This is a genomic window from Candidatus Cloacimonadota bacterium, assembly GCA_020532085.1.
Lineage (GTDB): Bacteria > Cloacimonadota > Cloacimonadia > Cloacimonadales > Cloacimonadaceae > Syntrophosphaera.
This window is the reverse complement of sequence record JAJBAV010000014.1, coordinates 1-57,671: the sequence shown is the minus strand read 5'-3', so window position 1 is coordinate 57,671 and position 57,671 is coordinate 1. Positions and strand designations below refer to the sequence as shown.

49 protein-coding genes and 4 tRNA genes are annotated in these 57,671 nt (G+C 57.7%); 22 read left to right on the top strand and 31 right to left on the bottom strand.

Annotation, left to right across the window (positions count from 1 at the left end):
* Position 1 precedes the first annotated feature (1 nt).
* From LHW45_05370 to LHW45_05335, 8 genes are all read right to left on the bottom strand, one after another.
* The gene (locus LHW45_05370; protein MCB5285002.1) at positions 2 to 1,201 is read right to left on the bottom strand and encodes a ribonuclease H-like domain-containing protein; all 1,200 of its coding nucleotides are present in this window, start codon (positions 1,199 to 1,201) and stop codon (positions 2 to 4) included.
* Between the two features lie 104 nt (positions 1,202 to 1,305).
* Positions 1,306 to 1,596: an integration host factor subunit beta gene (locus tag LHW45_05365; protein ID MCB5285001.1), complete on the bottom strand. Its 291-nt coding sequence runs from the start codon at positions 1,594 to 1,596 to the stop codon at positions 1,306 to 1,308.
* 218 nt (positions 1,597 to 1,814) lie between these two features.
* Entirely contained in the window at positions 1,815 to 3,083 is a 1,269-nt protein-coding gene (locus LHW45_05360) for an MFS transporter (GenBank protein ID MCB5285000.1), read from the bottom strand.
* A 113-nt stretch (positions 3,084 to 3,196) separates the two neighbouring features.
* Entirely contained in the window at positions 3,197 to 3,616 is a 420-nt protein-coding gene (locus LHW45_05355; GenBank protein MCB5284999.1) for a hypothetical protein, read from the bottom strand.
* Positions 3,617 to 3,627: 11 nt separating this feature from the next.
* Entirely contained in the window at positions 3,628 to 5,154 is a 1,527-nt protein-coding gene (locus tag LHW45_05350) for a hypothetical protein (GenBank protein MCB5284998.1), read from the bottom strand.
* A complete protein-coding gene (locus LHW45_05345; GenBank protein ID MCB5284997.1) occupies positions 5,154 to 6,155 on the bottom strand; it encodes a hypothetical protein in 1,002 nt (333 codons plus the stop codon). Before LHW45_05345 ends, LHW45_05350 begins: the two co-directional genes overlap by 1 nt.
* Before the next feature lie 94 nt (positions 6,156 to 6,249).
* Positions 6,250 to 6,690 (bottom strand): Hsp20/alpha crystallin family protein, encoded by a 441-nt coding sequence (locus tag LHW45_05340; GenBank protein ID MCB5284996.1) that lies wholly within the window; start codon positions 6,688 to 6,690, stop codon positions 6,250 to 6,252.
* 22 nt (positions 6,691 to 6,712) lie between these two features.
* Positions 6,713 to 8,062, bottom strand: a complete 1,350-nt coding sequence (locus LHW45_05335; protein MCB5284995.1) for a DUF4139 domain-containing protein — start codon at positions 8,060 to 8,062, stop codon at positions 6,713 to 6,715.
* A 146-nt stretch (positions 8,063 to 8,208) separates the two neighbouring features.
* On the opposite strand from LHW45_05335, the gene ispG reads away from it, so the two are divergent.
* The 5 genes from ispG to LHW45_05310 all read left to right on the top strand — a co-directional run bounded on the left by ispG (position 8,209) and on the right by LHW45_05310 (position 13,949).
* Positions 8,209 to 9,276, top strand: a complete 1,068-nt coding sequence (ispG, locus tag LHW45_05330) for a flavodoxin-dependent (E)-4-hydroxy-3-methylbut-2-enyl-diphosphate synthase (GenBank protein ID MCB5284994.1) — start codon at positions 8,209 to 8,211, stop codon at positions 9,274 to 9,276.
* Entirely contained in the window at positions 9,269 to 9,817 is a 549-nt protein-coding gene (locus LHW45_05325) for a chromate transporter (GenBank protein MCB5284993.1), read from the top strand. Before ispG ends, LHW45_05325 begins: the two co-directional genes overlap by 8 nt.
* Positions 9,814 to 10,332 carry a chromate transporter gene (locus LHW45_05320; GenBank protein ID MCB5284992.1) on the top strand — a complete coding sequence of 173 codons (519 nt, stop codon included), beginning with the start codon at positions 9,814 to 9,816 and terminating at the stop codon, positions 10,330 to 10,332. The genes LHW45_05325 and LHW45_05320 overlap by 4 nt, the downstream gene beginning before the upstream one ends.
* Positions 10,333 to 10,693: 361 nt before the next feature.
* Positions 10,694 to 13,381, top strand: coding sequence for a M6 family metalloprotease domain-containing protein (locus tag LHW45_05315; protein ID MCB5284991.1), 2,688 nt, complete (start codon positions 10,694 to 10,696; stop codon positions 13,379 to 13,381).
* A gap of 130 nt (positions 13,382 to 13,511) precedes the next feature.
* Complete coding sequence (locus LHW45_05310) at positions 13,512 to 13,949, top strand: Hsp20/alpha crystallin family protein (protein MCB5284990.1); 438 nt, start codon at positions 13,512 to 13,514, stop codon at positions 13,947 to 13,949.
* 72 nt (positions 13,950 to 14,021) lie between these two features.
* Here the strand turns inward: LHW45_05310 and LHW45_05305 are convergent, their stop codons facing one another.
* Positions 14,022 to 14,567, bottom strand: a complete 546-nt coding sequence (locus LHW45_05305) for a lipocalin family protein (GenBank protein ID MCB5284989.1) — start codon at positions 14,565 to 14,567, stop codon at positions 14,022 to 14,024.
* Positions 14,568 to 14,692: 125 nt separating this feature from the next.
* Entirely contained in the window at positions 14,693 to 16,351 is a 1,659-nt protein-coding gene (locus LHW45_05300; protein ID MCB5284988.1) for an SBBP repeat-containing protein, read from the bottom strand.
* Positions 16,352 to 16,579: 228 nt separating this feature from the next.
* On the opposite strand from LHW45_05300, the gene LHW45_05295 reads away from it, so the two are divergent.
* The 7 genes from LHW45_05295 (at position 16,580) to LHW45_05265 (ending at position 26,080) form a co-directional block, all read left to right on the top strand.
* Positions 16,580 to 18,136, top strand: coding sequence for a lysine 5,6-aminomutase subunit alpha (locus tag LHW45_05295; GenBank protein ID MCB5284987.1), 1,557 nt, complete (start codon positions 16,580 to 16,582; stop codon positions 18,134 to 18,136).
* Positions 18,133 to 18,891, top strand: coding sequence for a cobalamin-dependent protein (locus LHW45_05290; protein MCB5284986.1), 759 nt, complete (start codon positions 18,133 to 18,135; stop codon positions 18,889 to 18,891). Before LHW45_05295 ends, LHW45_05290 begins: the two co-directional genes overlap by 4 nt.
* A gap of 49 nt (positions 18,892 to 18,940) precedes the next feature.
* Positions 18,941 to 19,318, top strand: a complete 378-nt coding sequence (locus tag LHW45_05285; GenBank protein ID MCB5284985.1) for a four helix bundle protein — start codon at positions 18,941 to 18,943, stop codon at positions 19,316 to 19,318.
* A gap of 79 nt (positions 19,319 to 19,397) precedes the next feature.
* Entirely contained in the window at positions 19,398 to 20,684 is a 1,287-nt protein-coding gene (rseP, locus tag LHW45_05280) for an RIP metalloprotease RseP (protein MCB5284984.1), read from the top strand.
* Positions 20,685 to 20,802: 118 nt separating this feature from the next.
* Positions 20,803 to 21,165 carry a four helix bundle protein gene (locus tag LHW45_05275; GenBank protein ID MCB5284983.1) on the top strand — a complete coding sequence of 121 codons (363 nt, stop codon included), beginning with the start codon at positions 20,803 to 20,805 and terminating at the stop codon, positions 21,163 to 21,165.
* Between the two features lie 86 nt (positions 21,166 to 21,251).
* Positions 21,252 to 22,361 (top strand): tRNA guanosine(34) transglycosylase Tgt, encoded by a 1,110-nt coding sequence (gene tgt / locus LHW45_05270; GenBank protein ID MCB5284982.1) that lies wholly within the window; start codon positions 21,252 to 21,254, stop codon positions 22,359 to 22,361.
* 341 nt (positions 22,362 to 22,702) lie between these two features.
* On the top strand, positions 22,703 to 26,080 hold the full coding sequence (locus tag LHW45_05265) for a hypothetical protein (protein ID MCB5284981.1): 3,378 nt from the start codon (positions 22,703 to 22,705) through the stop codon (positions 26,078 to 26,080).
* Between the two features lie 364 nt (positions 26,081 to 26,444).
* Here the strand turns inward: LHW45_05265 and LHW45_05260 are convergent, their stop codons facing one another.
* On the bottom strand, positions 26,445 to 27,242 hold the full coding sequence (locus LHW45_05260; GenBank protein MCB5284980.1) for a LamG domain-containing protein: 798 nt from the start codon (positions 27,240 to 27,242) through the stop codon (positions 26,445 to 26,447).
* Between the two features lie 184 nt (positions 27,243 to 27,426).
* On the bottom strand, positions 27,427 to 27,786 hold the full coding sequence (locus LHW45_05255) for an HIT family protein (GenBank protein MCB5284979.1): 360 nt from the start codon (positions 27,784 to 27,786) through the stop codon (positions 27,427 to 27,429).
* A 193-nt stretch (positions 27,787 to 27,979) separates the two neighbouring features.
* Here LHW45_05255 and LHW45_05250 point away from each other — a divergent pair, with 193 nt between their 5' ends.
* The 3 genes from LHW45_05250 (at position 27,980) to LHW45_05240 (ending at position 31,015) form a co-directional block, all read left to right on the top strand.
* Positions 27,980 to 29,422, top strand: a complete 1,443-nt coding sequence (locus tag LHW45_05250) for a TldD/PmbA family protein (GenBank protein MCB5284978.1) — start codon at positions 27,980 to 27,982, stop codon at positions 29,420 to 29,422.
* Positions 29,419 to 30,699 (top strand): hypothetical protein, encoded by a 1,281-nt coding sequence (locus tag LHW45_05245; protein MCB5284977.1) that lies wholly within the window; start codon positions 29,419 to 29,421, stop codon positions 30,697 to 30,699. Before LHW45_05250 ends, LHW45_05245 begins: the two co-directional genes overlap by 4 nt.
* Before the next feature lie 139 nt (positions 30,700 to 30,838).
* Entirely contained in the window at positions 30,839 to 31,015 is a 177-nt protein-coding gene (locus tag LHW45_05240; protein MCB5284976.1) for a zinc-ribbon domain-containing protein, read from the top strand.
* A gap of 411 nt (positions 31,016 to 31,426) precedes the next feature.
* Here the strand turns inward: LHW45_05240 and LHW45_05235 are convergent, their stop codons facing one another.
* Positions 31,427 to 31,732, bottom strand: a complete 306-nt coding sequence (locus LHW45_05235; GenBank protein MCB5284975.1) for a hypothetical protein — start codon at positions 31,730 to 31,732, stop codon at positions 31,427 to 31,429.
* Positions 31,733 to 31,965: 233 nt separating this feature from the next.
* On the opposite strand from LHW45_05235, the gene secA reads away from it, so the two are divergent.
* The 4 genes from secA (at position 31,966) to dacB (ending at position 40,546) form a co-directional block, all read left to right on the top strand.
* The gene (secA, locus tag LHW45_05230) at positions 31,966 to 35,130 is read left to right on the top strand and encodes a preprotein translocase subunit SecA (GenBank protein MCB5284974.1); all 3,165 of its coding nucleotides are present in this window, start codon (positions 31,966 to 31,968) and stop codon (positions 35,128 to 35,130) included.
* Between the two features lie 13 nt (positions 35,131 to 35,143).
* Complete coding sequence (topA, locus tag LHW45_05225; GenBank protein ID MCB5284973.1) at positions 35,144 to 37,363, top strand: type I DNA topoisomerase; 2,220 nt, start codon at positions 35,144 to 35,146, stop codon at positions 37,361 to 37,363.
* Complete coding sequence (locus tag LHW45_05220) at positions 37,360 to 38,640, top strand: ABC transporter permease (protein MCB5284972.1); 1,281 nt, start codon at positions 37,360 to 37,362, stop codon at positions 38,638 to 38,640. Before topA ends, LHW45_05220 begins: the two co-directional genes overlap by 4 nt.
* Positions 38,641 to 39,061: 421 nt before the next feature.
* Complete coding sequence (gene dacB / locus LHW45_05215) at positions 39,062 to 40,546, top strand: D-alanyl-D-alanine carboxypeptidase/D-alanyl-D-alanine-endopeptidase (GenBank protein ID MCB5284971.1); 1,485 nt, start codon at positions 39,062 to 39,064, stop codon at positions 40,544 to 40,546.
* A 566-nt stretch (positions 40,547 to 41,112) separates the two neighbouring features.
* Here dacB and LHW45_05210 read toward each other — a convergent pair.
* The 10 genes from LHW45_05210 to LHW45_05165 form a co-directional block, all read right to left on the bottom strand.
* Positions 41,113 to 41,478, bottom strand: a complete 366-nt coding sequence (locus tag LHW45_05210) for a hypothetical protein (protein MCB5284970.1) — start codon at positions 41,476 to 41,478, stop codon at positions 41,113 to 41,115.
* An 82-nt stretch (positions 41,479 to 41,560) separates the two neighbouring features.
* Positions 41,561 to 43,000, bottom strand: coding sequence for a TldD/PmbA family protein (locus LHW45_05205; GenBank protein MCB5284969.1), 1,440 nt, complete (start codon positions 42,998 to 43,000; stop codon positions 41,561 to 41,563).
* Between the two features lie 10 nt (positions 43,001 to 43,010).
* The gene (locus tag LHW45_05200; protein MCB5284968.1) at positions 43,011 to 44,336 is read right to left on the bottom strand and encodes a TldD/PmbA family protein; all 1,326 of its coding nucleotides are present in this window, start codon (positions 44,334 to 44,336) and stop codon (positions 43,011 to 43,013) included.
* Between the two features lie 20 nt (positions 44,337 to 44,356).
* Positions 44,357 to 45,625 carry an amidohydrolase family protein gene (locus tag LHW45_05195; protein ID MCB5284967.1) on the bottom strand — a complete coding sequence of 423 codons (1,269 nt, stop codon included), beginning with the start codon at positions 45,623 to 45,625 and terminating at the stop codon, positions 44,357 to 44,359.
* 329 nt (positions 45,626 to 45,954) lie between these two features.
* Positions 45,955 to 46,302, bottom strand: a complete 348-nt coding sequence (locus tag LHW45_05190; protein MCB5284966.1) for a hypothetical protein — start codon at positions 46,300 to 46,302, stop codon at positions 45,955 to 45,957.
* Between the two features lie 61 nt (positions 46,303 to 46,363).
* Entirely contained in the window at positions 46,364 to 47,290 is a 927-nt protein-coding gene (locus LHW45_05185) for an ROK family protein (GenBank protein ID MCB5284965.1), read from the bottom strand.
* Between the two features lie 10 nt (positions 47,291 to 47,300).
* Positions 47,301 to 47,375, bottom strand: a tRNA-His gene (locus tag LHW45_05180).
* Between the two features lie 36 nt (positions 47,376 to 47,411).
* Positions 47,412 to 47,488, bottom strand: a tRNA-Arg gene (locus tag LHW45_05175).
* Between the two features lie 10 nt (positions 47,489 to 47,498).
* Positions 47,499 to 47,575: transfer RNA gene (locus LHW45_05170), tRNA-Met, on the bottom strand.
* 47 nt (positions 47,576 to 47,622) lie between these two features.
* Positions 47,623 to 47,698: transfer RNA gene (locus LHW45_05165), tRNA-Met, on the bottom strand.
* A gap of 166 nt (positions 47,699 to 47,864) precedes the next feature.
* On the opposite strand from LHW45_05165, the gene LHW45_05160 reads away from it, so the two are divergent.
* Complete coding sequence (locus LHW45_05160) at positions 47,865 to 48,146, top strand: pyrimidine/purine nucleoside phosphorylase (protein MCB5284964.1); 282 nt, start codon at positions 47,865 to 47,867, stop codon at positions 48,144 to 48,146.
* A gap of 60 nt (positions 48,147 to 48,206) precedes the next feature.
* On the opposite strand, the gene LHW45_05155 is transcribed toward LHW45_05160, so the two are convergent.
* Genes LHW45_05155 through rpmH form a run of 6 tightly spaced genes read right to left on the bottom strand, consistent with a single transcriptional unit; the run spans position 48,207 to position 52,169 of the window.
* The gene (locus LHW45_05155; GenBank protein ID MCB5284963.1) at positions 48,207 to 49,010 is read right to left on the bottom strand and encodes an MBL fold metallo-hydrolase; all 804 of its coding nucleotides are present in this window, start codon (positions 49,008 to 49,010) and stop codon (positions 48,207 to 48,209) included.
* Complete coding sequence (locus tag LHW45_05150; protein MCB5284962.1) at positions 49,007 to 49,846, bottom strand: Jag N-terminal domain-containing protein; 840 nt, start codon at positions 49,844 to 49,846, stop codon at positions 49,007 to 49,009. Before LHW45_05150 ends, LHW45_05155 begins: the two co-directional genes overlap by 4 nt.
* Positions 49,846 to 51,468, bottom strand: coding sequence for a membrane protein insertase YidC (gene yidC / locus LHW45_05145; protein MCB5284961.1), 1,623 nt, complete (start codon positions 51,466 to 51,468; stop codon positions 49,846 to 49,848). Before yidC ends, LHW45_05150 begins: the two co-directional genes overlap by 1 nt.
* A 9-nt stretch (positions 51,469 to 51,477) precedes the next feature.
* Positions 51,478 to 51,711, bottom strand: a complete 234-nt coding sequence (gene yidD, locus LHW45_05140) for a membrane protein insertion efficiency factor YidD (GenBank protein MCB5284960.1) — start codon at positions 51,709 to 51,711, stop codon at positions 51,478 to 51,480.
* Positions 51,705 to 52,031, bottom strand: a complete 327-nt coding sequence (locus tag LHW45_05135) for a ribonuclease P protein component (GenBank protein MCB5284959.1) — start codon at positions 52,029 to 52,031, stop codon at positions 51,705 to 51,707. Before LHW45_05135 ends, yidD begins: the two co-directional genes overlap by 7 nt.
* 3 nt (positions 52,032 to 52,034) lie before the next feature.
* Complete coding sequence (gene rpmH / locus LHW45_05130; protein ID MCB5284958.1) at positions 52,035 to 52,169, bottom strand: 50S ribosomal protein L34; 135 nt, start codon at positions 52,167 to 52,169, stop codon at positions 52,035 to 52,037.
* Positions 52,170 to 52,368: 199 nt separating this feature from the next.
* Here rpmH and xth point away from each other — a divergent pair, with 199 nt between their 5' ends.
* Positions 52,369 to 53,142 carry an exodeoxyribonuclease III gene (xth, locus tag LHW45_05125; GenBank protein ID MCB5284957.1) on the top strand — a complete coding sequence of 258 codons (774 nt, stop codon included), beginning with the start codon at positions 52,369 to 52,371 and terminating at the stop codon, positions 53,140 to 53,142.
* Here the strand turns inward: xth and LHW45_05120 are convergent.
* Together LHW45_05120 and LHW45_05115 are read right to left on the bottom strand one after the other, a co-directional pair.
* Positions 53,129 to 53,911 (bottom strand): CAP domain-containing protein, encoded by a 783-nt coding sequence (locus LHW45_05120; protein ID MCB5284956.1) that lies wholly within the window; start codon positions 53,909 to 53,911, stop codon positions 53,129 to 53,131. The two genes, xth and LHW45_05120, sit on opposite strands and share 14 nt — an antisense overlap.
* Positions 53,912 to 53,918: 7 nt before the next feature.
* Positions 53,919 to 54,380: a DUF5683 domain-containing protein gene (locus tag LHW45_05115; protein ID MCB5284955.1), complete on the bottom strand. Its 462-nt coding sequence runs from the start codon at positions 54,378 to 54,380 to the stop codon at positions 53,919 to 53,921.
* A gap of 533 nt (positions 54,381 to 54,913) precedes the next feature.
* On the opposite strand from LHW45_05115, the gene LHW45_05110 reads away from it, so the two are divergent.
* Positions 54,914 to 57,671, top strand: a 2,758-nt coding sequence (locus LHW45_05110) for a choice-of-anchor D domain-containing protein (protein MCB5284954.1), incomplete at its 3' end; no start/stop codon positions are given.

Here is a 57,671-nt window from a genome sequence, read left to right as displayed (position 1 = left end):
CTCAGAGTTCTAGTTTTCTGCGCAGGCGCAGCACTCTTTTTTCCAGCGCTTCCACCTGCCTGGCGCTGATCTGAGGCCGGGCCAGGTGCCAGTGGAGCAGTGCCTGGGCCTGGTCCAGGGCGCTGTCGTAGTCCTTGCGTTTTTCCAGCAGCTTGGCATATTCCAGCCTTCCGGCGGGGTGGTCGAGGGCGGCGGCGAGGGCGAAACAGCTGTCCGCGGCTTCCAGGTCACCCTCCTTTTTGTTGAGCAGCCCCAATTCGCAGGCGATATCGCCGGAGACGATGTTTTGGGCCAGCAGGTCGGTTAGTATGGCACGGGCCGTTTCGCTGCTATCCTGGCTGATGTAGAGCCGGGCCAGGGCGTGGTAGTCGATGCGGTGGTCGAAACCCAGGGCGGGGGGATAGCCCGCGCTGTCGCAGATCAGGGTGAAGAGCGCGGCCGTGTGCAGGATGTCGAACTGGTTGTGGATGAAAACGCGGCGCATCAGCTCGGCGTCGCCGCTGATGAGGAACTGAAAATAGGTTTGGGGTATGAGGCCGCCCTCGATGTCCAGCTCCTTTTCGCGGATGTAGCCCAGGATATAGAACTCGATTGTTTCCAAGGCGCAGGAGGGGATCTTGTTTTTCCAGAGCCTCCGGGCCAGATGGAGCAGGTCAATGTGGAGTTTGGAGCGCAGGTCCAGCCAGATGTGGTTGTAAAGCAGGCGGGATTCCAGGATGGGAACGTCGAAGGTTTTACCGTTGAAGGTGATCAGCACGGACTTCTTTTCCAGCAGCTCGATGAGGCGGTCGAAAGAGTTGGCCTCGGCCTCGGGTTCCGGCAGGAACAGCTGCTCCACCACATAGCGCCCCTCCTCGTAATAGCCCAGGCCGATCATGAAGGCAATTGTCTGGCCGCGGCCCAATCCTGTGGTCTCCAGATCCAGCACCAGGATTTCCTCCGGGCTGATCAGCTTTCCCGCTTCCAGACCGGCCCAGCGCAGAAAAACCTCAGGCAATTCCCGGGGAAAGAGGGGCAGGCCGTCCACCTCGGTGCGCATATCGTAAAAGGCACGGGTGTAAAAATAGGGATAATCGGCGTGGGCGGAGAAATCTCCCTCCAGAGTGGAGCGCAGGGCGTCCCGGATCAGCTGGCGCAGTTCCAGATTGTGGTCTTCGAAGTTCAAGCCAAAGCCAAAAAAGCCACCCCGAAGGGTGGCCACAATTTATTTCTTTTTATGACGGTTCTTACGCAGGCGTTTTTTCCGCTTGTGAGTGGCGATTTTATGTCTTTTTTTCTTCTTTCCGCAAGGCATTTTGGCTCACTCTACTCTTTCACGTTGAGGTCGATGACCGAGGTCTTGAATTCGCGGGAAAACTTGAAGGTGGGTACGGTCCTGGCGGGAACCGGTACTTTCTCTTCGGTCTTGGGATTACGGCCCATGCGGGGTTTGCGGGTTTTAAGACGGAAGGTGCCAAAACCACGGATTTCGATGTGGTGGCCTTTGCCCAGACTGTCCTTGATGGACTGCAGCAGGGAATCGACCACAACAGCAACGTCTTTGCGGATGATGCCGGTATTCTCTGAGATCACTTTAACCAGATCTGCTTTTGTCATGTTTTTCTCCTTATATAATGTAAGCTATGAATCGCTGAAGCGAGTTTGATATTGTCAATAAGATACTCAAAATTATAAGCTTAGGTTTGTGTCAAGAAAAAAAAGCTGAACAACTGCCCCAGCGGCGTGAAACGGCTGTGCCAAAGCGGCGGAGGCTACGTTCTCCGCCATGCCTGGAACTTGTTTTGATTGGATTTTTCAGCGCGGGATGACTTTTTTTAGCGTGGGGTCGTGGCCACTTGATTGACAAACTTCCAGCGGCGGTAATCGCGCAAACTCACCAGCGCCGCGGCGAGGAAAAAGCCCGCTGCCACCACGAAGACCATGGTAAGGCTGAAAACCTTCAGCAACGTGTATCCCAGCACAGGCGCGATCAGGCCGCGGATGCCGGTCATGGTAACGTGCACGCTCTGATAGATGGAGGCGTCGGAATCGCCCGCGAAGTAGATGGAACCCATGTTCCAGGTGATGTTCACGCCGGCCATGGCGATGCCAAAGATCAGATAGGCCAGAAACACGATCACCACGGGCAGCACGGATTCACCCTTCACCAGGGATGAGGCCACAAACAGCAGCGGAAAGACCATCAGCAGCCCAAACGCCGCCGACATGAAGCGGAAGGGATGCATGCGGTCGTGCAGTTTTCCGATCAGGGGTGAAAGCAGCAGCATGCCAAGCTGGGAGACGATCCCCTTGGCCAGGAAATTGGCGGTGTAGGTGAGCTGCAGCTTGTCCACCAGATAGATGGGGATGATGGGCTGCATCATGATGAAGCCCATGCCGTAGATGGAAAAGCTGCGCTCGAAAGCGGCAAAAGCCTTGTTTTCCTTCAGCAGCCGGAGGGTTCCGCCGATCGGCTCCAGCAGGGTCTGTTTCCAATTCAGCTTCTGGCAGTCGCGTTTCACCACGGGTTCCTGGATGCGGATCAGGGCCAGAATGGCCGCGCTGGCGAAACCCACGATCCCGGTGACAACCAGAATCAGGCGAAAACTGTCTTCCCGAACGTCAAGCAAACGTCCGGCGATGAAGGTGAGCACGACAGAAACCCCTATCCCCACGCTTTGGATGATGCCGAAGACCCTGGCCCGCCGGCTGGGATGGATGTTGCGCTGGTAAATGCTGTTCTGGGCGGGCACGATGAGCGAATTGGAGGCGAAGAGCAGACCCAGCAGCACCAGATATTCGTTCATGCTCACCAGCCAGATGGCATAAACCAAGGTGAGCCGGCCGATGATGCCGGCGATCAGGAAATAGCGCTGTTTGTGGCAGCTGCGCTCAAACACCCGCGCCCACCAGACCGAAAAGAAATTGGCCACCGGCCAGATCATGGTCATCAGCATCAGCTGCCAATCCTTGGCGTGCAGGGCCTTGCGGGCAATGATGTCCTGCGTCTGGTTCAGGGAAAGGATCACGCCGTTGAACAGCGCCGCCAGTACCAACAGGATGGCGGTCCTTCGTTCCACGGGATTCAGATTTTTCAAGCGCATTGGGGGTGTTTGTTCCTGATTTTGAAGATTGGCGGCAATCTGTTTGAGGCGGTTTTTATGTCAAGCGCGATTCCGGCGCGGCCTTGCCAAAGTCCTCCCCGCGGCGGCCGCGGTCAGTAGCCCAGCAAGCCCCGTTGCTGGCGGTTCACGGTCACTTTGTGAGGTTGCTCGCCGTTGCGGAGAGGGCGGTAGAGCTTGTCGATATACTTGCTTTGATACTCCCGGGTTTGGGCTTTTACCTCCGTGCGGAAAAAGATGCTGGCGATCTCTGCGCCGGCGCTGTCGTAAACCTTGGCCAGCAGATCCACCTCTTCAGCCTTCCGCCCCGTGTTCTCGATCTCGTAGTTGATTCGAATGAAATTCGTGTCGAATTCTCCGAAACCCACGCTGTGGACCACCACGCGTTTGGCCCGGGCTTCGTTGCTCAGCCGCAAATAGACGATCCCCCCCAGGGCGGCCAGGGCCACCAGCAGCAGGAGCGTGCCTTTGAGCTTGTATTTCTTGGGGTATTCCAGACGGTCAACTATGGGCATGGGTTCCTCGCTTACAATGATACCTGCCAACTGCCGAAAAACGCGTGACTGGGCTGGGGGCCAAACTGGGAGCGGTGTCCCAAAAGAAACTCGTGGTGGGCCATGATCCCGATCCGCAGAGTGTTTTGCCAGACGGGAGTGACGCTCAGGTTGCCTTCAAGCCAGTAGGCTGGGGCGGTATTGATGATCTCAACCGGAAATTCATCACGATAGTTCAAACGCCAGTCGTTACCCCGGCTGCCCTGCCAGGTGCAGGAAAACTGGCTGTCCCAGCGCGAATTCCAGGGCAGGGGAAAATTCAGTTCAGCTGTTGCATCCAGGAGGTTTGATCCCTTGGCATAACCCAGCGGCCTGCCATCCTGGGAATACATGGATACGTTGGCGTAATGGGTGTAAGTCCAGGGCCGGACGGCAGTGAACTCCAACCCCAGACGCGGTTTTCCGCTCCGCCAGCGCAGCGGCAGGTTCCAAACCGTGCCAAGCTGGACGGCGTATTTATTGCCCCACCAATTGCTCAGGAATTTCCGCACGGTCAGTTCGTCGAGCAGCATCATCGCGTAGAGGGTGAGGTCATTTGCCGGTCTGAAATTGACTCCGCCGTAGATGTTACGGTTGTCCGCTTCGGCAGTCGAGTATCTGCCCGCGCGGGTGTGAATGATCGGCAACAAGTAGCTGAGGTCGATCCGGTTGCCGTAGGTCACAGTTTCGCCGTAAAACACATCCAGAGAGGGCTTGGGCTGCCAGGTAAGCTGATGGATGGCGGCATATTTGGCTGGATGCAGGCCAGCCACCAGGGTATCCGCCATCAGGGACGCGTGCAGGCAGGAAAAACTGAACTGGCCCACCCTTTGTTCCAGCAGGACATAGTCGTATTCATTCACCTGGTCCGAAAGAACTATGGAACCGGATAGCGAATTGCCGATCTGGAACCTTCCCCGCCCGAGGGATGCGCTGAAATGCTCTACTTTATAGCTGAGTTCTCCATTGATATTATCGGCATAAACATTGTTGGTACTGGCGGAACCTGATCCGTCGATCAAAGGGGAATGGCTGGCAGCGGATTTATCGCCGTAAAATTTCCCGTTCCAATAGACACCCCTGGCCCTGAATTTGTCGTTGAAAGTGGAATTGACCCTCAGGCCCAGTGAATGGAGGCCGTAAGCGCCCTCGGGGTCCCAGCGCTGATCCCAACCCGTGAAGAAATTGGTTTCAAGGCGGTAGCTCAAAGTGGAATCCGCGTACTCATATTGGAACAAAGCACGATGGTGTGAACCAGGCAGGAAGAGCTCCACCGCCGAGGCCTTGATCGCCTTCCAGCTTTCGAAGGGCACGTGAACGCCGGAACCAAGGGTAAGCGGATCATCCAGCCTGTAAGTTTCATTTTCGGCCAGGGGGCTGGGCACAAGCTGGCTGCGCACATCAGGGTAGAAGGCGGTATTTGTGAATACGGTTTGAGCGTGGCTCACTCTGGCCGCCAGCGCCAGCAACAGCGGCAGGGCCAGCCTGGCCAAGCCGGTTTTCCATACCGCGCGTTTCATCATTTCAGGCCTTTGAGCCTCGCCACTATGGCTTCCACTTCCTGAACGCCCAGACGCATCTCGCGGGCGATCTCGCTGGAGGACCAGCCTTGGTCCAGCAGCTTCTGCACCATGCGTTGCCGGGTTTCGGGGTCCAGCAGCAAAGTCCTGCCCTCAGCGGGTTTTTCGTCCCGGATTGGTTCGGAAGTTCCTGCGGCAATTTCCGGCCGTTTGGCCAGAAAATATTTAAGGACCACCAGCAGGATGAGCAGGGCCGCCGCAGCGAGGATCAGCCAAAGCGGCAGATTGCCCTTGGTTGTTTTATCGCCGCTTGCCGGCTCTGTGGCCGTCCCGGAAGCACCTTCCGCCGGAGTTTCCGGCAGGGCTTTGGCCTCAAGCTGTTCTTCCCCGGTTTTTGTTTCCTCGGTAGTGGGCGGGGGCACAAGAGGTGGCGGGGTGGTTTGTGCCAGGGGCTGTTCCTGGGGTGGAACGGAACCAGGGGTTCTATCAGATGGCGCTGGAGCTGGCAGTTGGGGACGGCTGCTCACATTGTCTGGCAACCCCACTTTTTTGGGCATGGCCGAGGGCGGGATCTCCGTTTTGGGGATTGACGCCGGCGCGGCCGCTGGTTTGGGCGCGGACGGAGTTGCTGCACCGGAGATCACCGATACGGTGATGCGGTCCCGGGCTGAATTGCTGCCGTGCGAAATGTCGTAATCGCCCATGGTCTTGATGTCGATAACGGCGTTGCCGCCTTCCATGCGGGCTGAAACCACGTCGATCACTTCGCTCAGGCGCGGATACTGGGGACTGCCGCCCAAAGAACTGACATTCTTGATGGTGAGGCGCACGCCCTTGCCTCCGGGCAGTTGTTGCACGCTGTATTGGGCGGGGTCGCTGAGCTCGATGCTCACCGTGTTCGAGGTTTTGGAAGTATCAGTCGAGCGGACCGACTCCACTCCCGTGGCCGCGCAGAGCAGCCAGGCGCCCAAAGCCAGCGCCAACATCAAAGTTCTTTTCACCTTTCCTCCATCCAGACGGCGTTTGTCCGTCTGCTCAGTAAATCATTTTATGGTCCGGCCGCCCGGTTTGGGCCGGACGGCCGGAATTTGGGCTTCAATCTATGGGTATGATCCTTTCCACCAAAGCCTGGATGGTGAAGGCGATCCGCAGGATCCCGTTCAGGTATTGCACCTTGGGATGGTCTTTGTCCAGGCTGAGATCGGGAAAAAAGATCCGGCGGTCGAATCTGCCGGTATCGATCTCCATGCTGTGGTAGGTGGTCTGGCCGTCCTCGGAATGCAGCTCGCGCGCTCCGCTGATGCGCAGGTACTCGCTGCTGGCCGTGATGCTGATCTCGTCCTTGTTCACTCCGGCCAGTTCCACCAGCACCACCCACTGCGTGTCGGTCTGGTAAACATCGCATTTGGGATGCCAGAAATCGTCGATGGCGTCCTCAATGGCCAGCGGGCTGTGGGTGAGCGAGGAAACTTCGCCCAGGATCTTCAGCATTTCGCGGCGGATGCCGTTCAGATTCGAATGTATCTTGTCCTGCATTTTCCATCCCCAGAATGGTTTGTCAGTATTCGGTTCTCACGGTGAAGTTGAGGATCACCTCTTTGTCCGGCTGGACCGCTATCTCGAAGGTGGCCTTCAGGTTGGTGTCCTGGGTGTGGGTGAAATTGCTTTCGATGATGCTGTCGTTTCCGCCCAGCTGGTGCAGCACGTTGATCGTTTTGGCCTCGGCGGAGTTGTTGCGCAGGGTCACCTGGATGGTGCGCTCGCTTTTGTTTTTGCCCAGGTCGCGCTGGTCGCGCACCAGGGTGGAGGCCACCAGGTCGAAGGCGGTGCCGGTGTTGATCTTCACATCTTCGTTCTTGCTGGTGTGCTTGATGCTGTCTTCGCCAATGAATTCCAGATTGCCGTCGCTGTCTTTCTTATAGACCTTGAGGGTGCCTTTGGGCAGGGGCTTGCCGATGCCGTTTTCCTCGGTGTTTTTGAACTTGATCACGCTGTTCACGCCGCCGCCCCAGGTGCTGTATTCGTAAGCCTGGATGGCCTTTACGTTTTGCAGTGGATATAGTTCCAGCTGTTTGGTCTGGTTGTTCGCGAAGGACACTTTCTGGTCCAGGGTGTACATGTGGAAATCGTGGAAGGCCTTTTCCTCGAAGCTGGGCGCTCCGGCATCCATGGCCATCGACGGCGCCATCATCTCGTCGTACATGTTGCGTTTGTAGCCGCCATACACGTCATAGACCCGGTTCACGTCGCCCGCGATCAGTTTCAGGGTCACTTCGTCGAAGGCCTTGCCGCTCTGGTTGGTGATGGTCACCCAGGAATTGAGGGCGAGGGTCTTTTCGTCCCAAACGCTGTTGTAGGTGACGTTCCAGCTCAATCCACCGGTCAGGTAGGTCATCTGGAGGGGATGTTTGCCGGCTTTGTCTGCGATCAGGCTCCAGTGCAGGGTGGGCTTGGTGTAGAAGTTGGAGGGCAGTTCCGCCAGTTTGATCACCTGGGTTTCGCTGTCGGCAACCACGAAGAGCCGGTCGCTGCCTTTTTCCAGGATCCCGAAGCTGCTGCCGTCATAGAACTTGAGGGTGCCGATCACCCGCGAATCGTCCTTGGTGAGCAGTTCCACCTCGCGCTCGATGTATTTGGCGATGATCTGGGATTTGCCGGCCAGGTCGTATTCATAATTCTGTTCCGCGACCCGCACTCCGCCGCTGAGGGAATGCACGATCACGGAGGGCGCTTCGATGCGGGAGGTGATGTTGTCGAAATTGTATTCCTGGCGACCGGCCTTGAGCTCCAGCTCAAAATTGCTGCGCACCAGGGAAAGGTCGTCATTGTAGATGGTGATCCAGTCTTCCGCGCTGGCAAAGCCTGCCAGCACCAGCAGGATCAGGAGCATGATAACTCTAATGAACACTGTAACCTCCTAAAGGCATCAGTTTTTTTGGTTTCACTGATATTATACTGCCGAACCATGCAAAATCCCCGAACTTTTTGGTCAAGGTTTATGTGAGGGCGGGGAAATTAGATTGACAGAATTCCCGGCCAGCCTGCTTTTGCCACATGGAAAACATCACTCGCAAACCTACCCGGCAGATACACTTGGGCTCTGTCCCGATCGGCGGCGGCGCCCCTGTTTCGATCCAGAGCATGCTCAGCGTGCCCACCCAAAATGTGGCTGCCGCGCTGGCCCAGATCAGCGCTTTGGAAAGCTCCGGCTGCCAGATCATCCGCTTCGCGGTCACTGGCGCTGAGGACATCCGCGCCATCCCAACCCTCGTCAGCGGCGCTAAAGTGCCCCTGATCGCGGACATTCATTTCGACCACAAGCTGGCCCTGCAAGCGCTGGAGGCCGGGATCGCCGGACTCCGGATCAATCCAGGCAACATAGGCTCCCGCGTCAAGGTGGAGGAAGTGGTGAAGGTGGCTTCAGAACGCGGTGTGCCCATCCGCATCGGCGTGAACAGCGGTTCCCTGCCCCGGGAGCTGGTGGCCAAACACGGTGTGAGCGCCGCAGCCATGGTGGAGGCGGCCCTGGAGCATGTGCGCATCCTCGAGGACCTGAACTTCGATGCCATCAAGATCTCCGTGAAAGCCTCCCAACTGCCTTTGATGCTGGCCAGTTACCGGGCTTTGAGTGAGGCGGTGGATTACCCCCTGCATCTGGGCATCACGGAATCCGGCACCCTGCTGGCCGGCAGCGTCAAATCCGCCATGGCCTTGGGGATCCTGCTCTCCGAAGGCATCGGCGACACCCTGCGGGTTTCCCTCACCGCCGATCCCATCCAGGAAGTGATCGTGGCCAGGCAGATCTTGCGCAACCTCGGCTTGCGGCAGGGGCTTAACATCATTTCCTGTCCCACCTGCGGACGCACCAGGGTAAATCTCTTCCGTCTGGCCACCGAGGTGGAAAACGCCTTGCAGGCCTACGGCGATCTGCCGCTCACCATCGCCGTGATGGGCTGCGCCGTGAATGGGCCCGGAGAAGCGCGGGAAGCGGATTTTGGCATCGCCGGCGGCGACGGCGAGGGCCTCCTCTTCGCCCGCGGCCAGATCGTTAAAAAAGTGCCGGAACGGCAGCTTGTGGCAGAACTTCTGCGTTTGGTGGAAGAGCGGGTGAAGGGTGTCTGAAAACCTCGGTTCCCTATTTTTTACCTTTCTCAAAATTGGCGCGTTCACCATCGGCGGCGCCTACGCGATGATCCCCCTCATCCGTCGGGAAGTGGTGGAAAAACGAGGCTGGATCACGGATGAGGACTTTCTGGACGGCCTGGCCGCGGCGCAATCCTGTCCGGGGCCGATCGCGATCAATCTCAGCGTTTACGTGGGCCTGCACGTGCGAGGACGCTGGGGCATGGCGGCAGCGGTGCTGGGAACGGTTTTGCCCTCCCTGGTCACCATCATGCTGATCGCCGAACTCTTTGCCCACTATGCGGACCAGGCCTTGGTGCGCAAGGCTTTCCGTGCCCTCAAACCGGCCTTGGTGGCCCTCATCGCCGTGCCGCTGGTCCAGATGACCCGCTCCGCCAAACTCAAGCTCAGCAATTTCTGGGTGCCGATCCTCGCGATGGTGCTGGTGGGATGGTTCGGCTTCAGCCCCATCTGGCTGATCCTGGCCGCGATCGCCTTTTCCGTGGTCCAGGGAGTCTGGGGCAGGCAGAGGCCCGAATGAGCCTGCTGAGTTTGTTCTGGGTCTTCTTCAAGATCGGCCTGTTCAGTTTCGGCGGCGGCTATGCCATTTTGGCCATGATCCAGCAGGAAGCCGTGGTCCGCCATGCCTGGCTCACCCAGGGTGAATTCACCGACGTGGTGGCGATCTCGCAAATGACCCCGGGCCCAATCGCCATCAACGCTGCCACCTTCATCGGCTATCGTCAGGCGGGCGTTTGGGGCTCCCTGCTCTGTACCTTCGGGGTGATCCTGCCCTCGCTCATCCTGATGTTGCTCATCACCCTCACCTATCTCAAGCTCCGCCGGCAGCCCTGGTTCAAAAACATCTTTCAAAAACTGCGCTGGGTTACCCTCGGCCTCATCGGCGCCGCCATGATCCTCATCGCCCGGAGCGCCATCACGGACTGGTTCACAGTGCTCGTTTTCGTTATCAGTCTGGCGATCTACTGGCGCTTGAGGCCCAACCCCATCTATCTGATGCTGGGCGCGGCTGCCTTCGGAATGGTCTTCGGCTGAGCAACTTACTGCCGTACAGTCTTTTAGACACCGTAAATCAGGGCTGTTTCCCGCTGGCTCCGCCCCAAGCCCCAGCCTGGTCACATCCCCTTCGCCTCCCGCTGAGTTCCCGCCTGAACAGCGGGAACTCAACGGGAGGCGGGCAAGAGGCGGATGGGAGGGGGCCAAGGGCGGGTCCAGCCCAATTTTTTCAGGCTCGGCGGCCGAGGCTGGCGGAGCCGCGCTGCGGAGCAAGCTTGACCTCTCAAAATAATTCCTACATTGGAACAAAAAGTGTATCAGAAACCAAAGGCGCAGATGGCTTCGAGCGTTATTCGCGCTATTTTATCAAAGTATAAAAAGACATACAGGACCAAAAAACATGGCCAACAAACTGATCTTGACCCTTCTCACAGCGCTGCTGGCGCTGGGAACGCTGTGCGCCGCGCCGCTGGTGAACACCCCGGTGCGGGTGGCCCAGCCGGACGGCAGCGAACTGGAAATCCTGGCCAGCGGGGACGAATGGCACAACTGGCTGCACGACGCGGACAACTATACGATCGTCCAGAATGACGCCGGCTACTATGTTTACGCCCGGCAGGACGGCGAACAAGTGGCGCCCACGGACTGGATCGTGGGCCGCGGATCCCCGCAGCACAAGGCTTTGCAGCCCGGAGTCAACCTTTCCCGCCGGCTGATCGAAGCCAAATATGAGCGTTACCCCGGCATGCGGGATTACAGCGACGCCAAATCCCCTCACACAGGCGACTTCAACAATCTGGTGGTCTTCATCAAATTCGCCGATGACCCCGATTTCGCCACTCCCATCGGCGTTTATGACGAGATCTTCAACAACCCGGCGGGAAATTCCATGAAACGCTATTTCTGGGAAGCATCCTACAACCAGTTGAATGTAAACTCCACCTTCTATCCGGCCCCGAACGGCTCCACCATCCTCTGCTACACAGACACCTATCCCCGCGCCTATTTCAAAGCGCACAGCGCGGCCAATCCCCAAGGTTACAACGGTGACAATGAACGCACCCAGCGCGAACATCAGTTGCTGCTGCGTGCCGTGAACGCCATCGCGCCCCAGGTGCCCACGGACCTGGTGATCGACGGCGACAACGATGGCTATGTGGACAACACCTGCTTCATCATCAAGGGCTCGCCGGAAGGCTGGGCCGAACTGCTCTGGCCCCATCGCTGGGTGCTCTACACCGTGAACGCCATGATCCACGGCAAGCAGGTCTGGGACTTCAATTTCCAGATCGAGACCTCCACCCTGGGTTCCGGCGCCGGCGTGCTTTCCCACGAAATGTTCCACAGCCTCGGCGCTCCAGACCTTTACCGCTATAACGACACCAGCATCGACCCCATCAGCGCCTGGGACATCATGTGCTCGGACCAGAACCCGCCCCAGCACATGAGCGTGTGGATGAAACACAAGTACGGGCAGTGGATCTCCACCGTTCCGGAGATCAGCGCTTCCGGCACCTACAGCCTTTCACCGGTGGCCTCCTCCGCCACGAACAACATCTGGCGCGTGCCCAGCTGGAAAAGCGGCGAATACTACCTGCTGGAATACCGCCGTCCCTCCGCGAATTACGATCACAACATCCCCGGCACCGGACTGCTGGTCTATCGTTTGGATGTTTCCGAGAGCGGCAATGCCGACGGACCGCCGGACGAGCTTTACATCTACCGCCCCCACGCCAATAACACCACCTCCAACGGTGCCATCAGCATGGCCGAGTTTTCCCAGCAGGAAGGGCGCGTCGAAATGAACGAAGCCACCGTCCCGAGCGGGTTCATGAGCAACAACGCGCCGGGCGGGCTCAACCTCTACGAGGTGGGTGAGGCCGGCCAGACCATCACTTTCAAGATCAAGATCTCCGATGTGCAGCTCACCTATCCCCGCGGTGGCGAAACCTGGTTCTCTGGCAGCAACAAGATTCTCACTTGGAAGGCCAAAACCCTCTCCGGAACAGTTACGCTGGATTACAGCACTGACGGCGGAGGCAGCTGGAACACCTTGAGTGTCGCGGCTCCCAACACCGGATCCTATGTCTGGAACAACATCCCGGTGCTCAATTCCAGCCAGGTGTTCCTGCGGGTGACCCAAAACTCCAACGGGCAGACAGACAGCAACACCCATCCCTTCGCGATCGCCAGTGAAATGGCCGTGCCGCAGGGGACCTGGCCCCCCAACGGCGCCACGGATATCCCCACCAATCCGCTGCTGGCCTGGACCGCCACCCCCGGCGTAACCGGATATCAGCTGCAGGTTTCAGCTGATCCCAATTTCAGCAGTTTCCTCGTCAACGTCATCGATCACCCGGACAACCATTATCAGTTGCAGGGCCTTACGCCCTTCCAAACTTACCACTGGCGGGTGTGCGGACTGGCCGACATCGGGGCGGGCCCCTTCTGCCTCAACCTCAGCTTCACCACGGGGAACATCACCGAACTGCCTGCCCCACCTGTGCTTACCTTCCCGGAACATCTGGCTGTCGAGCAGGCCTGGAACCTCGATTTTGCCTGGACCGCCATGCCCCTGGCCGACATCTACACGCTTCAGATCTCGCAAAGCGTCTGGTTCGTCGATCCGGAATTCGATCTGCCCAACCTCACCGCCACCAGCCACCACGTTTCCGGCCTGCAGCCCGGGCGGACCTACTATTGGCGGGTGAGCGCCGGCAATGTGGCCGGCAACAGCAACTTCAGCCAGATCAGCCAGTTTTCCACCCGGCAAGGCACTGCTGCGGAAGACAATACGGTTCCTGTGAGAGTGAATGCGCTCCAGCAGAATTACCCCAATCCCTTCAACCCCGTCACCACCATCAGCTTTAGCCTGAAGGACCCCGCCTTGCCAGCCTCTTTGCAGATCTTCGACATCCGCGGCAGACTGGTTCGCACCCTCTTCGCGGGAATGCCCGCAGGCCAGCAGCTGGACCTCGTTTGGGACGGCAAGGACAACCAGGGCCAGTCCTGCGGAAGCGGAATATACCATTACCGCCTGCGCTCCGGGGATTTTGTCCAAACCCGTAAGATGATATTGTTAAAGTAAGTTAGCCCGCTCCGCGGCGGACCCTCCAAATATAATTAGCAGTTCAAGCGATGGACTGCTAATTTTTTTCTTGCTTTTTTGGCCAAGACCTTTATATTGACCTTAGAGATTCATTTAAAGGAGGTTCAAAATGAAGATCGTACCTTACCGCAAAGGACAAGAACTAAGACCCATGGGCACCATGCTCAGCATTTTCGACGATTTCTTCAACCGCGCCTTCGAAGAGGAGAACGGAGATGACAATTTCCGCTCCATGGCGATGGACATCGTCGAGCATGACAAGGAATTCGAGATCCTGGCCAATCTGCCCGGCTTCAGGAAAGAAAACGTGAAGATCTCGGTGCACGACAACCAGCTGCTGATCGAGGCCAAGTGCGAACAGAACAAAGAGGAGACCAAAGGGACCGTGTACCGCTGCGAACGCTACAGCGGCAGCTACCGCCGCAATCTGCTCCTGCCCGAAAACTCCGATCTGGCGAAGATCTCGGCCAAGATGGAAGACGGGGTGCTGCAGCTGCTCATCCCCAAGAAAGAACCCTCCCCGCAGAAAGAAATAGTTATCGAATAAACAAGTGCCCAACCAACGTAAACGGCGCGTACCGCAAGGTGCGCGCCGTGTTTTTTGTGGTTTGGGTAAAGCTTATTTAAAGCTGCCGGTGAAGACCAGCTTGGAGGTGTCCCAGCCGTTGTCTTTCAGCCAGTTGACGATCTCGTCGTAGAGGACCCTGTCGACGGTCTTTTCGCGGGTGAGGATCCACAGGTATTCGCGGGTGGATTCGCTGACCACGGTGTAGCTGTAGTTGGCCTGGTCGAGTTTAACGATCCAATAATCCGCCTTGATCGGCCAGAAAAACTGGACCTTGAGTTTGGCGTTGGTCTCATCCACCGTCCAGGCTGTGGCTTTGCGCTGGGCCTTGATCTCCCTGCCGTCCTTGTCGGCGTAGCAGGTGTTCACCACGTTGATCTTGCCTTTCGGATTCAGGGAATATTCCGCGGTCACCAGTTCGCCGCAATCGGCCCTCTGAAAACGGAAGGGGAAGAAAGATTGCTGGTACCAGACGCCCAGATAGCGCTCCAAGTCAACGTTATCAACCGTCTGCACGGGATTTGGTGTGATTTGGGCCTGGCAGCTTACTCCCATACCCATGATGATAAGCAGGATGAAGATGGTCAGGATCTGATTCATGTTTGTTCCCTTTATTATCATGTTTACTATAAATGATAACCCTCAATCGGCTCAGGCCAAGACAACATTCTCACTGCAGCTGTCATCGTGGCAGACCTCATGCTTCTGCTGAATTGCCATATCACTCAAGGCAACAGCATTAATTTCTTCACTGTCTGATGCTTACCGAAGACAAGCCGGCAAAAATAGAGTCCGGGCGGTAAAGAAGTGGTATCCCACTCAAAGCTGTGCAGGCCGGGACCGTGGTTGGTGGCCAAGATTCCCTGCCCCCGGAGGTTGAAAATTTCCAGAGTACCCGAAGTTCCCGCGGGCAATTCGAAGCTAATCACCGTGCTTGCGCCAGCCTGGCAGGGATTGGGGTGAACAGATCGCAGCATATTATCATCCGTGATCTGATACGCTTCAGCAACCCCGGTGGTAGCTGATAGTCCCAACACCAAAACGTCCGTGCCACCCGAGCTGATTATCTGATCTGGGCCGAACACAGCGGTTTCGGAAAAGCTGCCGCAGATGTTCAACTGGCCAGCGCTAGTGCTTGCCATACCCTGGGCCGTATCATATGAATATCCACCTCCGCGTAAGCTCCAGAGCCAGTTTCCGCCGCTTTCCAGAGCCGCAACGAACAGGTCTGATAAGCCCTCGCTGGACAGGGTATTGGGGCCAAAGTCGCCCATGCCGTAAAAATACCCGGCCACAAAACAGTTGCCGGCCGGATCGCACTCAATGCCGTGACCTTCGTTGTAGCTGGTTCCCCCTGCGCGTCTTGACCACAGCCAGTTGCCTGCTGCGTCGAGTTTGCAGACGAAAATGTCCTGCTCGTCAAGGCAGGTGAGGGATGTGGGGCCAAAATCGATGATGTGGCTGAACATGCCTGTCGCGTAGCAGTTTCCCTGGGAATCGGCGGTGACATCCCTGCCGTAGGCGTAACAGGGCCAGATCCCACCCGCTCGTCTGGTCCAGAGCCAGTTTCCCGCACTGTCCAGCTTGGATATGAAGAGACAATCACACTGGTTGGCAGTGAAAATGTCGGGGCCAAAGTCGGCGACATCGTCGTAGAATACTCCGGTGACATAACAGTTACCCGAGCCGTCCAGCGCGACTCCGTTGCCGCTGTCGGGGTCAGATCCACCCGCTCGTTTTGCCCAGAGCCAGTTGCCATTAACATCCAGCTTGGCGATGAAAATGTCGCAGATCCAATCCTCGGGATTGATGCTCAGGCTAATTTGGCCAAAATCAGCTGTGTCACCAAAACTGCCGGTGACGTAGGCCTGACCGCTGTCATCAACCGCGATCCCCATCCCGTAATCCGAATCAGTTCCTCCTCCCTGGGTAGCCCAAAGCCAGTTTCCGGAGCCGTCCAGTTTGGCCACGAAAACATCCTGCATGCCCTCACTGACAAGGCTGTGATTGCCAAAGTTGACCTGGTTGCGGAAATTGCCCGTAACATAAATATTTCCAACACTATCGCAGTCTATCGAGCTGGCGTAGCAGGCCCCGCTTCCTGTGGCGCTCACAGCCCAGATCCAGTTTCCGGCGCTGTCCAGCCTGGCGACAAATGCCGCGGCTTGATCTGAGCTGAGGTTGAAGTTGCCAAAGCTGGCCTGAATTGTGAAATCCCCGGCAACATATAGATTGCCCGTGTTGTCTCTGGTGATGGCATACGCGTGATCCGAGTTGTCCCCTCCAGCAGGCTGGGCCCACAGCCACTGCGGGCTTTGGGCGCTGACAACCGCTGCCGCGCCCAGGGCAATTACAACCAATAATGATACTCTCAGAGTTCTCATCCTTCCTCCCTTGCATCATCACATGCGCATCCAAATTTTGCTGGGCATTGAAATTCCGTCAAGCTTTTTATCTGACTGCCAACCTTGAGGCTCATCAATCGGAAGGGACTATGCTCATATCTTGGCCCGGGAAAAGATATCGATGCCGCTCCCCGCCTTTTCCCTTGACGGATATGCCTGCCGAAAAAATCGTGAAAGCTTGGAAATAATATAGCTTTGGAGAGTTTAATGCTCAAACTCACTCTCGACGAGACCGCCAAACAGCGGGCCCGCGCGGCCGCCGCCAGCATTGCCGGAGCCTTTGGCTGGCTGTTTGAGGGATATTCCTCGCTGACGATCGAACGCACCGTGCTGCGCCTCATGGGCATCGACGGCGCCCTGAAAGACGGGAAGCCTCTTCCCAACGTGGTTGTGGACCATCTGCGCGTCGCTCAGGCCCTGGACAAAGGCGCCGCCATCCCTGTGGCCAACGCCATGCTGGCCAAAAGCTTAAGCGCCCAGTCAGTTGCGGAAGCAGTTGCTAAAGGCGATCTTGACCTTGCCAAACAGCCCCAAGCCCCTCCGGATGAGATCTTTAGGGTTTTGGAAGGCCTGGCTGACTCCATGCTCTGCCACATTGCCAAACAGCGCGCCACCCGGGAGAACATGTTTATCACCTACGGTCCCCGGCGCGTTCCGGCCATCTATGTGATCGTGGCTACGGGCAACATTTACGAAGACGCTCTGCAGGCCAAAGCTGCTGCCTCGGAAGGCGCGGACATCATTGCCGTGATCCGCTCCACCGCGCAATCGTTGCTGGACTATGTGCCTTTCGGCGCCACCACCGTCGGTTTCGGGGGCACTTATGCCACTCAGGAGAACTTCCGGATCATGCGCGCCGCCCTGGACGAGGTATCGGAAAAGGAGCAGCGCTATATCAGCCTTACCAATTACGCTTCCGGGCTTTGCATGCCGGAGATCGCGGCCATGGGCGCCATCGAGCGGCTGGACCTGATGCTCAACGACGCCATGTACGGCATCCTCTTCCGTGACATCAATCCCCAGCGCACCTTGCTGGACCAGTATTTCAGCCGCATGATCAATGCCTTTGCCGGCATCGAGATCCAGACCGGCGAGGACAACTATCTCACCACCTCCGACGCCGTGGAAAAGGCCTACACCGTGACTGCCTCGCAGCTTTTGAACGAGCAGTTCGCCCTGCTCAGCGGTGTGAAGCCCGAAAAGATGGGCCTCGGACACGCCCACGAGATCGATCCGGAACTGGAGAACAGCTTTTCTTTTGAGCTCGCCCACGCGCTGCTAACCCGCGAACTTTTTCCCCAAGCGCCCGTCAAGTACATGCCGCCCACCAAATTCGCCAGCGGCAACGTCTTCAAGACCCACCTCATGGACGCCATGTTCAACTTGATCGGCCAACTCACCGGCCAGGGCGTGCAATTGCTGGGCATGATGACCGAGGCGATCCACACTCCCCATCTGGCGGACAGGTCTTTGGCCATCGAAAACGCGCAGTACGTCTTCAAAGCCGTGAAAGACCTGGGTTCCAGCCTCAGCCTGGCTCCGGACAGCTTTGTCAACCAGCGCGCCAACCAAGTGTTGGGTGAGGCCGCGGAATTTCTGGAGGGCGTGGCCGCCGAGGGGCTTTTCCCCGCCATGGCCAGAGGCGAGTTTGCCGACATCAAGCGTCCCGAGACAGGCGGCAAGGGCCTCGACGGAGTTTTCCGCAAGCACGAAAACTATTTCAATCCCTTCCTGAACAAGATGACCAAGGAGCTGGGACTATGAGCAAAAAAACCATGATTCGCCCCTATGGCGACACCTCGGGCGACGGCAAGATACAGCTTTCCTTCAGCCTGCCTGTGCCCCCGGACGCCTTTGGCAAGGAAGCCGCGCGCCTGCTTCTGAAAAGCATCGGCTTTGAAGAGATCGAGATCTGCGGCGTCCGCGACCTGCGTGAAGGCTACACCCATTTCATCGCCTACGCCGTCACTTCCGCCTTTGTGGATCCCGCCAACATCAAGGTGAAAGTGGTGGAAACCCCGGTCATGGACATGGAGGCCACAGATGCCTACATCCGGGAAAACATCGGCCGCGAGGTCACCGTGGTTGGCGCTTGCATCGAAAGCGACGCCCACACCGTGGGGATCGACGCCATCATGAACATGAAAGGCTACAACCACCGCTACGGGCTGGAACGCTATCAGTGGTTCAACGCCATCAACCTAGGCGCCCAGGTGCCATCGGAAGAACTGCTGCGCCGCGCCCGCGCTGAAAACGCAGACGTGATCCTCGTTTCCCAGGTGGTCACCCAGAAGAACATCCACATCAAAAACCTCACCCGGCTCATCGAATTGGCTGAGGCGGAACAGCTTAGAGACAAGATGCTGTTCATTTGCGGAGGGCCGCGCATCTCGCACGAACTGGCCATCGAACTGGGATATGATGCGGGATTTGGCACTGGCACATACTCAACGGATGTTGCGTCTTTCATAGCTATTACGCTGGCTGGTAGGAAGATAGATAAACAGATTAACAGATGAACAGATTAACAGTGACGCTAGAGTATGGGGAAAATTTGCAGGAGTACAAATGGGATCATACCGTGATTTAGACCTTTATAATAAAAGCATGGATTTTGTTGTCCGGGTTTACAAGGCCACAGAATCCTTCCCCAAACACGAATTGTTTGGAATTTGTTCTCAGCTCAGAAGATGCGCAGTGTCCATTCCTTCGAACATCGCCGAGGGTTCAGGCAGGAATAATCGCAAGGAATTCATTCAATTTCTCTTTATCGCCAACGGATCATTGTCAGAGTTGGAAACGCAATTGGAGATCGCTTCGCGTTTAGGCTATATTGAAAACATCGGATCATATACGGAAGACGTTAAGTACATTAGAAAAATGCTGACCGGACTGATCAAGTATCACCAAAATAATGACCCCAAAGCAGTTAAGGATAACAAATGAGAATCTCCACCCTTACTTTCCCCGTTCATCTTTTCCTCTGTTCATCTTTTCATCTATTGATCCCACAACAAGGTAAATCATGACTCTCCTCTATACGATTCTCGCCTTTGGGGCAATGATTTTTATCCACGAACTGGGGCATTATAAAGTCGCGCGCTGGTTTCGAGTTGGGATCGAAAAATTTTCCATCGGCTTCGGCAAGCCGATCAAAGAGTGGAAGCGTGACGGAGTTATCTGGCGCATAGGCTGGATCCCGCTGGGCGGCTACGTGAAGATGAGAGGCGAGAATCCGGATGCTCCGGACAAGGATGCCGCGGACTCCTTTTTCCGCTTGGCCTGGTGGAAAAAGGCGCTGATTGGGTTCAGCGGGCCCTTTGCCAATCTGTTGCTGGGTTTGATGCTGTTCATCCTTTCCTTCATTCTGCCCGTTCACATCCAGGACCAGTATCCCGTGATCAGCCGCGCCGAAGGCGCCTGGACACAGGTTTTCGCCCCCGGCGACAGCATCCTGAGCGTTAACGGCAGGCCGGTGCAAGGATTCAGTGAATTCTTGGAAAGCCTGCTTGAAACGCAGCAGAGCACCGTGACTTTCAGAAGAACCTCAGAGACTAAGACAGCCCGGATCTCCGCGACCGATGTGGATTCGCTGCTGAACAGCGTTTATCCCATCGCCGACACCCGGGTGGGCGAAGTGGTGCCCAAAACGGCGGCCTACCATGCCAAACTGCAGCCCGGAGACCGCATCACGGCGGTGGATTCGGTAGCTGTGGCGGACTGGTACGCGATGCGGGAAGTGATTGTCAATGCCCCGCGGGACAATGTGTTGCTCACCATCGAGAGGGACGGAACCAGTTTCACCAAAAGCCTGAAACTGGAATCCAGCCTCAACACCGGCGGCAGCCGAGCCATCGGCATCATGCAATACCAGCCGGTGCGTTACGACCGCCGCTTCAACGTTTTCGAGGCTATCAAGCTGGGCGCCTACAACACTGCCAACTTCATTGCCATGAACTATCAGATGCTGGGCAAATTGCTGCGCAGCCCCGCCGAACTCAGAAAATCCGTCGGCGGCCCGGTGATGATCGCCACCATGAGCCAGCAAATAGGGCAGCGCGGCTTCGGCAGCCTGCTGATCTTCTTTGGCGGCATCAGTCTCATGCTGATGATCATGAATCTGCTGCCCATCCCCATCCTGGACGGCGGACTCATCCTCTTCTCCATCATCGAGGGCATCATCCGCCGGCCGATCCCGCTCAAGGTCCAGTCTGTTCTGCAGTCGATCGGATTTGTCATCCTGATGGGACTGATGATATTGGCCCTGTATTCGGATGTGACGAGCGAGATCATGCGCTTTATGAACAGATGAGAAAAAGGGAAAAAGAGAAAAAGTTGCGGTTGATTCAGGTGTTGTGGGTGAATAGCTGAGATGACCGGCATCGTGAGATCTGAGATTCTGGGAATAATCTTGAGTAAAGGTGGAAAACATGGGTTCTTACAGAAATCTTGAGGTATACATCAAGAGCATGGAGCTTGCACTTGCGGTGTACAAACTCAGTAGCAGTTTTCCAAAACATGAGTTGTATGGCATGACTTCGCAGATGAGGCGCTGTGCTGTATCCATACCCTCAAACATGGCCGAAGGCCACAGCCGTAACAGCACTCCCGAATTCATCCGCTTTCTGAACATCGCAAACGGCTCGCTATCCGAGCTTGAAACCCAGTTGGAACTTGCGTACCAGCTCGAGTATTACCAGGATTTTGACACATATGCTTCCCAGATCAGACATGTCCGCTCGATGCTGATCAATCTGATCAAGGCACTCAAGGCAAAAAATGGCAAAGCCTGATAGATCTTTGTTAGCTTTGAGTAATAGGTTTCGACCCCTGCGCAACCTTTTCTCTTTTTCTCCATTTCTCTTCATCCCTCTAGACAATGTTTAAATTCAAACTTGAAAAATCCTCCGGATCTGCAAGGGCCGCCACTATCACCACAAGCCACGGCAAGATAAAAACGCCGGTCTTCATGCCCGTGGGCACCCTTGGCACCGTGAAGGCGATGAGCCCCCACGAACTGGATGAGACCCACGCGCAGATCATCCTGGGCAACACCTACCACCTCTATCTGCGTCCGGGGCATGAACTTATCCGTGACGCCGGCGGCCTGCACAAATTCATTTCGTGGTCCAAGCCCATGCTCACCGACAGCGGTGGGTTCCAGGTGATGAGCCTGGCCGCGCTGCGCAAGATCTCCAAAGAGGGCGTCAAATTCCAGTCCCATATCGACGGCAGCCGCCACTTTTTCACTCCGGAGAGCGTGATCGGCATCCAGGAAGCCCTCGGCGCCGACATCATCATGAGCTTCGACGAATGCCCGCCCTATCCGGCCACCCGCGCCTACGTGGAACGTTCGCTCAAGACCACTCTCCAATGGGCCGAACGGGGCAAGGCTGCCTTCAAGAACACCAAGCAACAGGCCCTCTTCGGCATCGTGCAGGGCGGAATCTACGAAGACCTGCGCGAACGCTCGGCCCTGGCCCTGATGGACATGGATTTTCCCGGCTATTCGATCGGCGGACTGGCCGTGGGTGAGGAAAAAGAGGACATGTTCCGCGTCACGGGTTTTCTGAACGACATCCTGCCCTCCGACAAACCCCGCTACCTGATGGGCGTGGGAACTCCCAGCGACCTGCTTTTGAACATCGCCAACGGCGTGGACATGTTCGACTGCGTGATGCCCACCCGCAACGCCCGCAAAGGCAGCATCTTCACCCGCCACGGTAAAATGATCATCAAGGCCGCCCGCTACAAGGAAGATTTTTCCCCCATCGATCCTCAGTGCGGCTGCTATACCTGCCGCCACTTTTCCCGCGCCTACATCCGCCATCTGATCAGCATGAACGAGATCCTGGGCATGCGCCTCACCACAATCCACAGCCTCTGGTTTTACCAGGAACTGATGCAAATGGCCCGCGCGGCCATCCTCGCGGACCGCTATGCCGATTTCCTGGCCGAAATGCTGCCAGTGCTCGACCGGGTGATCTGAGTTTTCCACCCTTTCACCCTTTCACCTGTTCCTTACCGGATTAACCTGCTGTAAACTGGCATTCTAAGAACCTTTGCTTCAACCTCGACAAAATCCCTCCCTAACAGGGTATTTCACTATTCTGTGGATTGTGCGCCACAATATATTGCGAACATTGTTCAAATTTCTCTTGACAAGGAATTTCCATTTACTTTGAATTGCCCGCGAGATAGATTATATGTGATAATGGGAAGAGGTGTTTCGAATAGCACCTTCTCAGTATTCCGTCCCAGAAGAGTATCCCTGATATAAGTAGGATGCTTCATTGTGTTTTTTGAACTCCGATCCTAGGAGGTATCGCCATGAAAAAAGCACTGATTTGCCTGGCGTTCTTGATGTTTTTGGCAGTTTCCCCTCTTTTCGCCCAACCCCTTATTCCCCAGTTGATCTCTCCCATGCCCGGGCAGCCCGATCTGCCGCCCCAGGCCACGGAACTGGTCTGGATGCAGCCGGACCATACTCCCGATTACTGGTTCCAGGTTTACCTCAGCCTCGATCCAGGATTTCCCGAGCCGCCGGTCTATGAGGGGCCGGCCATGGAGTTTTTCACCGGTTTCGAATTCCATTTCCCCGCCCCCGAACTGCTTCCGCTGCAGACTTATAACTGGAAGATCCGGGTCACGGACATGATGTCCATGCTGTCCAGCGAATCGGACATGTGGTTTTTCCTCACCGCCCCTCTGCCTTTGGAGCCTCCACAGCTGATCTATCCCGCCGATCAGGCAACGGATATCCCGACCGGGGGGATCGACCTGGTCTTTCACATGAATGATTGGCAGTACCATGTGGACAGCTTTTTCGACATCTTCCTGGATATCGACCCCAATTTCCCCAATCCTGAGCAGTTCTCAGGCCTTCTTGATCCGGACCGGATGGATTTTCACTACTACGTTCCAGCTTTGCTCAACGCCCAGACCTATTACTGGTATGTGCGTTACCACCACCCTGTGGAAAACTACGTGCTTGACTCCCAGGTTTACAGCTTCCTTACCTGCACTTACATCGTTCCGAGTTCCACCATAAGCGTTACTTTGACCAACAACTCCAGCTACACCGGAACCTGGGCTTACGTCACCTGCACCGGGGCCTGCGCTCCCTGGACCAGGAAAATGACCTTCGGGACCACCTATAACTATCTGGTCAACAACGGTTTGAATCCAATCGTCACACCCACTCTGCCTGTCGCCAGCCCTTCCTATTTCTTCAGCCCTTACCCCATTCAGTTCAATAACATCCAGAGTAACCAGACCGCCAATTTCACCCTGAACACGCTGCTGCCCCCGCCAGTTGGGACCCCGGTGCCTATTGACCTTGCCTCCAATGCCTCCATCAACATCGGTTGCCTGAAATGGAATTTTGACCAATGGACCGGTTACGGTACGCCGGACGCCTTTGCCGTTTATTTTCCCGCTTATGAACAAACGCCCTATACCATCATACCCTACACGGGGAAACGCACCGAGTATCTGGTTCCCATCCCCACCCTGGCTTACGGCCAGGATTACACCTGGAAGGTGGTCCCCTACAACACATATGGCGAAGCGGAAAACGTGGAGATCTGGACCTTCAGCACCCAATCCCAACCCGGCCCGCCAGTCCTGATATCGCCCGCGGACGGAGAACAGGGTGTTTCCGCCGCCGGCGTGAACCTGCAGTTCGAACAGCCAGGCTGGGTGCCGGACAGCTTCTTCGATGTCTTTTGCGACCTCGATCCCGGCTTTTCCAATCCGCCTGCCTACTCGGGACCCCTCACCCCCGTCACCGGTAACAGCTTCGAATTCTACCTTGCGCCCCTGATCGGGGAGCAGGACTATTACTGGAAAGTACGCTACACCAGCGGACCGGAGGTCTGGGATTCGCCCACTTTCTATTTCGCGACAGGGCCTTCGGGAGTTGCCTTGTACAACCTCGCGGTGACCCTGGCCACCACCCTGCAATTTCCTTCAAACTACTGGCTGTCACCTCGGGTAAGCTGCGTTCCAGCCTGCATCCCCACCCATGTCAACATTCCTCTCAACAACTCGCATAACTTCAAAGTGCCGGCCGGCCTTTCGCCCCTGGTGACGCCCTATCCGCCAGGTCCCTTCTACTACTTCGTTCCAGGTTCCCAGCTCTTCCCGCCTCTGTCCGGCAACCAAAGCATCACCTTCACCATGTACAGCCTGCTGCCTGGCAACGCAGTAAATCCCATTCCCGGCATCGCGTCGCAAAACGTGGCCATCAATACCGGTTTTCTGCGGTGGTCCTACCTGCCCAATTCCTGCTACGCAGAGCCGGACGGCTTTAAGGTCTATTTCCCGGCCGACAATGTCGACTATGTATATGTGCCCTATGTGCGGGACCCGGATTACGAACTGCCCATCGGGTTGTTGGAATACGGCTATGATTACACCTGGAAGGTGGTTCCCTTCAACATTGAAGGCGAGGCGGAGTTCGTGGAGGAATGGTATTTCAGCACCGAGACCGAGCCCGATCCCTTCTGGCCCAGCGACCTTTACATCTATCCTTCCAACCACCAGCCCAGCGTGGAGGATGCCGGTTTGATCATGGTTTGGGGCACGCCCGATGAAGGAAGGGAGGATTGGCCGGTGGACAGCTTCTTCGACGTCTGGGTGGATATCGATCCGGATTTCAGCGGCTTGGAGCCCATCTACAGCGGCCCCGGCCTCATCAGCCCCCTCAACCCGCTTCGCCGTTACTGCCATGCCCCGCAACTGCAGCTGGGCACCCTTTATTACTGGCGGATCAGGCTAACGCTGACCGGCACGATGGAGGAGCACTATTCCCCCATCTGGGATTTCATAACCCAGGATACCCAGCTGGTGTACCCTCCTCCGATCCTGGTTTCGCCTCCGGATCTGGCGGAAGCAGTGCCGCCCCGCCACGTCCCGTTCGTCTGGGAAATGCCCATGTATCCGCCGGACAGCTTCTTCGACGTCTTCGTCTCCATCGATCCGGCTTTCCCGGAACCGCCCATCTACACCGGCCCCGGCATCCCCGTGTTCCCCTACGTGGCGCGCTGGGTCTATGAACACCCGCTGCTGCTGGACGAAGAGGCCTATTACTGGTATGTACGGGTCAACGACCTGATCGATCACTGGTACCGCTGCTCGGATGTCTGGGAATTCACCACCGGGGGATACCTTCCGCCCGAACCGCCCATCCTGGTTTCGCCTCTTAACGGAGCGGAGGATCTGCCCTTCCAGGGTGTGGACTTGGAATGGCAGACCGATCCCGACTGGTGGGTGGAGAGCTTCTTCGATGTTTTCTGCGACATCGATCCGAGTTTTCCAGCACCTCCGGTGTACAGCGGAACGGGGACCGAACTGCTGGTGGACGGCATCTTCGTGTTCAATCAGGCCAACCTGTTGGATGATGAAGCCTATCACTGGTACGTGCGGATCACCGACGTTCTTACTGAATTAACCAGCGTATCGCCGGTCTGGACCTTCACCACGGCCGGCGGATATCTGCCACCGCCGGATATTAGCATCGACGCAGAAGGTGTGTTGCACTGGCTGCCGGTTGACGGCGCAGACGGTTACCGCATCTACCGCTCTTTTGATCCCGGGATCGATTTCACGGCCATCCACGTCACAACCGAATTATTCTGGGGGGACCCGGAATACCTGACCCTGCCCAAAGCCTTTTATTATGTGACCGCCATCACCTTGCCTTAAGAAAGCAGTGGCGGTTTTTGCCAGAGATCCGCGGCGCTAAAGACATGCGTGGAATTGGTATCGCGGATCTTTGGCTTTGCTTTGGCTTGTTCTCCAAAGGCTGGCGCCGGAGCGGGGTGCCGTTGTAAGTCTGAACCGTAGACAGAGCTTATCTTGGCGTCTATCAGCGTGGGGGTGAAGTAGCATATCGGTTTGCGCCACCCCTGAACCATGGCCCCCAATATCAATACGGTATCAATACGGAATCATTACGGATGAAATCCGTATTGATTCCGTATTGATACCGTATTGATATTGGGGGCCAAACGGGTTTTTGGTTCAATCCACTCTGGGCATGGTGGTAACCGCTGGAGAATTGCCGGGGTTATCTGCCCTCTTTGCTCAGGGCGACCAGTTCCTCAGGGGAAAGGGCGCGGCTGTAGATGCGCACTTCGTCGATGCAACCCGTGAAGCGGGTGGAGGTGCCGGTTTTGCCCCACCAGTGGCGTCCCAGGGCGGCGTTGTTGCCGGCGACGCGCGGGGCATGGGCTTGGCTGCCAACCAGTTGGCCGTTTATATAGCCGGTGATGGAGCCGTCTTTCGAGGTAAGGGCGTAGTGCACCCAGTTATCCGTATATTCCTGCCGGTAGGGAATCTTGATGGTATTTTCGTTGGCCAGGAATTCAATGTTGCCGTAGAAATGCGCGATACCCAGGCAGCCTTCAAAGTGGTCGCCGAAAAAGATGTAGGCTTCGCCATCCAGGTTTTCCATGCCGTTTTCCTTAACCCACAGGGAGATGGTTAGCTGCTTGTATTCAGCGAGATCCAGATGGGGCAGCAAAATGTGGCCTCCCTCATCTCCGTTGGCAGCGTTTCCCTTAAAGCCCATCGCCCAGCCATCCTTGCCGTTAATGCCCGCGCAGGGCTTAGCGCCGGCATTGGTGGCGTTGAGGCCCGCGCCGCTGTAGTCGAAAGTGTCTCCGTTCAGGGCCCAGTGCGCCAGCAAACCCTCATATGTCCAGTCCTGCTGCGTTTCCTGGGCGGATTCCGCGAAGCTCATTCTCCTGATGCCGGAAGTGTTTATCCGGATGGTGGTGCCATCCGTTTGTTCGATCACAAGGTCTGTGGCCCAGGCTGCCAGGGTCAGGCAGGCCAGGGCCAGCATGGTTAGCGCTTTCTTCATGACGGTTCTCCAGATGTTGTTATGGGGTTTATTTGATGATTTGGCATATAAATCGCTTCAGCCAGATCATGTCAATGTTTTTTTTCGGACTGGGAGGCCGGATAAACCCGCAGTAAACCCTGGCTGTTTGGTCCTGTCCCCACTGGCTGGCATTTAAGGTTGGGCGCGGCCAGGACGAAGTGGGTCACAGCACCTCTTTCAGCGAAGCCGCGATGCGGCGGAAGTTCTTTCTATCGCCAGTGTGGCGGGGAATGATGTGCAGGTGGAAATGAAAAACGCTCTGTCCGGCGGCGGCGCCGCAATTCATCAGCAGTTTGAAGCCGTCGGGATGGTGATCGCGCTGCAGCAGTTCGCGCAGCTTGAGGCTGAGGTCAAGCAGGGAAGTGGCTTCCTGAGCGCTGAGCTCAAAGAAATCGCGCGCGTGGCGGCGCGAGATGATGAGGCAATGTCCTTCCGAGATGGGGTGGATGTCCCGGATGGCGAAAAAATGTTCGTTCTCCAGCAGTACCCGGTTCGGTCTGATGGCGCAAAAAGGGCAGTCCATAATGTTTAGATACCTCTTTAAATATCTGTTTCTCAGTTAGTTGGCGAACCGGGATAGCTTGGCAGGGCGGGGCATATCTGTCAAAGGGAAATTCCGGCTTGACAAGCGGAGGCGGGGTTTTTTGCTGGATTGGAAGGCAGGTTGCAAAGTCTGAAGGCGTTACAACCAAGCCAAAATCCAATTGGGAGGATTGATGAAATATCTCGATCTGGCCATGAACGCGGCGGAGCAGCTCGGCGCTGAATACGCCGACATCCGCGTTCAGAAGACCACCGATGAGGTGATCTATCTGCAGAACCTGAGCCTGAAAAACACATCCAACAGTGTGCTTTACGGCTACGGGGTCCGCTTTTTCAAGGACGGGGCCTGGGGCTTCGCCCATTCCAACGTTTTCAGCGACGAGGCGGTCCTCAAGACAGTGCGCCGCGCCGCCGAGATCGCCACCCTGTCCGCTTCCGTGAACAAGAACAAGAAGCTGCGCCTGGCCCCGGAACGCAGCTACATTGCCACCTACGAGACCCCGGTGAAGATCGACCCGCGCGACGTGCCGATGAAGGAAAAGGTGGAATTGATGCTGGAGGTCAACCGCAGCATGCTGGCCTTTGAAGGGGTGAAGCGGGCGATGTTTTACCTGATCATGCACCGGGACGAGAAATTCTTTGGCTCCACCCTGGGCACGCGGCTGGAAACCAACACCCAGTGGATCACGCCCATGATCACTGCCACCGCGGTGCATGAAGGCGACAGCCAGAGCCGCAGCTTCAAAGAAGGCGGCAAGGCCATCGGCTGGGAATGGATCGAAAGCCTGAACCTGACGGAAAAAGCAAAGCAGATCGCCGAGGAAGCCCTGATCAAGGTGAAAGCCGAACCGTTGGGTCCGGAAGCGCGGCGCACCCTGATCCTGGATCCCATTCACCTGGGACTCACGATGCACGAAAGCGTGGGCCATCCCACCGAACTGGACCGCGTTTTGGGCTGGGAAGCTGACTACGCCGGCATTTCCTTTGCCACCCCGGAAAAGCTGAAAAATTACCGCTACGGCAGCGAGATCATCAATTTTGTGGGCGACAACACCTTAAGCGAGGGCCTGGCCACGCTTGGTTTCGACGACGACGGCGTGCCCGGCCAGAAATGGCATATCATCAAAGACGGCATCCTGAACGAATACGGCAGCACCCGCGACACCGCGATGGAGATAGGTTTGGAGTATTCCCGGGGTTGCAACCGCGCCACCTATTATTCCGACCAGCCCATCAACCGCATCCCCAACCTCTATCTGCTGCCCGGCACCAAGGAACTAAGCCCGTCCGAACTCATCGCCGATACCGAGGACGGGGTTTACATCCAAGGCCAGGGAAGCTTTTCCATCGACCAACACCGCGTTAACTTCCAGTTCGGCGGCGATTTCTTCTGGGAGATCAAGAACGGCAAGCTGTTCCGGCCCGTCAAGAAGGTGATCTATAAATCCTGCAACCCGGAATTCTGGAACAGCTGCGACGCCATCTGCGATGAACGCCACTGGCGACCTTTCGGGGTGATCAACTGCGGCAAGGGCCAGCCCAGCCAGTCGGCGCGCATGACGCACGGCGCCGCCACAGCAAGATTTCGCAACATCCGCGTGGGAGGTTCCCAATGAACAAGCAGTTCGAACAAATCGAGAAATACATCCGCAGCCACTGCCAGGCGGACGATTACAGCCTGAGCATCAGTTCCCACGACAGCCACGAGACCCGCTTCGCCCAGAACGGCATCACCCAGCACATCGCGGGGCCCGGGCTGGAGATCGGCCTGGAGGTCGCTTTCGGCCAGCAGACAGGCTCCTGCAGCGTGAACCAGGACGATGAGGCCACCCTCGCGCATCTGATCAAAACCGCCGAAGACATCGCCCGGCTGAACCGCCCTGACCCGGAATACTTGCCCAGCGTTGGCGCGCAGACGCTGCCCGAGGTGAACAACTGCGATCCGGCCACCCGCGACCTCGAGCCCGCCAAGATGGTGGAGATCGTGGCCCAGGCCATCGACAAGGCCAAGGCTTACGGCGCCACGGTTTCCGGCATGACCGAAAAGCATCTCCACGAAAGCTGCCTCTTCACCAGAAACGGTTTCTCCGGCAGCGATGCGCACACGGAATTCGGGCATTCCATGACCCTCAAAAAGGACGCGGTGGAAACCAAGGTCTCCTATGACGCCAAGGATTTTGGCGCGTTCTCGCTGGAACAGGAGTTTGAACGCCTGCTCGCCCAGGCGGAAAGCCTGCGGACGATGAAAGATTTCGACGCCTGCAGGATCCCTGTTATCCTGCGTCCCGGCGCGATCGGCGAACTGCTGTTCTATATGGGCTGGATGATGAATCGGCGTCAGAGCGATGAAGGTTTCACGCCTTACACCGGCCAGCTGGGCCAGCCCTTCTTCGGAAAAAAATTCTCGCTGCGCTCAACCCTCAAGGAGCCCCGTCTCTATGCCCGGCCCTACGACCGCGAAGGCATAGCCAACACGGAGATCAGCTGGGTTGATGGCGGCGTGCTGCAAAACCTGCCCACAAACCGGCACTGGGCCAAAGAAAAGAACGCCCGGCCGCAAAGCCTCTTCAACTACTACATCCCCGGTGGCGACGCCAGTGAGCAAGAGATGATGAAGCTGGTGCCGCGGGGCTTGATCATCAACCGCTTCTGGTATATCCGCACCGTGGACGCCAAGGCCGGGGAATTCACCGGCATGACCCGCGACGGAGTGCTCTACTTTGAAGACGGACAGGTGAAAAACGCCGTGAACAACCTGCGCTTCAACGAGATTCCCCACGACGCCACCCGGCGGATCCTGGCCCTGGGCAAACAGGAACTGCCCTTCCTGGTCAGCTACATACCCACCATGTTGATCGATGATTTCAATTTCGTGGATAAAACCACTTTCTGAAAAATAATGATTGACAGAATACCGGCCCGGCAGTTTTTGCACACCATACAGGGATTAACATTCCATGAGCCTATTCCTTTTTGTTCTGGGAGAGCCTCAAACCCGAATGTCAGATGTCCCAAACACAAAGGAGAAAGCCATGCCAGATAAGACATTGGTTTGCAAAGACTGCTCGAAAGAATTCGTGTTCACCGAAGGCGAACAGGAATTTTACAAGGAAAAGGGTTTGACCAACGAACCCCAGCGCTGCCCGGATTGCCGCAAGGCCAAAAAGCAGCAGTATAACCGCAACAGATTTCAACGCGACTCTTATTGAGTTAGCCTGATCTAAGCTACAGCCGCCGTCCTTTTTGGGCGGCGGTTCTTTTTTTGCAGAATAGGTGAAAACAGAGAAAAGGTTGGTTCGTGGAGGGGTGGAAGGGTGGAACACTGTCTCTGGCTGTATCAACTGAAGACCTTTGCGCTCCGTCATTCCGGGATAACGTAGTCAGGCCTGGAATCCAGACGGTCCGGATAATGCCTTGGCCGGGCATCGATCCAAACGCAGTCTGCATCGAGCCCGCACCGGCCCGGTCTTAGGTTTGGCTATTCACGCCAGGCCTGGATTCCGGGGCCCCTACCCCGGAATGACAGTCCGGTTTGAACCTGTTTAACCAATCTATGCCATCTGTGTGATCTGCGTGAAACCCTTTGCTCTTTTTACCTTTTTCTCTGTTTCCCGAATCTATCAGGGCACGGTAACTTCGACGGTCTGGCCGGCCTCCACCAGGATGTCTTCGGCCCGCAAAATGCGGTTTGAGGAGCGGAACTCCAGTTTGTGGGGCCCTGCTTTGAGGCGGACGCGGTTGCTGTCGGCTTCGGGATCCACGCCCAGCTGGGTTCCGTCCACCCAGGCTTCGCGGTTTATCATGCTGCCAGCCAGGTTCAGATAGCCATATTCGGACGCGGAGCTGGACCCGGAGGCGTCCTGGTTGGAAGCACAGGCCGCCAGCAGCAGCAGAAGGGCGGCGACGATCAGGATTCTTGCTGTCATGGTTTGCACCTTTTGTCAGTATTATTGTTATCTGGCCCAGCCGAAACCGCGGGCGGTCTGGCTGTCAAGCAAAAAGATGCCGAAGTCCTTTTTCCGATGGTGCTTTCGGGCTTCGGAAGGCATTTAAAGTATTGACACAATCGGGGGAAACGATTTTCTGACCCAACCACAAAAAACTGATGTTCTGCCGGCCCGGCCTCAGGCCAGCGGAAATGAATAAAAGGAACCAATTTATGCTGGAAAAATTACTCCGCAAGATGTTCGGTGACAAAGGCACCCGCGACCTGAACCTGTATTCGCCGCAGGTGCAGGCCATCAACCTCATCTTCGAGGGCCTGCAGCAGTATGACGACGATCAGCTGCGGGACCGGGTGGCAGCCATCCGTGGGGAGATCGCGGACACGCTGCGTGAACTGCGGGAAGCGCTGGAAGAGCTGGAACACCGCTTCCGCGAGGAAAGCGAGGAAAGCGAACGCAACCGCATCGACAACCGCATCGACGAGACCAGAAAACAGCTCAAGGCCCTCACCAAAGCCACCCTGGACGACTATCTGCCGGAGGTGTTCGCGCTGGTGAAAGATACCTGCCGCCGCATCGCGGGGCAGGAATTTGAGGTGCGCGGGCATCTGCGGAAGTGGGACATGGTGCCCTTTGACGTTCAGTTGATCGGCGGCATGGCCCTGCACGACGGCAGGATCGCTGAAATGGCCACCGGCGAGGGCAAGACTTTGGTGGCCACTCTGCCGCTGTTTTTGAACGCGCTGGTGGGACGCGGGGTGCATCTGGTGACAGTGAACGACTATCTGGCCTCGCGTGACGCGGAGTGGATGTCGCCCATTTTCAACTTTCACGGGATGCGGGTGGGATGCATCACCACCGGGATGAGCTTTGAAGAGCGCAAGGAAGCCTATCTCTGCGACGTCACCTACGGTATGAACAGCGAATTTGGCTTCGACTATCTGCGCGACAACATGGCTGTCTCGCAGCGCCAATTGGTGCAGCGCGACTTCTATTTCGCCATCGTGGACGAGGTGGACAGCATCCTCATCGACGAAGCGCGCACGCCGCTGATCATCAGTGGCCCCATCGCCCAGGACAAGAATTTCTACCCCGAGCTCCGGCCCCAGATCCACCAACTGGTGCAGGCGCAGAACAGCATGGTGCAGAGGGTTTTAAGCGAGATCCGCGAAGACACCCGCGAGGACAACCCTGCCCCGGACACGGATCGCCTGGCCACCAATCTGCTGATCGTGCAGCGCGCCGCCCCGCGCAACAAGGCCTTCGCCAAACTGATGCAGGAAAGCCGGCTGAAAAAGCTGGTCAGCGACATGGAAGGCATCTACCTGCGTGACAAAAAGATGCATGAACTTGACGAGCTGCTGTTCTACGCCGTGGAAGAACGCCACAACAGCGTGGATCTCTGTGAAAAGGGGCGTGAACTGCTGGCACGCAAAGAAAACAACCTCTTTGTGGTGGAAAGCCTGGACGAGGTGCTGATCCGGGTTGATGAGGACGAAAGCCTCTCCGAAGCTGAAAAGATAAAGCGCAAAACCCTGGAAACCAACCGCTTCATGGACAAGAGCGAAAAGCTGCACAACATCAACCAACTGCTCAAGGCCTACACCCTCTTCGAAAACGACAAGGAATATGTGGTGATCGACAACAAGGTGATCATCGTGGATGAATTCACCGGGCGCCAGATGCCGGGCCGCAGGTTTTCAGACGGTCTGCACCAGGCTTTGGAGGCCAAGGAAAACGTCACCATCGAGGCCGGCACGCAGACTTTTGCCACCATCACGCTGCAAAACTATTTCCGGATGTACGAGCGGCTGTCCGGCATGACCGGCACCGCGGTGACCGAAGAGGCCGAATTCATCGAGATCTACAACCTTCCGGTGATGAACATCCCCACCAACGTGCCCGTGACCCGCGTGGACCACGAGGACGTGATCTACATGACCAAGAACGAAAAGTACCAGGCCCTGATCGACGAGATCATTTACTGGCACGAGCGCAAAAAACCCGTGTTGGTGGGCACAGTGAGCGTGGAGGTCTCGGAAACGATCAGCCGGCTGCTGCGCCGGCGCAACATTCCCCACAACGTTTTGAACGCCCGCCAGCACCAGCGCGAGGCCGAGATCATCACCTCCGCCGGTGAGCCGGGCTCGGTGACCATCGCCACGAACATGGCCGGCCGTGGAACGGATATCAAACTGGGCCCCGGAGTGGTGGCCCAGAGCACGGAAAACTACCGCGGGATCAACTTTGCCGTCACCGACGAGTTTCCCTACGGCCAGCCTCTGGACGGCCTGCACGTGATCGGCAGCGAACGCCATGAAAGCCGCCGCATCGACCGCCAGCTGCGCGGCCGCGCCGGACGCCAGGGCGATCCGGGCACCTCGAGGTTCTACCTTTCGCTGGAAGACGACCTGATGCGCCTCTTCGGCGGCGACCGCATCGCGCCGATGATGATGAAGATGGGGATCAAATCCGGCGATGCTATCCGCCATCCCTGGATGACCAAGACGGTGGAGCGGGCCCAGAAACGGGTGGAGGAGCACAACTTCGAGATCCGCAAAAACCTCATCAAATACGACGAGGTGATGAACCAGCAGCGCGAAGTGATCTATTCCTACCGGCGCAGCGTGCTGAAGGGCTATTCCCTGAAGCGCGAGGTGCAGGAGATGGTGGCCGAGTCCGTGGTCCGCGAGGTGAATGAACACATCCCGGCCAACAGCTATCCCGAGGATTGGGACCTGAGCCGGCTCTGCGTCTGGTTTCGCAACAACCTCAACGTGGCCATCGACCCCGAGGAACTGCAGAGCGACCACCTCAACCAGGCCATGCTGGAAGACACCTTGCAGGAACTGGTGATGCAGGCATACGAGAAAAAGGAAGCCCAAGTGGGGCAGGAGGTGATGCGCGACATCGAACGCCGCAGTGTGCTGGAAGTGGTGGATGACGAATGGCGCGACCACCTGCACGAGATGGACCTGCTCAAGGAAAGCGTGCATCTGCGTTCCTACGCGCAAAAAGATCCCCTCATCGAATACAAGCGCGAAAGCTACGGCCTTTTTGAGAACCTCATCTCGCGCATCCAGGACAACGTCACCAAGAAGGTTTTCACCACCTACATCCTTTCCCAGGAACAGATGGACAGCATGCTCAACAACGCCAAAACCCAGCACGAGGACATGAGCGCTTTCATCCAGGACCAGACCCTGCAGGTCTCGCAAAACGCCAGCCAGCCGCCGCAGTTTTCCGGGCCTTACGATGGCGGCGGCGCCAAACCGCGTCCCGTGCACGTGGCCCCCAAGGTGGGGCGCAACGATCCCTGTCCCTGCGGCAGCGGCAAGAAATACAAGAACTGCTGCGGGCGCTTCGCCGATCCCGAATGACTACGAGGAAGATATGAACAAAGGTTTGATCATAGTTGAATCCCCCGCCAAGGCGGGCACCATTTCCAAGCTCCTGCACAACCAGTTTTCCGTGAAAGCCTCCATGGGCCACGTGCGTGACCTGCCCAAACACGATCTGGGAGTGGATGTTGACCACCAGTTCCAGCCGGTTTACGAGATCGACAAAAAGAAGGTGAAGACCATCGGCGAGCTCCGCGCCGCGGCCAAAGACGCTCCGGCGATCTATCTGGCCAGCGACCACGACCGCGAGGGTGAAGCCATAGCCTGGCATCTGGCCAAGGTTTTGGCCAAGGAACTGGCCGGCAAGCCGGTTTACCGCATAGTTTTCAACGAGATCACGGGCAAGGCCATCTCCGCCTCGATCGACGCGCCCGGCGAAGTTGACATGGCCAAGGTGGACGCCCAGCAGGCCCGGCGGGTGCTGGACCGCATCGTGGGTTACACCGTTTCGCCCCTGCTGTGGAAAGTCATCGCCAAGGACCTCAGCGCCGGCCGCGTGCAGAGTGTGGCGCTGCGCCTGATCTGCGAGCGCGAGCAGGAGATCGGGGAATTTGTGCCCCGGGAATTCTGGAGGTTGGAAGCCAACTTCTGGAAGGATGAGTTTCCTCCCTTCAAGGCCAGCCTGGAAAAATGGCAGGGTAAAAAGTTCGAGATCCCGGACGAGGCCAAAGCCATCGCGATCGCGGAGGGGGTAAGCTCCTCCCCAGCCGTGCTGAGCGAGATCAAACGCACCCTGCGTGACCTCCAGCCCCAGCCGCCCTTCATCACCAGCACCCTGCAGCAGGAAGCCTCCAAACTGCTGGGCTTTCCTTCGGACAGAACGATGTCCATCGCCCAGCAACTCTACGAGGGAATTGACCTCAAGGGCGAAACCACCGGTCTGATCACCTACATGCGCACAGACAGCGTGCGCATCGCCGCGGAGGCTGTGGAAAACTGCCGCGACCTGATCAGGGAGCGCTTCGGCGCGGATGAATTGTACGCCACCACCAGGGTTTACAAGAACAAATCCTCGGCCCAGGACGCCCACGAGGCCATCCGGCCCACCGACGCCTTCCACACTCCGGAAAGCGTCGCCGCCAGCCTCAGCAAAGAGCAGCTCAAGCTCTACACCCTCATCTGGCAACGCTTTGTGGCCACGCAGATGAGGCCCGTGAAGCTGGAAAACACAAGTGCCAAGATCAGCCTGGGCGAGGCCTTCTTTGCCGCCAGCGGCAACCGCGTGGTGGAGGAGGGTTTCATGAAGGCCTGGCCCCACGTGATGCTGGTGGAAGGCGCGCAGATCCACGCTGCCTACGCCAAAAACGACGAACTGGAACACGACGCCCTCAAGCGTTCGCAGCATTTCACCTCACCGCCGCCGCGCTTCACGGAAGCCTCACTGATCAAGGAACTGGAGGCCAAGGGCATCGGCCGGCCCTCCACCTATTCCAGCATCATCAGCACCATCAAAAAGCGCAAATACGTGGGCATGGAAAAGAAAAGCTTCCTTCCCACCGACCTGGGCAACGACGTCAACCGCTTCTTGGTGGGCAACTTCGACGCCATCTTCAACGTGAGCTTCACCGCCCAAATGGAAACCAAGCTGGACGAGGTGGAGGAGAAAAAGGCCGTCTGGCACGAACTGGTGCAAAGCTATTATGAAGAGCTTACCAAGCTGATCAAGGGGCTGGACATCAAGAAGGAAAAGAGCGCTTTCACCCAGGAAACCGATATCGTCTGCGAAGTCTGCGGCGAGGGCAAAATGGTGATCAAGCGTTCCAAGGGCGGGGAATTCCTGGCCTGCAACCGCTTCCCGGCCTGCCGCAACAGCAAGAATTTCAGCCGCGACGCCGAGGGCAGGATCGTGATCTCGGTGCCCAAAACCCTGGATGAGAAATGCCCCCAATGCGGCAGCCCCCTGGTGGAAAAGAGCGGCAAATTTGGGGTCTTCATCGCCTGCAGCAACTATCCCAAATGCAAATTTTCCCGCCCCAAAACCACCGGCATCACCTGCCCGGAATGCCACGAGGGCGAGATCACCCAGCGCCGCAGCAAGCAGGGCAAACCCTTCTGGTCCTGCACCCGCTATCCCGACTGCAAATACATTTCGAACGACAAACCGCTGCCCATCGCCTGCCCCCACTGCGGCCATCCCTTCATCTACGAAAAGTACAGCAAGGCCAAAGGCAACTACAAGCAATGTCCGCAGTGCAAAAGCGTCATGGAATGACCCGCGTTCCGGCCTGGGACGCCTTGCGCAGCGCGTTTCAGAGCATCATGAACCACAAGCTGCGCTCGCTGCTAACCCTCACGGGCATTGTGATCGGTGTGCTGGCCGTGGTTTCCATGTTTTCCAGCGTCTATGCCCTTAAACAACTGATCAGCAAGAATATGGAAGGCATGGGCTGGGATCTGTCGGTGGTGATCTCGGCCGACTCGCCGGGCAAGGTTTCCGGCCCCAGAAGCCTGCGCCGGGCCCTCCGCCGCGCCGAGCAAAGCGTGGACACCATCAGCTACGACGACTATCTGGCCCTCAAATCCTCCGTGCCCCACAAAAGCAGCTACGCCATGATCATGAGCTCCGCTGTGATAAAACTTGGAAACAAAGACAAGCAGGTCCAGCTCCGCGCCGCGGATACCGGATTCTTCACCAACAAAACCTATCCCATCCTCTTTGGCCGCTACTACAACCAGTATGAAAACGACAACGTGCTGCCCGCCGCCGTTTTGGGCTTCCACTTTGCCCAAGAGCAATACGGCCAGGCCGATCCGGTGGGACAAATCCTGCAGCTGGGCGAACACCGCCTGCGCGTGGTGGGCGTGCTCAAGGATGACCAGCTTTCCAGCGGCAGCGGGATGAACTTCAACGCCTGGGAACGCAAGGATGAGCTCAGCGCGGTCTATGTGCCTCTCAAATATGGCGCCCACCGTTTCGGAACCAACAAGGGCGTGCATATGATCTACCTCCAGGCGAGGGACGAGAAGGAGTTCCGCGAGCTGAAAACCCAGGCCCGGCAACTGCTGCTGGCCCGGCACCGGATGTATCCCAATTTCAGCTTCATGGACGTGGGGCAGCTGATCCTCACCATCACCGACGAGATCGAGGGTTACATGGAAAAGTGGAACATCACCCTGATCGCCATCGCCTCCATATCCCTCATCGTTGGCGGCATCGGGTTGTTCAGCACCCTGCTGATCTCCATCCAGGAACGCATGACCGAGATCGGGGTCCGCAAAAGCGTGGGCGCCACGGAAAAGGACATTTTTTACTATTTCATCTTCGAAGCCCTGGTCCTGGCCCTGTTGGGCGCTCTGCTGGGCATTCTGCTGGCCTGGATCGCCCTCAGCCTCATCAGCCGGGCGATCGATTTCCCCCTCTATCTGCCTGTCCAGGGCGCGCTGGTGGGCCTGCTTTTTTCCCTCGCCACAGGCTTTGTCTCGGGACTCTATCCCGCTCTGAAAGCCGCTTCCGTCGATCCTATCAAAGCCATTTACTACTTCGAATAGCCTGCGGGGCATGGTCCCTCGGGGCATACGCTCCCTTCAATTCCCTTTGAAGGCAGCTGGAGGTTTACGGAGCATTCTAGAAAAAGCAGATTTGGCTCTCTTTCAAACGAAGTGGACACAGCCCGTGAGGGCGGCAGAATGATAGCGAGGGTGCGTAAGCCCCTCGTAACGAAACAAGAGAAAACAAATGGAAATTGCCTCCACCCCTCCCCCAAAACGTTTTGCGTTTCAGGGGAGGGGTGGAGGCCTGTTAAAATTGTTGATTTGTCCGTTCATCGAGGGGCTCCGCTGCGCTGCGCTCCCTCGCTATGATCTGTCGCCCTCCGGGCTGCTGGCTGGTTGATCGCTTCCACCCACTCGGTTTGAAAGAGAGCCTTAAATTTCGATTGACAGGCTGAGGCGTGGCCGCAAGGTTGTTTGCATGAACAATAAATCGCTTGTTGGACACAGGTCTCAGGCTGGCCCCGGATATCTCAAGGCTTGGCTGCTGCTGGCTTTGCTCGCCATTCTGTCCGCCGTGTTATCCGGGCAAAACCTGGATGCCCAAGCCCTCGATTCCGCGCTGGACAAGCTGATGGGCTCTTCGCTGGTGAAGGGTGCCAGCGTCGCGGTGGCTTTTTACGCGCCCGGGGACAGCAGCCTGATCTACGGATACAGGGCCGACAAGGAACTGATGCCCGCCTCGCTGCAAAAGCTTTACACCGGCATCGGCGCGCTGTCGGCCTTCGGTCCCGAACACCGCTTCCAAACGCTGATCGGCACCAACGGCGACGTTCTGGACGGGGTTTTACGGGGCGACTTGGTGGTCAGGGGTGGCGGCGATCCCACCTGGATGGATGATTTCTATCCGGAGGGGCCCCACCGGGTTTTCGAGCTTTGGGCCGATTCCCTGAAAGCGCGGGGCATCAGAAAGGTCAGCGGCGATCTGATCGGAGACATCAGCCTTTATCCCACATATCCCTGCAATCCGCATTGGGAGGCCCACAACCTGCCCTACGGCTTTTCGCCGGGGGTGGGCGCCCTCTCTTTCAACGCCAATTTGGTGCGCTTCGACCTCAAAGGCTCCTCCAAGGCGGGAAACAAGGCCAAAGCGAGTCCCCGCCACGGCTACAACTATTTCCAGATCAACAATCAGATCACCACCGTGGCGCAGAAAGGCACCGCCGGCATCTGGCTGCAGGTTTCCAAAGACAACCGCAGCGTAACCCTGAAGGGAAAGCTGGGCGTCAACACTCCGGAATATCTCACCGCGGCGGTGCGCAATCCGCCCCTCTTCACACTGCAGATGCTGCGCAAAACCCTCTCCCGCAAAGGCCTGGCCATATCGGGAAAAACCACTCTGGAAGAAGATCCCGCCGCGCATGACAGCCTCGGCGTCCTCTTCGGGTTCGACTCTTTCCCGCTGCGCGATATCCTGGGCGTGATGCTGAAAACCAGCTCCAACATGCTCGCCGAAAACCTGCTCTGCAACATCGGCGCGGGTGTGGACAGCGGCGCGGTCTGGGTGGAGGAATTGCTCGCGGCAAGGGGCATCCCGACAAACGGTTTCCACATCACCGACGGCTCCGGACTGGCCCGCCAAAACCGTTGCACCGCCTCGCATCTGGGCCTCACTCTCAGCCATGCCTGCCATCAGGATTGGTTCGACATCTTTCTCAACAGCCTGGCTTTCCCCGGCGAGGAGGGCACTTTGCGCAAAAGGTTCACCGAACTCAAAGGCAAGAGCCGCCTCTGGGGAAAAACCGGCACCCTGCGCGATGTGAGCAACCTGGCCGGCTATCTGCGCGCCGCGGATGGCGAACTCTACGCCTTCGTGATCATCTGCAACAACGTGAGCAGCATCGCCAACGCCAAAAAATGGCACGCGCGGGTCTGCAACACCCTGCTGCGCTATTCCGGGAATTGAGCTCCGGTTTCCAGGGGATCATCAATTCGGAGAGAAGCAGAGGATTTTATCAAAACAGAGGAACAGAGTTACAGGGGCACGAAAACAAAGGTATGTTCCCAACCCAGCCAAAACACATGCGAGTAAGCATGTTTCAGCTGCCAGCAAAATCACTCTGATCTGCGGGCCAACCCTTTCTCCTTTTCCCGGTTGCACATCGTCATACCCGCTTGACAATCGGCAAAAACGTTACCCACTATTTACGGAGGCCGGGTGAAGTGGACCGGTTTATTGCTGACAGAGGCCGGGAAGTTCACGGGTCAGTCTGGCTTTCCGTCCTTAGCCCCCTCCCATTCACCTCTCACTCACTTCCCGTTGACTTCCCGCCTGAGATGCGGGAACTCAGCGGGAGGCCAAGGGGAGGCGGATCGGAGGGGGCTAAGGGCGGTTCAAACCCCGAAAACCAGTCCAGGCAGGGAAAACACCACAACAAGCCGGATCGAATCGATCATAAAAAAACTGCCGTCCCGGATCGGGGACGGCGGGTTGTGAAAACTCGCCTCAAAGCTGAGGCAGAAAGGATGTGGCTATTTGGCGGCCGGTTGTTTGGCCATGGGCGTGGTATCCACTTTAACCCATTCGTTCTGGCCCATTTGATACCACTCTTCCCCCTTGGCGGTTTGCAGTTTTTTAAACGCTGCCATGTCCTGGAGGGTTTGGGTGGTATCCGGAGTGACAACTTCCAGCAAAATGTTCGTCTGATCCTGATCAGAGAACCAGCCTTGGATCTTGATGGGGTTGGGGTTGTTTTTCTTCAGATGGGCTTCGAAGGCCTCGATGGGCAGCGGAGCCGCTTTCTTTTGCATGTCCTTGTAGGTCAGCCAGGCGACGTAGCCTGAGACCAGCAGGGCGGCCAGGATCAAAAGGGACATGATCACTTGGAATGCTTTCATTTTTTCTCCTTGCGCTCTCCGCCGCCGGTTTGGCGGCGGGGATGCTCTTGATTTGTATTGGTTTGGGGTGGCGCGGGTGGGTTCAGATCTTCACGCTCACATTGATGTTTTTGAAACGGGCGGGGGCCACGCCGTGGGAGAGCTGCATCACCTGCCCGGGCTCGCCCTTGCCGCAGTGGAAGGTGCTGTGGTAGCCCCATTCCTCCGGGCCGCAGACGGCGTCGCAGGAGTTCCAGAAATCCTTGGTGATGCCGAAATAGGTGGGTTCCTTCACGATGCCGGTGATCTTGCCGCCCTCGATGCGGTAGCCGATCTCGGTGGTGAACTGGAAGTTGTTGCGGTTGTCGTCGATGCTCCAGGTTTTGGTGAAATCCAGCAGATAGCCGTGTTCGGTGCTGGCGATCAGTTCTTCCAGGGAGCCCTGGCCGGGGGCGAGGCAGAAATTGGTCATGCGCACGAGGGGGAAATCGTCGGCGTAGGAGGCCTTCATGTTCGAGGAGGGTTGCAGTCCCAGTAGCTGCGCGATCTGGCGCGAGGTTTGCTGGTTCACCAGGATGCCGTCCTTGATGATGTCCACTTTCTGGCCGGGCACGCCTTCGTCGTCCACGGGATGGTAGCCGAGGCCCTTGGGGTCGGTGCTGTCGCTGTAGATGTTCACCAGCGGCGAGCCGTATTGGAAGGAGCCCAGCATTTCCGGTTTGATGAAGGTTTTGCCGGCGTAGGAGATCTCCATGCCGAAAATGCGGTCGGCCTCGGTGGCGTGTCCCACCGATTCGTGCAGCTGCAGGGCCAGATGGCCGCTATTGATGATGATGTCGGCGCGGTCGTCCGTGATGGTGGGCGCGTCCAGCAGATCGATGGCCTCTTTCATGATGCGGTCGGTGTTTTCGGCGAATTTTTGCTGGGTGAAGAGCTCAAAGCCGCCGCGGCCGGCACTCATGTGGCCGGGCCAGGTTCGGGACTGGATCTGGCCGCCGTCGGAGGCGATCACCTCCATCATCGGCAGGGTGTTGTAATATGAAGTGTGGGAATAGGTTCCCTCGCTGTTGGCGTAGTATTTTGTCTGGCGCATGAACTGAGCGGAAACCATCGAGTGGACGATCTTGCCGGCTGGTTTGATGGCTTCGGCCAGTTGGCGCAGGAATTCGGTCTTTTCTTCCTTGGGCATTTTGAAAGGGTCGATCTGGGGCTGGTGGTGATACTCGGCCCGGATGCCTGGTAGGGCGGGGAATTCCACTTTGCCGCGGATGAAATTGGCCCCCTGGCGGGCGTTGGAGACGGCCGTTTGCACCAGGCGGTCGATGGCGGCCCCGCTCAGATCGCGGGATCCGGCAAAGCCCCAGCAGCCGCCGATCAGCACGCGGATGCCGATGGCGGTGGAATCCATGCTGCTGCCGTAGTTGCGCAGAAATCCGTTCATGAAATAGATCCCTTCCTCGTCGGTGCGGGTTACGCGCACATCGGCGAAGCTGACCTCGGGCAGGGCGAGTTTATTGAGGGTTTGTCTGATAAGCAGTTCCATGGAGTTCCTCCTAGATGGTTTTGGTTGAGGATGTCACGTTGAAATCCTTCACCCGGGCGTGAGGCGCTTTCACCGTCTCGATCTCGAAGCTGGCATAGTTTCCGGAGAAGGGCACGGTGGCGCAGTGGTCTTCCAGCTCCACCACGTTGTTCAGGATGCGTTCGATGCGTTCGGTGAAGCGCAGGTTGTTCACCACCTTGGTTACGCGGCCGTTCTCGATCAGGAAGGTGCCGTCGCGGGTGAGGCCGGTGAGCGAGGTTTCGCGGGGGTTGATGAAGTTCATGTAGTGGAGGCTGGAGATATACAGCCCGCGTTTGATGCCGCCGATCATCTCCTCCAGGGTTTTGTCGCCGGGCTCGATCTTGAGGCAGGAAGCGGTGTTGCCGTTTTTGGGCAGTCCGGTTTTGTGGGCGAAGTAGTTGTTGCAGAGGAAGGCGCGGAACACGCCTTTTTCCACCAGGGGCAGGCGGCGGTAGATGTGGCCGTCGGAGCCGTAGTCAGCCCGGATCATGCGGGGGTCGGAAGGGTCGTCCACAATGCTGATGTGGGCTGGGAACACCTGCTCGTCCAGCTTGCCCTCGAACCAGCTGCTGTGCTGGTCCAGGGCGCGGGCGCTCATGCCATAGGCCAGGTATTGGGTGAATTCCGCCAGGCAGCGCGGGGCCAGCACAACGTCGTATTGGCCGGGCTCCACGTCCACCACCGGGTTCGCGCAGTACAGGATCTTTTGCACCAGGTCCTCGGTGAAGGCCTGTTCGTTGAAAAAGTCAAAATCCTCGCCGCCGAAGGTTTCCAGCACGGTCACCTGGGATTTGTTGTGCACGGCCTTCACCTCCAGATAGATGGGCGAACTCACGCTGCTCTTGTCCAGCCCGTTGCTGTTGATCAGCCGGAGGGTCTGGTGGTTGCAGATGAAGGTGCCGAAGATGTCAAAATCATACATGGCGGCGGCGGCGGAGACGTTGGCCAGGATCCTGGTTTTCAGCTCCAGCGGAATGGCTTCGATGTTGTTTTTCACCGCGCGCGGTTCAGCCAGGGTGAGGTCGTTTTCCAGATCCACGAAATCGGGATCTTCGGGCAGTTTGTCGATCACCTCCAGCGCGTCGCGCACGGCGGCATCGGTTCTGCCGCGTTCAGGGTTTTCGATCGCGAAGCTGAAGGACTTTTTGCCCTTGTAGAGCTCCGCCGCGAGAGTGATGTTGTCCTTGCTGATGTTGTAGTTGGTCTCGCTGTGGTAAAAGCGCAGAAAATCGGTGGACCAATGGCGCTGCGAGATGCTGTACTGCAGCTCGGGATGCTGATCCAGGACGCTTTTCAGATATTCAAGCTGATCCATTTATCCTCCTAAACAAGGTGTTAGATCCAGGTGGTGTTGTTGTGGCGGCGTTTGGGATTGGTGCTGCGGGACAGGGCTTTTCCCGTGGCGGGGGCGACCTTGCCCTTGTTCACCACTTTTTTGCCGCGCAGCCAGACGGATTCGAGGCTCCCTTCCAGGCTGTGGGAACTGCCGTCGGGGGCGGTGAAGCTGGTGGTCGCGTGGGGGTCGTAGATCACGAAATCGGCGTCCGATCCCGCTTCGATGCAGCCCTTGACGGGGTAGAGGCCCAGGCGTTTGGCCGCGTTTTCGCTGGTCATCTTGATCACGGTGGCCAGGGGGATCTTGCGCTTTTTCCAAAACTCGGACAGCAGCCAGAGATAGCTCCAGGGCAGCAATTTTTCCGAACTGCCGCGGAAAGCTTCGTCCAGGCCTGCCGGCACGGAAGCCGGTTCCACGTTGTTGGAGAGCAGATAGATCTTGTTGGTGCGCAGCAGTTCGAAAAGTTCCAGCTGAAAGTCCACCAGGTCCATCTGCTGGCCGCTGTCGATCTGGCTGAAGAGCAGCATCATGTCGGCCACGCACATGGCAAAGGAAATATCGGAGCGTTTGTGCACGCTGTTGATGAACTCGATGGTGGGATAAGCGTTCACGCGGGTGATGTGGATGGGGTTTTCCTGCATCCGGCGCAGCAGTTTCTTGATGGCGTCACTTTGGGCGTCAAAGCTGAAGGTGGCGGCGGTTTCGCTGTCGTAGCCCTGAAAGGCGAAGGCGGTGTCCGATTCATAGATGTCCATGAAGAGGTCCATGATCTCGGTGAAGCTGAGGGCCTGGATCGCGGGATTGGGGGAGGGGTTCGTGAGCGCGATGCCCACCACGCCGTTGGCCCAGAGTTCTTGGGCGGCCTCGGCGTGATAGGGATAATCGGTGATGTCCACGTTGCCCCACACCGCCATGTCCACGTGGGAGGCCTGGTCGATCTGCCCGCGCAGGCGCTTGAGGTCGGCCAGGTTGAAGACGGGCCTGGGGTTCAGAAAACTGAGCTCGGCCAGGGTGGTCCAGCCGCCGGAGAGGGCGGCTTTGCTCACCCGGGCGAGGCTTTTGGCGGGGTCCTGTTCCGTGATGATGTGGCTGTGGGGGTCCACCGCTCCGGGCAATAGGATGTTGCCCCGCAGATCGATGACCTGGGTGATGTCTTCAGATACGATCTCGTCCGCGCTGATCTTGATGATGGTCTCGTCAAAGAGCACATTCACCCTTTTCAGGGCGGCCGAGGATGTGGGCAGGGCGGCATTTGCGAATAATTTCATATAATTCCAATTTCAGCCACGGCCGGGGAACGCTGCCCTAAAGCCAAGCGCACCGCGAAGCCGCGCTGTATCTGCTGGGGGTGGTTCGCGCTTGCATCGCGAAAAACCAAAATTTCCCAAACTGGTGTGATGCTTTTACAACTCTCAAAATCTGTCAAGCTTTTGCTTGCGTCCTCCGGAAAAAACGTCTCGGATAGAGGCTGATGTTTTGGCCCAAACAGTATTCTGCCGCGGTCAAGGCCAGCCGGGGAACTGGTTTTGGCCCCATAAAACAAAAAAGTCCGCCAAGGGACTTTTTTGTCTTCTCACGATTTCTTGAATGGATTATGTCATTTGAGGATAAGCGTTTTCTTGGTGGAGGTGTAGCGACCCTCGGCGACCACAACGTAGTATTCGCCGGCAGGTGTGTAGCTGCCGTCATTGCCGCAGCGGTCCCAGGGCAGGACCATGAATTCTTGGGACTGGCCTGAGAACAGCGTTTTCACCACCGCGCCGGAGGCTGTTTCGATGGTGACGCCGAGAGGGGTGGCCTGGCCAAAAACAAGGGTGATTTCGGTATGTTTGGTCATGGGATTGGGGCTGATCTGGATCGAATCCAGGGCGCTATTGTCTTTGGCGGACAGGGCGGCCAGCATCATAATGCTGAGCAGCGCCAGGAGCAAAGCTGCCTTTTTCATTTTGGAATCTCCTAAAAGATGATGCCCAATCCTGAAGCAAGTTTCGTTCCCAATCTTTGGATTAGCTCTCCGAAGCCAGGATCACCGCTCCCAAAACCCCGGCCCGGTTACCCTCGCGGGCCTGTTCCAGCGATGTGCGCTCCGCGTTCAGGGGCGGCAAAAAACATCTCACGCGGTCCACCAGGTGCTCCCAGGGATAGAGGCCGCCGTCCATGGCGCCGCCGCCGATCACAACCGTATCGGGGTCCAGGATCACGATCAGGTCGGAGATCCCGCGGGCCAGAGCTTCCCTGCCCGCAAGGATGATGCCGGCCGCTTCGGGCCTGGCCTGGCTGAAAGCGAGCAGAGCGGGCAGGCTGGAATCCCCGGTGATGAAGTCACTTGCCCCGGGCAGCGCCAACAGTTGGTGCCGCAGCCCCTCCACGGAGGCGTAGGCTTCCAGGCAACCCTTGCGGCCGCAGGAACAGGGTTCTCCGCCGGGGATGCTGGTGATGTGGCCCAGCTCGAGGGCGAAGCCGTGCGCGCCATGCCAGACCTTGCCGTCCACCACCAAGCCGCAGCCGATCCCGCTGCCAACGGTTATCCCGGCCACGCTGCCCCGCCCTCCCCGCAACCAGGCTTCCGCCAGGCACATCAGGTTGGCGTCGTTATCGCAGAAAACGGGCAGGTTCAGTTGCGTGGGGATGAGTTCACGGGGGTCGAGGTCCACCCAGAAAGGCAGGTTGGGATTCACGCCCACGATCCTGCCGGAGCGCAGGTCGATGGTGCCGGGAGTGCCGATCCCCACGGCGCTGAGTCCATTTTCCCCGATCTCGCCCAGACAGATAGCCAAGATCTGGCGCACGGTTTCCCGCAGGTGAGGGAGGTTTTTTTGCCGCAGCTCGAGTTTGCCGAAAGACTGTAAACCATTTTGACAGTCACCCCAGCCATATTTGATGCTGGAGCCGCCGATGTCCAGTCCCAGGGTTGCTTTATCGCTTGTTAACATATCAAAGGGGTGGGGTGGGTGATGGGAGTCGAACCCACAACGCCCGGAACCACAATCCGGTGCTCTGCCATTGAACTACACCCACCACGGAAAGGATCGATGTATTTATGCGTGTATAAGCTGGCACGCCAGAAGGGATTCGAACCCCCGACCCGCAGCTTAGAAGGCTGCTGCTCTATCCGACTGAGCTACTGGCGCCAAAACAAACTGGTAGCGGCGCAGGGATTTGAACCCCGGACCTGCGGATTATGATTCCGACGCTCTAACCAGCTGAGCTACACCGCCACAAGTCTTAACGTAAAATCCGGCGACTAGCGCCGGCATATGAAAATTGGTAGCGAGGGAAGGATTCGAACCTTCGACCTTCGGGTTATGAGCCCGACGAGCTACCAGCTGCTCCACCTCGCGTCTGGTATGTACCACGAAATTTGCCGCCCCTTTCTTGTCAAGGGCTTTTTTCGCTTGCTTCCTCCCCCGGTGCCAACAGCTGGCCCGAAAGAATATTCCTTTACAGAAAGCGGCCCCGCCGCGGGGATGATTTCAGCAAGAAAATACCTGTTAAAGGGAGAACCAAATGCTCAAAGTAAACGAATACTTCGACAGCCAGGTGATGTCGATCGCGCTCACGAACACCGACGGCAAGGCCACCGTGGGAGTGATGGAACCGGGCGAATACGAGTTCGGGACCAGCACGGTGGAACACATGACCGTGATCTCCGGCCTGCTTACCGTGCTGCTGCCCGACACCCAAGAGTGGCGGGACTACAATGGCGGCGAGACCTTCATCGTGCCGGCCAACCACAAATTCCAGCTCAAGGTGCCGGAGCAGACTGCCTATTACTGCCTCTACGTGTAGCCGGGAAAGCATGTAAAAAAACCGGGCGGCCGTCAAAGCCGCCCGGGTTTTTATCATTGGCTATTTCAGGGATGCAGCCGGCAGTTCCCAGCGCTGCAGGTCGTGATTCAGCAGCAGGCTGCCGTTGCGCTCTTTGAGGCGGGAATAAATGTATTGCTTGGCCTTGAAGGTATCCTCGCGGCAGACGTCGTAGGCCGAAGTCACGGCCGGTGAAACGTGGAACAGGGTGGGCATGATGTCCGCGGGGTAGATGAAAAATCCTCGGGCGGAGTCGATCTCGACGATCTGGCTGCCGCAGGTGTGGCCGCCGGTCTTTGTCAGGGTCACGCCCGGCGCGATCTCGGCGTTACCGTCGACCAGTTCCTGTTTGCCCCGGGTTTCCAGCAGAGCCAGCTGCTGCGCGAAGTCGTAGGCCGCGCGGTTCAGCCCATCCGGTTTTTTGGCGGTCTCCCATTCCTGGCGCTGGATCCAGTGCCGGGCTTTGGGAAAGGTGAGCGCGTCGTGGTCGCCGAAGCCTGTGATGATGCCGCCGGCGTGGTCAAAGTGCAGATGGGTGAGCACCACGTCGGTCACGTCGGCATCGCGGATGCCCAGCTCAGCCAGCGAGGCCGGCAGCAGAAAGGCCGAGGGGCGGTAGATGTCGCGCTGTTTTTCCGAAAGCCGGTTGCCGAGCCCGGTATCCACCAGGATCACGCGCTCCGGGGTTTTAACCAGCAGCAGGTTCAGGGCCAGGTTTTTGCGGTGGCGCTCATCGGTCTGGACGCTTTTTTCCCAGATGGCGCGGGGCAAAACGCCCAGCATGGCGCCGCCGTCGGTCCAGTAGTTGCCTGCGTCGATCCGGTGCAGGCTGATGTCTGGTTTCATGCCTTGGCGGTTGTTTTCGCCTTGGGCCGGGGCCGGCGGTTGGGCCTGGGTTTCTGCCCGGGTTTCGGGTTTTGTTCCGGTTTGGCGCCCGGCTCGGTTTTTACGGCATGCTCGGGCCGGGTGTTCAGGTTGGGCCGCGCGTTGTGTCCCGGCCTGGGGTTGCGGGGCCTGTGGTCCTGACCGCCCTGGGCCTGGGAAAGCGCTTCACTTTCCTTTTGTTTGGCGGAAAAGATCACGATGCGTTTCATCTCGCCTTCGCCGATGGTGAGGGTGCGGAGGCCGCGGTCACGCTCGATGTGCCGGTGGATGATCCGCCGGTCGTTGGCGTTCATGGGTTCCAGGGTTTGGGGCTTGCCCTGTTCGCGCACCTTCTTGATCAGAGGCTGAAACTGCCGCAGAAACTGGGCTTCGCGGCGTTCGCGGTAGCCGTCCACGTCCACATAAACGCGGTCGAGTTCGCGTTCGTTTTCATAAACGCGGTTCACAAAGAATTGCAGGGTTTCCAGCATGTAGCCGTTTTTGCCGATCAGCAGCCCGGTGTCCTGGCTGCCCTTGATCACCAGATAGATGGATTTGCCTTCGGTTTTGCTGCTTACCTGATCGAAGGGAATGCCCATCTTGCCCAGCAACTGGCTGAGCAGGCTGGCGGCGCGTTCGCCCAGGGTGGGCAGCTCGAAGCGCACCGTGGCGCTTTTGCTGCCAAAGAGGCCAAACAGGCCTTTGGAGGGTCGTTTCAAGACCTTGTATTTCAGTTCCCAGTCTTTGATGCGGTGTTCGTCGCGAAAGGCGGCGATGATGGCTTCGATGCTGGTTCCGGTTTTCTCGATTGAGGTCATCAGGTTGTTTCCTTTAGTTTAAGACGTTTTTGCGTGTAGTATTGATGGGCCACGCTGAGGATGTTGAAAACGGTGTAGTAGAGCACCAGGCCCGAGGGCAGGCCGCGGAAGATGAAGAACAGCATCACCGGCATGATCCAGGTCATCATCCGGGTGCTCTGCTGCATGGCCTGCTGTTTTTCGTCCATTTTGGCCAGGGACTCTTTGGAGGGGCGGGTCATCAGGCTTTGCAGGACCATGAACACGGCCATGATGGCGGGCAGGATCCAGGGGTCCGGCTCGGAGAGGTTCAGCCCCAGAAAGCTCACGTTGCGCATTTCCATGGCATAGCGCAGCACGTTGTAGAGCGCGATGAAGATCGGCATCTGCAGCAGCAGCGGCAGGCAGCCGGACATCGGGTTGGTGCCGGCCTCCTTGTAGAGTTTGGCCACTTCCTGCTGCATTTTTTGCGGATCGCTCTTGTACTTGGTTTGGATCTCCTGCATCTGTGGCTGGATGCGCTGCATTTTTAGGTTGGCGTCCATGCTTTTCTTGGTGAGGGGATGCAGCACCAGCTTGAGGATGAAGGAGAAGATGATGATCACGATGCCGTAGTTGGGAATGAAGCTGTGCAGGAATTTGAGCAGCCAGGCGATGGCGTTGGCCAGCCAGCGCAGCCAGCCGGGACCGCGGTCCGGGATCAGTTCCAGCTTGGTTTCCGGGTAGCTTTTCATCAGGTCGTGATCTGCCGGTCCGGCATAGATGAGGAAGCTCTGCGCCCAGTTTTGGGAGGGGGTGGCATCCCGCGAGTCCAGTATCAGGCTGGGATTGCCCGTTTCCTTGCTGATGCCGGGATGGTAGTTGCTGGTGAGGGGATTGCCGGTTTCGAGGATGGCGATGCTGAAATATTTGCTGCGCAGCGCGGCCCATTTGAACGACGACACTGCCGAGGGCGGCGCCTCTTTTCTGATCTTGGGCAGGGTGAGTTTCACCGGAACGTTGTCCGCGAAGAGCAGCACCTTGTAATCCTGGTCTTTGGCCCGGGGCTTGATCACTTCGCTGTCGGCGATGCCGGCGCTGAAGTCGTATTCGATGCCGTAAACGGGATCCGGGCTGTTCACCGTCACATCCAGCAGGATGCCGTATTTGTCGTCCAGCCGGTAGCTCTTGCGCACCAGCGGGGAGCTTTCCTCGCCCAGCCAGAAAACGATCCCGGCCGTGTCGCTCTGCGCGCTGTGCCAGGTCACCGTTTTCAGGTCCCGCGGCGCGGCGGCCTTGTGCTGCAGCAGCGCGATGCCGGCCAGGTCCTTGTCTTCCGGCACCAGGTCCACGGGGGTGGTTTTATCCGACCAGCTGAATTTCTTCAGCTCGATGGAAGTGATGCTGGCGCCCCGGTTGCTGAAGCGCACCGTGAAATTCGCGTTGGCCAGGGTCAGCGATTTCAGGCTGTCGGCGCCCTTTAGCAGGCTGTCCGGCAGGGCGGCCAGGGTCTGAACTGCGGCCGGGGTTTTGGTGGTGTCCGCAGCAAGCGAATCAGCGGTTTGCGCTGTGCTCGCGGGCTGGGGCTTGGGGCCAAAGTAGGTTGACCAGACGAAAAAGAGTATGACCACCACAAAGAGGGCTATAAAAGTGCGTTTATCCACATTTTCTCCTTAGGGAAGCGGATCGTAACCGCCCTTGCAAAAAGGATTGCAGCGCAGCACGCGCCAGGCCGAGAGGCCGAGGGCTTTGAAAAAATTGAACTTCTGGAAAGCCTGCAGGCTGTATTGGCTGCAGGAGGGTTGGAAGCGGCAGACGCTGGGCAGCAGCGGCGAGATGAATTTGCGGTAGGATCTGATCAGCCCGATGCAGCCCAGATTCGGCAAACGCAGCAGGGTTCTCAGCATCTTGCCCGCAGTTGGGCGTTCAGTTTGTCCAGTTCCGCGCAAAGTTCGTTCCAGCCAAGTCCGCCGGCCTTGGGGCGGGCGATGAGGTTGAGTTTGCAGCCCCGGGGAAGGTCCCCGCCACGCAGGCGCGCCCAGGCTTTGATCCTGCGTTTGAGAAGGTTGCGCGTGTGCGCCTTGCCGGTTTTTCTTCCGATGGTGATGCCCAGGGCAAATTCGTGGGGGTGAAACAGCACCGCGGCATAGAAATGGTCGCTCCGCAGAAACAGGTCGGGGGAGCTGAACTCCCGGTATTCACTGTGCTTCGTGATCCTACGAAGCATGGCTCATACGCTGAGGGTCTTTCTCCCTTTGGCGCGGCGGCGGGCAAGCAGTTTACGGCCATTGCGGGTGGCCATGCGGCTGCGGAAGCCGTGGGTGTTCTTGCGGGAACGGTTGGAGGGCTGGTAGGTCCTTTTCATGTATCTAACTCCTTAAAATGTATGGCAAATTCATTGAATAAACCATCTTTTTCAGCGCCCTTTAAGTGTCAAGCGCAAAAAACGCCGCCATCCCCGCCGCCCTTTCCGCTTGACAGTTTTGCCTCCGCGGAAAAGGCTTGCCCTATCCCGGTGAACGCTTGCCCAAAGTGAAAATTACAACCCGGGAGGGAGGATCGATTTGCATTTGAATCTCTGGTCCTGGAACGTGAATGGCCTGCGGGCCGTGCTGAACAAGGATTTCATCGCCACCGTGCGGCGCGAACAGCCGGACTGGCTGGGCCTGCAGGAAACCAAACTGCAAGAGCATCAGATCCCGCCGGAACTTGATGAATTGTCAGGCTACCGACTTTACTGGTCCCACGCCGAGCGCAAAGGCTATTCCGGCACGGCGGTGCTCTCCAAGGCGGAGCCGCTGGAAGTGACTTATGGCCTTGGTCAGCCGGAATTCGACAACGAAGGCCGCGTGGTCCGCTGCGTGCATGACAGCTTCATCATCTACAACATCTATTTTCCCAACGGCCAGATGAACGACGGACGCCTGGACTACAAGCTCCGCTTTTACGATGCCTGCCTGCTGCGCATGGAAGCCGACCGCGCCGGCGGCAAAATGGTGATCGTCACTGGAGACTATAACACCGCCCATCACGAGATCGACCTCGCCAATCCCAAACAAAACGAGACCACCAGCGGCTTTCTGCCCATCGAACGGGCCTGGCTGGACAAGATCGTGGCTGCCGGATGGCTGGATACCTTCCGTCTCTTTCACCCGGAGCCGCGGCGCTATTCCTGGTGGAGTTACCGCGCCGGCGCCCGGCCCCGCAACGTGGGCTGGAGGATCGATTATTTCTTCGTGAATGCCGAAGCGCGCCACCGCGTGGTGGATGCCGACATTCGCGACGACATCATGGGCTCGGACCACTGCCCGGTTACCCTGAGGATCACTCTACCCTGAACTCCAGCATGTTATCGTAGTAATAGCCGTCCCAACCGAGTTGCAGGGTGTAGCGGCCCTGGCCGTATTTGAACTCCAGGGGCAGGATTAGCCGGCTGTCGCCCAGCCATTCCGGTTGCAGGGGCATGGAGCCCAGGGTGTAGGTGAGCAGGTCGATCTGGACCTTGGTATTGGGGTCCGGGGTGCCCAGTTGGCAGTTGAAGCCTTCGCGCGGTTCCACTGCAAGATACTCGAATTCCAGCGGATAGCTGCGGCCTGCCGCGAAAGACCGCGGCAGGGGTGAAAGCCTTTTCAGAACCGGAACGGCAAGCACCTGCGTGGTGTATAGTTTGTCCTGGGCCAGATATACCGCGATCCCTTGGTGGGTGAAATCCTGGCTGAGGATGTTGGCCTTGTGGCCGGGCGAATTCATCCAGCCGCGGGCGATCTCCTTGGGATCGAAGACCATCCTGCTGTTTTCGATGAAGTAAAGATTTTCGCCGATCCCCGCCACCAGCAGTTCGGGCAGGTATTTCCGCTGCCGCTGCGAAACCTGCAGCCCTTCATGATCCTCATGGCTGAAAAAATCCTGCTCGCCCATGTTGCGGCTGTGGCGAAGGGCCAGGCCGGCCAGGTCGTCCCGCCAAAGCAGCGCCGGCAAACCGTTTCTGCCCCGAAGCGCGTTGATCTCGTCATGCACCCTCCGCGCGAAGAGTTCCGGACTCAGAGCCTCACCGGAGGCCGTTGCCAGCAGCGCCAGCAGCAGCAAAGCAAAACAAATCCGCTTCATCTCCACCTCAGAAATTGTACTGCAGCAACAGCGCGTCCCCGGAAAAGCGCAGGCGGATGTTTTCCTTCTCGCTGTCAAAATCCGCCAGATGCGCGTCCACATAGGCGTCCAGCATGGAAAGTCCGGCTGTGATGCCGATCCACCAGACGTCGTTGTTCAGCTGGTAGCCGTAGTCGCGGCTGCGGGCCAGATACTGTTCCTGCAAAAACGGTTCCGGTGTGGTTTCGGCCAAGTCGCGCCAGTAATTGCGTTCGCCGCCGTGATAGATGGCGGAACCTATGAAGAATCCCTGCACGCCCATCACCAGGCCGGCTTTCAGCCAGGCCCGGTTGTAAAGCTGGCCGCCACCGGGAAAAACCGCGGAATAGAGAACCGCCCGCGTCGGCACCCGCTTCGCCTGGGCGAAGGCACAGCTTAGCGCGGCAAAAATCAGGCAGGCTGCCAGCAGTTTCTTCAGTTTGCTATCCATAATAATGATACTCTTCTTTCCACCCGGCCCTGCTTGTCAATATTTATTTCGCCCCTCCTGCCACCCCGCCGTTTCTTTAAAATTCCTCCTCTGGCCCCCAATATCAATACGGTATCAATACGGAATCATTACGGATGAAATCCGTATTGATTCCGTATTGATACCGTATTGATATTGGGAGCGATGGCGGATTTGGCCTTTGGATTCTTTAAGTGGATTCTTCAGGATCCGGGCGGGTATTATCCTTGTTTTCATGCCAAGGGGTTGATGGGGATCCAATACTGAGGTCAGTCGCGCCTGGCGAGGGGGTTTACGGCTTGTTTCCTTGAATGAGGCTGTGCGGTTTAAATCGTCATCAGCAGAGCTTTTGGGGAGGACGGAGAAAAGAAATTGCTTGACATTTGCTTGGCAACCATTTGGGGTGGTTAAACGTGTGATAAGCCTCCAGAATCCATCTTGCGTACCCAAAACTGTGGGGCGGCATCACATCTGCATCAAGAGGATTGATCACAAATAAACAAGGAGATACATGTATGAAAAGGACATTGCTCTTATGTCTGCTTCTGGCCATGGTCGGTTTTGCCGCGGCTGATACCTACACCATAGGTACCGGCACCAGCACGGAAAACTACATACCCACCTACGGGTTCTATGACTATGGCTGGTCGAAGACCATCTACACCGCGGCGGAGATCAACGCTGCCGGCCTGATGAGCGGCGGCAACCTGATCGCCCTCGGTTATGAAGTCGGAAACACACCGGCCAATTATACCACTGTAAATCAGATGGTGTACCTTAGGCACACCACCGCCAACATCTATGAAGCCACCGAAAACACGCTGCCCGACAGCACCCTCTTCACCCTGGTCTATCAGGGCGACCTGACCTGGAACGGCGGCGGCTGGCACTACGTGATGTTCAACGCCCCCTTTGCCTGGAACGGCACCGACAACATCGAGATCATGTGGAGAAACTGGGACGGAGTTTATGCCTCCGGATATCCCAATTTCCGCTATACCACCACCACTCCGGATTACCGCGCCGTGTATAAATATCAGGACAACAGCTTTCCGGCTGATGCCACCGGCACGCTGTATTACAACCGGCCGAACCTGCAACTGGTGACGCCCCAGACCACTCCTCCGGACCCTGCGGTGGCGATCTATCCCGCCCTGGGCGGCTGGGCCTTCACGGACGCCACGCTCTCCTGGCAGAGCGGCGGCGGCATGCCCACTTCCTACGACGTCTATTTTGGCACCAGCGCCACTCCGGCCTTTGTGCAAAACCAGGCCGGTACCACCTACACCCCGGTTCTGGCGCCCAACACCACCTATTACTGGCAGATCGTGCCGGTGAACGCCAACGGCCCGGCCACCAACTGCCCCGTGTGGAACTTCAAAACCCCGTCTGACAACCAGATCGCGGAGAGCTTTGAAGACACCTCCTTCCCGCCGATGGGCTGGACCAACGTCGAAAGCGCTTTCAGCCGCAGCACCACCACTCCCTTCCACGGCGCGGCTTCCGCCTATGAGTACATTGGCAGCGCCGGCAGCCTGCTCTATACCCCGATGCTGAATATCACTGCCACCTCCAGTCTGGATTTCTGGGCCAGGACCTCGGTTACCACCGGGATCGGCCGCATCCAGCTGAAATATTCGCAAAACGGCACCGACTGGCTTCCGGTGGGCGCGGAGATCGCCTTCCCGGAAAACAGCAACTGGAACAACTACATGGTTGACCTTAGCGGCATCACCCCCGGAAACTACTTCCTGGGCTTCAACGTCTATTCCTCAACCACTTCCAGCACTTCCTTCTATATCGACCATGTGTTTGGTCCGGAACTGGCCGCCCTGGCTCCCGAAGCGGTGACTCTCACGGCGCCGGCCGACCTGGACACGGACGTGAACGAATGGCCCACCTTCAGCTGGAACGCCGGCCCCGGCGGCATTCCCACAGGATTCAGGGTTTATTGTGACACCAATGCCAACCCCAGCACTCTGCTGGCGGATGTGGGCACAACCAGCCACACCGCGACTACCGCGCTGGCCTATGCCACCACCTACTACTGGAAGGTGGTTGCCTACAATACAACCGGCGAAGCCCCTGCCAGCACAGTGTTCAGCTTCACCACCAGGACCGACCCCACCATCAGCACCTTCCCCTGGACCGTCGATTTTGGCACGGTTACAGGAGACTGGCCGGTGGCCAACTGGACCCAGCTGAGCGGCTTCTATCCCACCCCAACCGGCACCACAGCCCAGTGGCTCCGCGATGACTGGCTCAATGGCGACACCGGCAACAACGCCGCCAAGATCAACATCTACGGCACTTCCCGCTACGGTTGGCTGATCACGCCTCCCATAAACATTCCCGCGGGAGACCACGAACTGAAATTCGACGCCGCTTTGATGGTTTGGAACGGCAGCACGCCTCCCACCACCGATCAGGCCGACGACAAATTCATGGTGATCGTGGCGGACAACCCCAACATGGCCAACCCCACCATCCTGAAAGAGTGGAACAACACCGGTTCCAGCGACGTGTTCAATACCATCCCGGCCACCGGCCAGAACTACACTGTGGCCCTCACCGGCCTCAGCGGCGTGAAATACTTCGCTTTCTACGGTGAATCGTCAGTGACCGGAAACGGTGACAACGACCTCATGGTGGACAACGTTGTGATCCAATCGGCTGCCGCGGTCCCCACCTTCACCATCACTCCGGAATCCCACGATTTCGGCACGGTGGAAGTGGACGCAACCGCCAGCCAGGACTTCACCATCACCAACACCGGCGGCGGCAGCCTGGGCATCACCGCCATCACCATTTCCGGCAGCCCCATGCTGACGCTGGCCAATCTGCCCACCCTGCCGGCCAGCCTGGCTTCCGCTCAAAGCATTGGCTTCAGCGTCAATTACGCCCCCACCATGGCCGGCACCCATACCGCCACCGTGAGCGTCACCGATGATCTGGGCAACCGGGTTGTTCATACTGTGAACCTTACTGGTACGGCGACTGAAGACCTGCTGCCTCCCGAAAACCTGACCGCGACGGTCAACGGTTCCGACGTCCATCTGACCTGGACCGCCCCGGGCGATACCCCGCCCCCGCCTCCGGGACTGAACGACGGCTTTGAGACCTACGCCGATTTCGGCCTCACATTCGATCCCTGGGTGCTGGTGGACGTTGACCAGAGCACCACCTATGGCATGACCGGCATCACCTGGCCCAACGCCTATGCCGCCCAGGCCTACATGATCTTCAATCCCAGCGCCACCACTCCGGCCGTGA

Bases quoted from the DNA above. Each gene is read 5' to 3' on its own strand.
- LHW45_05365 (MCB5285001.1), bottom strand. From the start codon at position 1,596: ATGACAAAAGCAGATCTGGTTAAAGTGATCTCAGAGAATACCGGCATC.
- LHW45_05360 (MCB5285000.1), bottom strand. From the start codon at position 3,083: ATGCGCTTGAAAAATCTGAATCCCGTGGAACGAAGGACCGCCATCCTG.
- LHW45_05355 (MCB5284999.1), bottom strand. From the start codon at position 3,616: ATGCCCATAGTTGACCGTCTGGAATACCCCAAGAAATACAAGCTCAAA.
- LHW45_05350 (MCB5284998.1), bottom strand. From the start codon at position 5,154: ATGAAACGCGCGGTATGGAAAACCGGCTTGGCCAGGCTGGCCCTGCCG.
- LHW45_05340 (MCB5284996.1), bottom strand. From the start codon at position 6,690: ATGCAGGACAAGATACATTCGAATCTGAACGGCATCCGCCGCGAAATG.
- ispG (MCB5284994.1), top strand. From the start codon at position 8,209: ATGGAAAACATCACTCGCAAACCTACCCGGCAGATACACTTGGGCTCT.
- LHW45_05320 (MCB5284992.1), top strand. From the start codon at position 9,814: ATGAGCCTGCTGAGTTTGTTCTGGGTCTTCTTCAAGATCGGCCTGTTC.
- LHW45_05315 (MCB5284991.1), top strand. From the start codon at position 10,694: ATGGCCAACAAACTGATCTTGACCCTTCTCACAGCGCTGCTGGCGCTG.
- LHW45_05310 (MCB5284990.1), top strand. From the start codon at position 13,512: ATGAAGATCGTACCTTACCGCAAAGGACAAGAACTAAGACCCATGGGC.
- LHW45_05305 (MCB5284989.1), bottom strand. From the start codon at position 14,567: ATGAATCAGATCCTGACCATCTTCATCCTGCTTATCATCATGGGTATG.
- LHW45_05300 (MCB5284988.1), bottom strand. From the start codon at position 16,351: ATGAGAACTCTGAGAGTATCATTATTGGTTGTAATTGCCCTGGGCGCG.
- LHW45_05295 (MCB5284987.1), top strand. From the start codon at position 16,580: ATGCTCAAACTCACTCTCGACGAGACCGCCAAACAGCGGGCCCGCGCG.
- LHW45_05290 (MCB5284986.1), top strand. From the start codon at position 18,133: ATGAGCAAAAAAACCATGATTCGCCCCTATGGCGACACCTCGGGCGAC.
- LHW45_05285 (MCB5284985.1), top strand. From the start codon at position 18,941: ATGGGATCATACCGTGATTTAGACCTTTATAATAAAAGCATGGATTTT.
- rseP (MCB5284984.1), top strand. From the start codon at position 19,398: ATGACTCTCCTCTATACGATTCTCGCCTTTGGGGCAATGATTTTTATC.
- LHW45_05275 (MCB5284983.1), top strand. From the start codon at position 20,803: ATGGGTTCTTACAGAAATCTTGAGGTATACATCAAGAGCATGGAGCTT.
- tgt (MCB5284982.1), top strand. From the start codon at position 21,252: ATGTTTAAATTCAAACTTGAAAAATCCTCCGGATCTGCAAGGGCCGCC.
- LHW45_05265 (MCB5284981.1), top strand. From the start codon at position 22,703: ATGAAAAAAGCACTGATTTGCCTGGCGTTCTTGATGTTTTTGGCAGTT.
- LHW45_05260 (MCB5284980.1), bottom strand. From the start codon at position 27,242: ATGAAGAAAGCGCTAACCATGCTGGCCCTGGCCTGCCTGACCCTGGCA.
- LHW45_05255 (MCB5284979.1), bottom strand. From the start codon at position 27,786: ATGGACTGCCCTTTTTGCGCCATCAGACCGAACCGGGTACTGCTGGAG.
- LHW45_05250 (MCB5284978.1), top strand. From the start codon at position 27,980: ATGAAATATCTCGATCTGGCCATGAACGCGGCGGAGCAGCTCGGCGCT.
- LHW45_05245 (MCB5284977.1), top strand. From the start codon at position 29,419: ATGAACAAGCAGTTCGAACAAATCGAGAAATACATCCGCAGCCACTGC.
- LHW45_05240 (MCB5284976.1), top strand. From the start codon at position 30,839: ATGCCAGATAAGACATTGGTTTGCAAAGACTGCTCGAAAGAATTCGTG.
- LHW45_05235 (MCB5284975.1), bottom strand. From the start codon at position 31,732: ATGACAGCAAGAATCCTGATCGTCGCCGCCCTTCTGCTGCTGCTGGCG.
- secA (MCB5284974.1), top strand. From the start codon at position 31,966: ATGCTGGAAAAATTACTCCGCAAGATGTTCGGTGACAAAGGCACCCGC.
- topA (MCB5284973.1), top strand. From the start codon at position 35,144: ATGAACAAAGGTTTGATCATAGTTGAATCCCCCGCCAAGGCGGGCACC.
- LHW45_05220 (MCB5284972.1), top strand. From the start codon at position 37,360: ATGACCCGCGTTCCGGCCTGGGACGCCTTGCGCAGCGCGTTTCAGAGC.
- dacB (MCB5284971.1), top strand. From the start codon at position 39,062: ATGAACAATAAATCGCTTGTTGGACACAGGTCTCAGGCTGGCCCCGGA.
- LHW45_05210 (MCB5284970.1), bottom strand. From the start codon at position 41,478: ATGAAAGCATTCCAAGTGATCATGTCCCTTTTGATCCTGGCCGCCCTG.
- LHW45_05205 (MCB5284969.1), bottom strand. From the start codon at position 43,000: ATGGAACTGCTTATCAGACAAACCCTCAATAAACTCGCCCTGCCCGAG.
- LHW45_05200 (MCB5284968.1), bottom strand. From the start codon at position 44,336: ATGGATCAGCTTGAATATCTGAAAAGCGTCCTGGATCAGCATCCCGAG.
- LHW45_05195 (MCB5284967.1), bottom strand. From the start codon at position 45,625: ATGAAATTATTCGCAAATGCCGCCCTGCCCACATCCTCGGCCGCCCTG.
- LHW45_05190 (MCB5284966.1), bottom strand. From the start codon at position 46,302: ATGAAAAAGGCAGCTTTGCTCCTGGCGCTGCTCAGCATTATGATGCTG.
- LHW45_05185 (MCB5284965.1), bottom strand. From the start codon at position 47,290: ATGTTAACAAGCGATAAAGCAACCCTGGGACTGGACATCGGCGGCTCC.
- LHW45_05160 (MCB5284964.1), top strand. From the start codon at position 47,865: ATGCTCAAAGTAAACGAATACTTCGACAGCCAGGTGATGTCGATCGCG.
- LHW45_05155 (MCB5284963.1), bottom strand. From the start codon at position 49,010: ATGAAACCAGACATCAGCCTGCACCGGATCGACGCAGGCAACTACTGG.
- LHW45_05150 (MCB5284962.1), bottom strand. From the start codon at position 49,846: ATGACCTCAATCGAGAAAACCGGAACCAGCATCGAAGCCATCATCGCC.
- yidD (MCB5284960.1), bottom strand. From the start codon at position 51,711: ATGCTGAGAACCCTGCTGCGTTTGCCGAATCTGGGCTGCATCGGGCTG.
- LHW45_05135 (MCB5284959.1), bottom strand. From the start codon at position 52,031: ATGCTTCGTAGGATCACGAAGCACAGTGAATACCGGGAGTTCAGCTCC.
- rpmH (MCB5284958.1), bottom strand. From the start codon at position 52,169: ATGAAAAGGACCTACCAGCCCTCCAACCGTTCCCGCAAGAACACCCAC.
- LHW45_05120 (MCB5284956.1), bottom strand. From the start codon at position 53,911: ATGAAGCGGATTTGTTTTGCTTTGCTGCTGCTGGCGCTGCTGGCAACG.
- LHW45_05115 (MCB5284955.1), bottom strand. From the start codon at position 54,380: ATGGATAGCAAACTGAAGAAACTGCTGGCAGCCTGCCTGATTTTTGCC.